The 57,671-nt window shown below is 68.2% G+C and carries 38 protein-coding genes and 3 pseudogenes (1 of these 41 running past the window's edge); 24 read left to right on the top strand and 17 right to left on the bottom strand.

The window, feature by feature from the left end:
* The 3 genes from S1361_RS00210 to S1361_RS00200 form a co-directional block, all read right to left on the bottom strand.
* Nucleotides 1–169 carry the 5' end (the start) of a hypothetical protein gene (locus S1361_RS00210; protein WP_208029852.1) on the bottom strand. The gene continues 299 nt to the left of window position 1, outside the view, so the window shows 169 of its 468 coding nt (coding positions 1–169); its start codon is at nt 167–169; its stop codon lies beyond the left edge, outside the window.
* A gap of 409 nt (nt 170–578) precedes the next feature.
* Nucleotides 579–1,055 carry a hypothetical protein gene (locus S1361_RS00205; protein ID WP_208029851.1) on the bottom strand — a complete coding sequence of 159 codons (477 nt, stop codon included), beginning with the start codon at nt 1,053–1,055 and terminating at the stop codon, nt 579–581.
* 823 nt (nt 1,056–1,878) lie between these two features.
* Nucleotides 1,879–2,076: a hypothetical protein gene (locus S1361_RS00200; protein WP_208029850.1), complete on the bottom strand. Its 198-nt coding sequence runs from the start codon at nt 2,074–2,076 to the stop codon at nt 1,879–1,881.
* 782 nt (nt 2,077–2,858) lie between these two features.
* Here S1361_RS00200 and S1361_RS00195 point away from each other — a divergent pair.
* From S1361_RS00195 to S1361_RS00175, 5 genes are all read left to right on the top strand, one after another.
* A complete protein-coding gene (locus S1361_RS00195; protein ID WP_208029849.1) occupies nt 2,859–4,661 on the top strand; it encodes a hypothetical protein in 1,803 nt (600 codons plus the stop codon).
* Between the two features lie 89 nt (nt 4,662–4,750).
* Nucleotides 4,751–5,386 carry a hypothetical protein gene (locus S1361_RS00190; protein WP_208029848.1) on the top strand — a complete coding sequence of 212 codons (636 nt, stop codon included), beginning with the start codon at nt 4,751–4,753 and terminating at the stop codon, nt 5,384–5,386.
* 185 nt (nt 5,387–5,571) lie between these two features.
* A complete protein-coding gene (locus tag S1361_RS00185) occupies nt 5,572–5,814 on the top strand; it encodes a hypothetical protein (RefSeq protein WP_208029847.1) in 243 nt (80 codons plus the stop codon).
* A 406-nt stretch (nt 5,815–6,220) separates the two neighbouring features.
* Nucleotides 6,221–7,132: a NucA/NucB deoxyribonuclease domain-containing protein gene (locus tag S1361_RS00180; protein ID WP_243768969.1), complete on the top strand. Its 912-nt coding sequence runs from the start codon at nt 6,221–6,223 to the stop codon at nt 7,130–7,132.
* An 86-nt stretch (nt 7,133–7,218) separates the two neighbouring features.
* Entirely contained in the window at nt 7,219–7,815 is a 597-nt protein-coding gene (locus S1361_RS00175; protein WP_208029845.1) for a hypothetical protein, read from the top strand.
* A 151-nt stretch (nt 7,816–7,966) separates the two neighbouring features.
* On the opposite strand, the gene S1361_RS00170 is transcribed toward S1361_RS00175, so the two are convergent.
* Nucleotides 7,967–8,281: a peptidase inhibitor family I36 protein gene (locus S1361_RS00170; RefSeq protein WP_243768968.1), complete on the bottom strand. Its 315-nt coding sequence runs from the start codon at nt 8,279–8,281 to the stop codon at nt 7,967–7,969.
* Between the two features lie 381 nt (nt 8,282–8,662).
* Here S1361_RS00170 and S1361_RS00165 point away from each other — a divergent pair, with 381 nt between their 5' ends.
* The 4 genes from S1361_RS00165 to S1361_RS00150 all read left to right on the top strand — a co-directional run bounded on the left by S1361_RS00165 (nt 8,663) and on the right by S1361_RS00150 (nt 12,023).
* Nucleotides 8,663–8,983, top strand: a complete 321-nt coding sequence (locus S1361_RS00165) for a hypothetical protein (RefSeq protein ID WP_208029843.1) — start codon at nt 8,663–8,665, stop codon at nt 8,981–8,983.
* A gap of 290 nt (nt 8,984–9,273) precedes the next feature.
* Nucleotides 9,274–9,819 (top strand): NUDIX domain-containing protein, encoded by a 546-nt coding sequence (locus S1361_RS00160; protein ID WP_208029842.1) that lies wholly within the window; start codon nt 9,274–9,276, stop codon nt 9,817–9,819.
* 812 nt (nt 9,820–10,631) lie between these two features.
* A complete protein-coding gene (locus tag S1361_RS00155; protein WP_208029841.1) occupies nt 10,632–11,096 on the top strand; it encodes a lamin tail domain-containing protein in 465 nt (154 codons plus the stop codon).
* 294 nt (nt 11,097–11,390) lie between these two features.
* Nucleotides 11,391–12,023, top strand: a complete 633-nt coding sequence (locus S1361_RS00150) for an HNH endonuclease family protein (RefSeq protein WP_208029840.1) — start codon at nt 11,391–11,393, stop codon at nt 12,021–12,023.
* Between the two features lie 165 nt (nt 12,024–12,188).
* Here the strand turns inward: S1361_RS00150 and S1361_RS00145 are convergent, their stop codons facing one another.
* Nucleotides 12,189–12,389: a DUF6207 family protein gene (locus S1361_RS00145; RefSeq protein WP_208029839.1), complete on the bottom strand. Its 201-nt coding sequence runs from the start codon at nt 12,387–12,389 to the stop codon at nt 12,189–12,191.
* Between the two features lie 214 nt (nt 12,390–12,603).
* Here S1361_RS00145 and S1361_RS00140 point away from each other — a divergent pair, with 214 nt between their 5' ends.
* From S1361_RS00140 to S1361_RS00095, 9 genes and pseudogenes are all read left to right on the top strand, one after another.
* On the top strand, nt 12,604–13,272 hold the full coding sequence (locus S1361_RS00140; protein ID WP_208029838.1) for an HNH endonuclease family protein: 669 nt from the start codon (nt 12,604–12,606) through the stop codon (nt 13,270–13,272).
* Nucleotides 13,273–13,763: 491 nt separating this feature from the next.
* Nucleotides 13,764–14,057 (top strand): hypothetical protein, encoded by a 294-nt coding sequence (locus S1361_RS00135; RefSeq protein WP_208029837.1) that lies wholly within the window; start codon nt 13,764–13,766, stop codon nt 14,055–14,057.
* A 124-nt stretch (nt 14,058–14,181) separates the two neighbouring features.
* Nucleotides 14,182–14,349 carry a hypothetical protein gene (locus S1361_RS00130; RefSeq protein ID WP_199808327.1) on the top strand — a complete coding sequence of 56 codons (168 nt, stop codon included), beginning with the start codon at nt 14,182–14,184 and terminating at the stop codon, nt 14,347–14,349.
* Nucleotides 14,350–14,624: 275 nt separating this feature from the next.
* Nucleotides 14,625–14,989, top strand: a pseudogene (locus tag S1361_RS00120) (hypothetical protein); the annotation flags it as partial.
* Between the two features lie 634 nt (nt 14,990–15,623).
* Complete coding sequence (locus S1361_RS00115; RefSeq protein ID WP_243769473.1) at nt 15,624–19,166, top strand: LamG-like jellyroll fold domain-containing protein; 3,543 nt, start codon at nt 15,624–15,626, stop codon at nt 19,164–19,166.
* A gap of 309 nt (nt 19,167–19,475) precedes the next feature.
* Nucleotides 19,476–25,922, top strand: a complete 6,447-nt coding sequence (locus S1361_RS00110; RefSeq protein ID WP_425087954.1) for an RHS repeat-associated core domain-containing protein — start codon at nt 19,476–19,478, stop codon at nt 25,920–25,922.
* Entirely contained in the window at nt 25,922–26,188 is a 267-nt protein-coding gene (locus tag S1361_RS00105) for a YrhB domain-containing protein (RefSeq protein WP_208029835.1), read from the top strand. The genes S1361_RS00110 and S1361_RS00105 overlap by 1 nt, the downstream gene beginning before the upstream one ends.
* 117 nt (nt 26,189–26,305) lie before the next feature.
* A pseudogene (locus S1361_RS00100) lies at nt 26,306–26,515 on the top strand (hypothetical protein); the annotation flags it as partial.
* A gap of 1,883 nt (nt 26,516–28,398) precedes the next feature.
* On the top strand, nt 28,399–28,923 hold the full coding sequence (locus tag S1361_RS00095) for a hypothetical protein (RefSeq protein WP_208029834.1): 525 nt from the start codon (nt 28,399–28,401) through the stop codon (nt 28,921–28,923).
* 1,757 nt (nt 28,924–30,680) lie between these two features.
* Here S1361_RS00095 and S1361_RS00090 read toward each other — a convergent pair.
* The 3 genes from S1361_RS00090 to S1361_RS00080 form a co-directional block, all read right to left on the bottom strand.
* Nucleotides 30,681–31,694, bottom strand: coding sequence for a helix-turn-helix domain-containing protein (locus S1361_RS00090; protein WP_208029833.1), 1,014 nt, complete (start codon nt 31,692–31,694; stop codon nt 30,681–30,683).
* A gap of 71 nt (nt 31,695–31,765) precedes the next feature.
* Entirely contained in the window at nt 31,766–32,197 is a 432-nt protein-coding gene (locus S1361_RS00085) for a hypothetical protein (protein ID WP_208029832.1), read from the bottom strand.
* Nucleotides 32,198–32,985: 788 nt separating this feature from the next.
* On the bottom strand, nt 32,986–33,186 hold the full coding sequence (locus S1361_RS00080; RefSeq protein ID WP_208029831.1) for a hypothetical protein: 201 nt from the start codon (nt 33,184–33,186) through the stop codon (nt 32,986–32,988).
* A gap of 256 nt (nt 33,187–33,442) precedes the next feature.
* Here S1361_RS00080 and S1361_RS00075 point away from each other — a divergent pair, with 256 nt between their 5' ends.
* The 5 genes from S1361_RS00075 to S1361_RS00055 all read left to right on the top strand — a co-directional run bounded on the left by S1361_RS00075 (nt 33,443) and on the right by S1361_RS00055 (nt 41,415).
* Nucleotides 33,443–34,642: an exonuclease SbcCD subunit D gene (locus S1361_RS00075; RefSeq protein WP_208029830.1), complete on the top strand. Its 1,200-nt coding sequence runs from the start codon at nt 33,443–33,445 to the stop codon at nt 34,640–34,642.
* Entirely contained in the window at nt 34,642–37,650 is a 3,009-nt protein-coding gene (locus S1361_RS00070) for an AAA family ATPase (protein WP_208029829.1), read from the top strand. The genes S1361_RS00075 and S1361_RS00070 overlap by 1 nt, the downstream gene beginning before the upstream one ends.
* A gap of 73 nt (nt 37,651–37,723) precedes the next feature.
* The gene (locus S1361_RS00065; protein WP_208029828.1) at nt 37,724–39,973 is read left to right on the top strand and encodes a DEAD/DEAH box helicase; all 2,250 of its coding nucleotides are present in this window, start codon (nt 37,724–37,726) and stop codon (nt 39,971–39,973) included.
* A gap of 492 nt (nt 39,974–40,465) precedes the next feature.
* A complete protein-coding gene (locus S1361_RS00060) occupies nt 40,466–40,732 on the top strand; it encodes a hypothetical protein (RefSeq protein WP_243768966.1) in 267 nt (88 codons plus the stop codon).
* The gene (locus S1361_RS00055) at nt 40,729–41,415 is read left to right on the top strand and encodes a restriction endonuclease (protein ID WP_208029826.1); all 687 of its coding nucleotides are present in this window, start codon (nt 40,729–40,731) and stop codon (nt 41,413–41,415) included. Before S1361_RS00060 ends, S1361_RS00055 begins: the two co-directional genes overlap by 4 nt.
* Nucleotides 41,416–41,540: 125 nt before the next feature.
* Here S1361_RS00055 and S1361_RS00050 read toward each other — a convergent pair.
* The 9 genes and pseudogenes from S1361_RS00050 to S1361_RS00010 form a co-directional block, all read right to left on the bottom strand.
* Nucleotides 41,541–42,299: pseudogene (locus tag S1361_RS00050) on the bottom strand (DUF5753 domain-containing protein); the annotation flags it as partial.
* Between the two features lie 168 nt (nt 42,300–42,467).
* Entirely contained in the window at nt 42,468–43,544 is a 1,077-nt protein-coding gene (locus tag S1361_RS00045) for a restriction endonuclease (RefSeq protein ID WP_208029825.1), read from the bottom strand.
* Nucleotides 43,545–43,917: 373 nt separating this feature from the next.
* Nucleotides 43,918–46,722, bottom strand: coding sequence for an RNaseH domain-containing protein (locus S1361_RS00040; RefSeq protein WP_243768964.1), 2,805 nt, complete (start codon nt 46,720–46,722; stop codon nt 43,918–43,920).
* Nucleotides 46,723–46,772: 50 nt separating this feature from the next.
* Complete coding sequence (locus S1361_RS00035; RefSeq protein ID WP_208029824.1) at nt 46,773–50,060, bottom strand: hypothetical protein; 3,288 nt, start codon at nt 50,058–50,060, stop codon at nt 46,773–46,775.
* Nucleotides 50,051–51,241: a restriction endonuclease-related protein gene (locus S1361_RS00030; protein WP_050487144.1), complete on the bottom strand. Its 1,191-nt coding sequence runs from the start codon at nt 51,239–51,241 to the stop codon at nt 50,051–50,053. The genes S1361_RS00035 and S1361_RS00030 overlap by 10 nt, the downstream gene beginning before the upstream one ends.
* A 127-nt stretch (nt 51,242–51,368) precedes the next feature.
* On the bottom strand, nt 51,369–52,619 hold the full coding sequence (locus S1361_RS00025) for a helix-turn-helix domain-containing protein (RefSeq protein ID WP_208029823.1): 1,251 nt from the start codon (nt 52,617–52,619) through the stop codon (nt 51,369–51,371).
* Between the two features lie 293 nt (nt 52,620–52,912).
* Nucleotides 52,913–53,413 carry an NUDIX domain-containing protein gene (locus tag S1361_RS00020; RefSeq protein WP_208036362.1) on the bottom strand — a complete coding sequence of 167 codons (501 nt, stop codon included), beginning with the start codon at nt 53,411–53,413 and terminating at the stop codon, nt 52,913–52,915.
* 307 nt (nt 53,414–53,720) lie between these two features.
* Nucleotides 53,721–55,784 carry a hypothetical protein gene (locus S1361_RS00015; RefSeq protein WP_208029822.1) on the bottom strand — a complete coding sequence of 688 codons (2,064 nt, stop codon included), beginning with the start codon at nt 55,782–55,784 and terminating at the stop codon, nt 53,721–53,723.
* Between the two features lie 194 nt (nt 55,785–55,978).
* Nucleotides 55,979–56,680, bottom strand: coding sequence for a hypothetical protein (locus S1361_RS00010; RefSeq protein WP_208029821.1), 702 nt, complete (start codon nt 56,678–56,680; stop codon nt 55,979–55,981).
* A 183-nt stretch (nt 56,681–56,863) separates the two neighbouring features.
* Here S1361_RS00010 and S1361_RS00005 point away from each other — a divergent pair, with 183 nt between their 5' ends.
* Nucleotides 56,864–57,046 carry a hypothetical protein gene (locus tag S1361_RS00005; protein ID WP_208029820.1) on the top strand — a complete coding sequence of 61 codons (183 nt, stop codon included), beginning with the start codon at nt 56,864–56,866 and terminating at the stop codon, nt 57,044–57,046.
* The last annotated feature ends 625 nt before the right edge of the window (nt 57,047–57,671 follow it).

Raw genomic sequence — 57,671 nt, 5'->3', positions numbered from 1 at the left:
GGCCGGCGCTCGTGATGTCCAGGCGTCCGGGATGGGTGCTCAGGAAGGTGCCGAAGTTGAATTCGTCCGGGAACTCCAGATCGAGGAAGGCGTCGTCGGATTCCTGCAGTGCGAACGCGTGGTAACCCACGAAGACATCAACATGCTGCTCACGGACAAGCTGTGGCACGAGGCGCCCCCTAGGGTTGTAGACGACTGGCCATCGCCTGCGATCATATGGCGGCGCCGCCGACCAGGACGCGGCACTGCGTAAACAGGGCGGCGTCCTGGCCTCGGGCGGCCGATGGTGCCGACGCGGGCCGCGCGGCGGGGTGCCGCCCCTGCCTGGACGGAGCAGGCCGCGCTGTAGCCACCGGTATCCGGCCAGCGTCGGCTGCCGCTGTTTTAGCCCGCCAGGACTTACCCGGTTCGGCAGCCGGGAGCGTGCGCGGCCGGACAATCCCTGGCTGGCCTCGGCCCGGCATGTCACCCACTGTCTCAGCGAGGCCCACCGCGGCCCCGCAGGGTCTGCCTCGACGTCGGCCGGACCGTGGTCATTGCCGACCGCGGCTCAAGGAAAGAGTTGGATGCCGGCCGTTTCATGTTGCTTTTGCCGATGGAGACTGCCCATGTTGTGCCTGCCGGATGCGCTGGGCGAACATGCGGGTGACAGAGTTCAGAACCTTGGGATCCGCTGCGGTAGTTGGGCCGACTGTGTTGATGTTCACGTAGGCAAAAACAGAGCCCAGGCGGAGGGTGATCGAAGTACTGCAAGTCCGCCCGGCAGTAGTGCCGATGCAGTAGGAGGCCGTAAATGCTGCGTCGACGTCCGGGATCCGCGCGGGCCCAGGATGGGCGCTTGCCATCTTGGACTTGCTCTCCGTGTACCTGCTGATGGCCTGAGCCGGCTTCCGGAAGGATTGGAGACCGAATCCAACGGCGCCTTCGAGGTCGGTCGCAGCGTAGCCCAAGTGGCCGTAAGCCAGGCTGCCGCCGTCTTCGGGGTGGGCGCCATCAAGACTGAGCGTGCCGGCTTTCTTCCAGCCGGGAGGCACGTCGTCCGAGTCCGGTAACACCGCTCGTACTTGCTCCTTGCCCAGAACTCTGACGACTTGAGGCGAAGGCGTGTTGCCCTGGCCGGAGCTGTGCTTCTCAGTGCTGACTCCGGTCCCGCACCCAACAAGGGACGAAAACGCACCGATCACACACAGGGTGTGGACCGTCCTCCCAGCCCGCAACACGTTCCCCCTCTACAACAATCGATCAACATCAGCGATCATATGGGTCTCCGAGTGATGCTCACACCGCGCAGTCGCGGGCTCACCGCCGTCCGTCACGACAACAGGATTCCTTCCGGACGAGTTGGAAGTTGGCGCGCCCAAACAAGGCCGTGCAAGGTCAGCCGATGGGAGCGTCAGCGCTTCGCCGAGAGACCGTGGTCGGCTCGTCGCCCCAGTCGTGGAATGGCGAACAACCGTGTTCGACCGGACATGGCGGGCGGCGCGGGGCGTCCGCGGTGCGCTCCGCCTGGTACCCGTAATGTCTCAACTCCGCCATGCCGCGGTCTCCCCTGTGCGGGGCGGTGGAGTTCGAGCAGTGCGGTGATCCAGAGCGAGTGCCCCTGGCTGCGGCGGGTCGTTCCGCCGGAGTCGAGTCCTCGACGGACGGCTTCGTCGCCGGCGGTGCGCAGGTGTCGGCGAGCAGACCGGGCAGGTCGAGCATCACGTCCAGGTCGGGCGTGGGCTGATGGTCGTCGGGGTCGACCGGGGTGACGTCGAGCTGCTCGGGCAGTTTGCGGGCTCCGGCGGAGTCTAGGGCGCGGCGGATGGTCTTCGGGTCGACCTGGTTCCGAGATCATGTCGCGCTGGAACTCCAGCAGGGCGGCGAGGACGGAGACCATCATCTTGGTGCCGGGGTCGTCAGAGGCGAGTCGATGCCGGACAGCAGCCCGGATTCCACCCGCAGGTGCAGGCCCCGGCGGATCAGCGCCGAACGCAGGGTGAGGATGTCGGCGACGGAGCGGAAGAGGCGGTCCGAGGCGGAAGCCCGCAGCGTCTGAGAGTGCACCACCACCGAGCCGCCCGCACTCCGCGGCACGTGGCGGCCCTGACGCCACCTCGCCGCCCGCACCGGTCAGGGGGCTTCACGCCGCCGAACAGACGGTTCGTCAGCCCAGAACGCACCCTCGTCCTCGCCCGCCAGCAGGGGCTGGCCGGGTCGTTTGTAAAGGAGCTAGCCGCCACCAAGGCATTCGTGATCCTCGTCGACGCGCGGTTGACGCCATGGCTCCGACTTGTCGGGCGTGCGCGGAGTCATTTGTGTGGCTCGCGGTAGCCGCCGCGCCGGACACAGCACCCTCAGCTCTGATACCTCATTTCTATGGGCGGGTTGGTGGACATCCATAGCGACCGCTGCTCAGGTTTGGAGGGTCCGTGCTGCAACCCTCGCTAAACGTCGGCCTCATCACGTCCACTACCTGCGTTTCAGGCCGAACGCCCCAGTTGCTGACCTTGGAGCGGTCACGCGGTGGCCTGTAGGAAGGTTGCCAGCGCGACTCAACCCACCAACCAGCCTGTGTCCCGGCGGGCATGCATGGCCGTGAGCTCGCGGGGCGGGGCCTGAAAGGACCATCCAGCGTGTCTGGAACGAAGAGAAGAAGTCGCTGTCTGTCCCGATTAGCCACCGTCGTTACCGCCGCGGCTCTGTTAGTCGGCACAGGCGTGGCGTCTGCCGCCGACAGCCCGGCTCCGAGCGAGGACGGGAACTATGCTCCGTCGTCGCGGCCGGCCGCAGGCCCGGAAAAGAGCATCCGAGCCGGTGGCCGCCCCGCGTCGGGGAGCAAGCCGGAAGCTGGACCCACATGGAAGCAGAACGGCTCTGTGTGGCAGGTCGACCGCACGGTTGCGCTGCTGCGCAACTCGGTCACGGACCCGGACGGGGACAAGGCGAACCTCACCTTCGAGGTGTGGACCGTCGACACGGCCGGCAAGCCGAAGGCGAAGCTGAAGCTCACGGGTCAGAACGCCGACCCGGCCAACCAGGGCGAGGTGTCCGCCGAGTACGGGGTCATCGTGTCCAAGATGGTGGCCTCGGGGTCGAAGGCCACGGTCACCGTCCCGCACGGCAACCTCAAGCCGGCCACCACCTACGCGTTCCGTACCTCCGCCTACGACGGCTCCCTGTACGAGACGGACTGGTCGCCCTACGCGACGTTCAAGACCCGGGGCCGGCAGGTCGACATCACTCTCCCGGCGCCCAAGAAGGACGCGACGGACCCGGCCTTCGACACCTCCTGGCAGCCGGTCCCCGGCTGGGGTTCGGTGAAGACCAAGGACGCCGTAGGTGAACAGCACTGCGAGGCGACCGCGCATGGCGACCGGCTGTGCATCGCCTGGAAGCCGGCCACGAAAGCAGACTTTGAAGCCGCCCGCGAAACAAGGGCGAGGCTGAAGTCCACGCGGACCGCGAACCCGCCGCTGCACGACTCCTGCGAAGTGGGCGCCACTGAGGGCACCTACCTGTCGATCTTCACCCGCGACAAGGCCTGCATGTACGGGAAGTTCTCCGTCCAGGTCACCGATGAGACAGGCCAGGAGGAGAAGGGCTACCAGGAATTCTTGTACTCCTCTCACATGAGCACGGCGCTGACCGGCACGGGGCTGAAACTCTGGGCCCGTGTCACACCGCTGCCGATGCCCGCCGGACACCTGCCGTTCCCCGCCCAGCCCGGCGCGATCAAGCTGACGATCTCCCCGCAGTGCTCCGCCGACTGCACGGACAAGCCCTCCTACGCCTGGGACGGCAAGCTGATGTGGGGCGGCTCCTACGACATCGACCCCCACGAGGAGACCGCGACGGCCACCGTGCAGTGGTCCGGCGGGGTTCCGGATGAGTCCGGAAAGAAGGACTCCGACCTCTCCCAGGCGCTGGCGTTCGCACCGTACGCGACGTTCTCCACGTCGGTGCCGGAGACGTTCCCCACGGACAACAGTCAGGGCTTCATCGGCAACCCGGTATACGCGCGCTGCGACATGGTGTACTCCCCGGCGGGCTGCGTGTTCCGGGACTACATGCCCGGCTATGTGTTCAACACCGCCAAGACCCCGGCGGCTGCCGCGCACGCCTGGCTGATCCAGTCGAAAATCCGCAGAGGAGCGCCGCTGAGCTACCTCCCCGACCGCAGGGGCGATACCGGCGAGCACGGTGAGCGCAACAAGTACGGCCGCGACCCCGACGCCAACCGCAGGGTCATCTGCCCGGACGGCTGGGCCGCCAAATCCGGCCACCCAGACACCACACCGGTGACCGACATCTCCGCCAGCGACAAGCCCTCCTGTGACGAGTTCACCTTCGCAGCGAGTTACAACAGCGGCGGGATGCCCTCCGACATGAGCGGCACCAACCCGGTCACCTCCGGCGACAAGTGCGCGCAGACCTACGCCACCAAGCAGTCGGACGGCACGTGGCGGCTCTACGATGACGAGCGCACGGCCGCGCCGACCTGGTCCGAAGTGTGCGGCCGGTCTGCGATGTCCGGCTGGGTCAATTCCACCTCGATGAGCCGCTTCCCCACGTTCGCCAAGGAGCTCCGGCTGATCGATCAGGACGCGTATTTCGTCAGGACGCCGGGCTTCGACAAGTGCGACGCCTCGAAGCCCACGACCAAGTGCGACATCCGGTAACACGATACTGACGCACACCACACGTGCGGCCCGGGACCGGTCACCGGACCGGCCCCGGGCCGCGCCACACGGGAGAACGGAGACACGCTGTGAGTTCCGGCGGGATCACATGGATAGCCGACGAGGACATCTCCTGGCTCGGCTACTACATCAAGCTGGCCCGGGGCCTGACCGGTGAACAGCTCGCCGCCCGCCTCGCCGCCCCCGGCGGTCCCGCACCGGTCCAGGCCACCACCGGGCCGCAGGCCGAAGAGCTCATCGACAGGCTCGACGCCGAGCGCGGCGACACCGACAGCATCGCCGTCCGCTACGGCGACCACGCTGGCCTGGGTTTCGCCATCGCCTACGGCCACTGGCCGTCCGTCCTCGGGCCCGCGTACCACGACGGGACATCCCGAGACGGGGCCCACGTCTTCGAGCTCTACTACGAGAAGCAGAACCCGAAGATCCCGCCACCCGCATTCGCCTACTTCCACGACGACCACTACGTGTGCGGTTTCGACATGTACATGTACACCTGGTCGCAGGAGATCACCGGCCCCGGCGCCGACCTCATCCGCGCTGACATCATCGCGGCCGGAATCCCGGAGGAAGGCAAGAGGGACACGGCACACCGCGCCTCTCTCGCCGTGCTGGAGCAGCGCTTCCAACTCGCGCTGCCGCGTGATCTGATCCTCGGCGCGTCACTGCCCACTGCGCTCGTCAGAGGGCAGCAGCCACGATGAACGGTCCGCAGGCGGACCCCCCAGCGCTCCAGCTGCCTCGAGGTGCGCGCCCACGTGTCCTTGCTCCGGGCGAAGGCACTCCTGGGCAGGCCTCCTCCTAACGTTCGACGGCGAGTTGTTCACTCATCCGCTCAAGAACCCGCTCGGTAACGGCCAGTCCGCCACGCTCGGCCCGAACCTCCACCATGCTGGTGCCACACCGCGCGCCGGGCATGGAGGAGACCGCGCTCGCGCCGCAGTATCGGCGCATTCTCACCGCCGCGCGGCAGGCCGCCGGACCGGTCATCGCCCGGCAGGTCGGCGACGCGCTGGGAGTCGACCTCAGCGCGCGGGCCAAGCTGGAACCACTGCGCGGGAAGCTGGTCAGACTCGTCGATCGCGGCTGGCTGCGCAAACTGCCCGACGGCCGGTTCGCCACCCGCCTTTGATCCGGGGGACGCTGCCTCCCGGAGCGGCTGACCGGCGTTTCCCGGCTGATTGCAGCGGGGCGGGTGTGTCCGGGATGTTCTGTCGTGACGGCTGCTCGCTGGTCACTACGGTCACTGTGCCTGCGCCCCCCTTCCCCTATGTGGCTGAAAGCTGTCAAAACAGGATGCAATCGGTGCGTCGGGCGTGCTTGTATGCCGCCAACGCGACGGGGGTGTACGTGAGTTGACCGCTATGCCCTCTGTCGGACGTGATCAACACAGGGGGTACAGCTTGAAACTGAGAGCGCTGCTCACAACGGGGGCTGTGGCGCTGGGCCTGCTGGGAACGGCTGCGGCTCCGTCAGCTGTGGCCGATCAGCCCAGCCCCGGACAGTTGCGTGTCACCGTTGGTCCGGCCCGGTCCCAGGTGACCGGACTTGCAGCCGGGCCGGCATCCAATGCCACCTGCACCATCAACAAGATCACGGTCAACCGGTTCAGCGAGTGCGAGTGGGTGACCATCCACGTCGACGTCATCAAGGTCATCAACGGGCGACCCGTCATCGAAGGCACCGTCGACTTCGACGTCAAGCACCAGATGACCCTGAAGACGAACTCCGCCAACTGGTCGGAAAAGTTCCACGTCTCCAAGGCGCGCACCACGCGCGCGGGCAAGGGCGTTGCCGCCAACATCGCCGCTGCTTCGGGAGGCGGCACCAAGGCCAGCGTCCACTTCTCGCAGGGCCACATCCTCAGCAGCGGCGCGGCGGATGGCAGCGTCGGCTACAAGACCAGCATCCCTCCGAAGAAGATCAACCCGAAGGCGAAGACCAAGTACACCTACACCTTCACCAAGCCCGGCTACACCCCGGGCACCGTCTCCTACAACTCGGCCGCCTACCGCTGCGACAACTACTACGGCAGCAGCCGAACCAGCCGGGCCGGCTGCGCCATCCCGGAAGTCCCCACCGCCGTGAGCATGGTCGGCCTGGCCCGCATCGACGAAGGCATCCGCAAGCTCCGCGCACGTGGCGGCCACTACGGTGACCCCAACGGCGGCAAGCCGCTGCACTGGATGATCAACAAGCGGCAGGAGGACGCGAACCGGAAGGCGGTGTGCCCGCGTAGCGCACCGCCGGACATGAAGCGCGCCGGCCGCACCTCCTGCGACGAGTACCCGTTCGCCTCCTCGTATGAGGGCGGCACGCATCTCCACGCCAACCAGCGGGAGATCACCTGGGTGAAGGTTCAGGAGAACAAGTCCCAGGGCGGACGTATCACGGCGTGGCGCGGCCAGATGCACGTCATGGACCACGACCCCTTCTATGTGATCGCCTGAGCGCGGCTAGACTCACCGCCAGACAGGTGCCCCGCATGCCGGCGTGTTCGGGAGCGGGGCACTCTCTCCGTTGAAGGAGGGTCCCCATGCTGATCCGTGAAGCGACGTTCACCGTCGACCTCGGCGAACACGGCTACCTCATCGGCTTCGACGACGACTATGACTTCCCGCCCGAGATGCCGTTCGGCTGGCGCTGCGGCCCGGCCACGCAGGCCATCGCTGTCGTCCTGCCCACCACCGACACCGGCCCCTTGCAGATGACCGTTCAGGTGCACGACGGCCCGCCCGGCCCCGAGCCCGGTGACGGATGGGAGCCGGCGGAGGAGATGAGCCTGCTCGCCGACGTTCCCACCCTCTACCTCGCCACGATCGGGCAGGGCGACTTCTGGGACGCATGGCCCGAAGAGCAACCGCCCCTTGAGGCGCCGCCACCAACTGTTGACAGCGGTGGCTGGGTCCGCATGCGCCTGTACTGCCACGTCGACGACCCCGAGCCGGGCATCGGTGACCACGGGGAAAGGCACCTGGTCCAGCTCTGGCCGGCCCCTCAGATGCCTCCCGTACACCCCGACATCAGTGAAGCGGACCGGCAGGCACGAGCCGACTACGCCGCGGATATGGCCAAGCCCGTGGAGGACTACACCGCCACATACCCCTACCCCTACGGCGATGAAGCCAACTGATGTCCGCCACATCGGCGGCTCCACGTTCCCTGCTGCCCCGTTGAACGCGGGCCTGGATCCCGCTGCCCCGTACCGCCGGGCTGCGGCTGAGGGTTGAACCCGAGGGCCTGCCGACGGGCGGCCGACAGGCGGATGGACCCGCTCCGGGTGATTACGCGGCGCCGCATGGGGTGTTGTTGTTGCGCAGGCTGTGTGTGGTGTCGTTGAGCTGGTAGGAACGCAGGTCGCTGATGGTGCCGCCTTCTCGTCCGACGCAGACGTGCCGGCCGAAGTAGTTGTCCTTCTGGTAGACGCGTGCAGTGCGGCTGCTGTTGTTGATGATGGAGCTGCCCTTGCCGCGGATGTAGTCCGGCAGGTGCCGTACCGACCCGTCGACGGCGCGTTTGACGTAGGGCTGGCCGTTGAAGTTGATGTCGGGGTAGATGCAGACGAACCCGCGCGGGCACGCGATCTGGTCCCGGGGCATGGCGGGGGAGCCTGCAGTGGTTGTGGCGTGGGCGGGTGCGAGGCCGGTCAGTGATGTGGCCAGTAGGGTCGGGACGGCGGCGGCGAGCAGCGCCGTCCTGCCAGGGCGGAGCCGGCGTGTGGGCAGAAGTCTCATGGCATCCGCCTGTCCTGGCGGAACGGTTCGCCATTCCGCTTCCCGCCGATGTTCATTCGGACGAGCGAGTCGGCTGTCTGACTCCCGCGCCGCCGCCCTGGTGACGATCTCGGGCTTCTCGGGTGCGCTCAGGTCCCGTGCCGTGAGTGCATCCCACCTCGTCCGCCCTTGTGTGCTGAATGTGCTTCGAACGCGGACAACTCATCGAGCGCCCCGCCACCTCTGCGGCATAGGGTCTGGTGCACCATGACCGACCACCACACCTATGGCACCAGCACCCACACCGCGAGCGAGCTGGTCCGGCTCGTCAGCAACCGCCTTGGGCTGGTCTTCAGCGAGCGCGACAGCGACTACCGGGGCGTCTACCATCTCGCAGGCACCTCCAACGAGCGGATCGAGATCCAGCCCAACTCGATCCCCGGCGACCATGAGGACGACCTCTACGCCCCGGAACACCCTTCGGCCCAGGTGCTGTTGCTCGTCACCACACCGTCTCCGGACCCCGCCCTGCAGGACCGCCTGGACTCCATTGAAGGACTCACCCACCTGGATTTTGAGACAGCGTGACGAGCTGGCGAACACAGCTTTTGAGTAGCTCGACCTCCAGCTGGAGTGCCGCGGCCAGGCCGCCAGGGCGATCACCCCGACTCTGCGCTTCGTCGGCGGCACGCTTGGGAGAAGACCCGCCGCCTGCCCGAATCCTCCGCGGCTCTCTCAGGGAACGGGCTTGAGACGGCCGCGTCTCACCCACACCCCCATGGTGAGCGGCCAGGCAACGCACGACCTGCTCGGTCTGCCCGCCGTAGAGTCCAGCGGAACCCGGCCTGAGCCCGGGCACGGCCGTGATACTGGCCGCCATGACGAGTACTCCCGAGCAGCCGACAGCTGCCCCGTTCTCCCGGATCAAGATCCGTACCGGGGCCGTCGTCTTCTGCGGCGACGAGGTCGCTCTCATCCGCCGTGACCGGGCCGACTCCACCCACTACACCCCGCCCGGCGGCAACGTCGAACACGGTGAAGACCTCGAAGGCGCCCTCGCCCGCGAGCTGCAGGAAGAACTCGGGCTCGACGTCGGACAGGCCGAAGGCGGCGACCTGCTGTGGGTCATCGACCAACGTGTCACCCGCCCCGGCCCCACCCCGCCGCCCCGCAAACTCCACCTGATCTACCGCCTGCAAATCACCGAGGACATCCGCGCCACACTCGCCGAGCAAGAGCTCGACGAACTCCCCGACGGCAGCTACGAAGTCGGCTTGATCGAGTGGGTCGACCGCCGTAAGGCCGCCGACCTGCCCCTCTTCCCGCCCATCGGACCCGCGCTCGCCGCCCTCCCCGACCCCCGAGCCCCCATCACCAACGCCGCCTTGGACGCAGTCACCGACGAGAATTACACCTGGGTGTAGATCAGGCGAACGGCGCCGCCGCCCTGCCCTGGCTGCCCAGCCCACCCGCCCCGCCAGGCGTTGCCGACTCGACCTGCACCTCCAACCGCACCGCCGCCCTCCCCATGACCCCGTGCATCCAATGAGATCGGGACCGGTGTCTGCCTGCTGGCGGACCTCGGGCAGTTCGGTCCGGGAGACGAGGCGCTGTACTGGCCCCGCCCGGACGACCACGGCCGTTTCCACTGATCCGGCGACAGCCCCTGACCCGGTGGCCAGCTCCTCAAGGTCTGCCGAGGGGTGCGTCGTCGCTAGAGGAGAGGCCGGGGTGCGGGTGCAAAGGCCGCGGTGTGGAGCGTTCGGGTGATGGCAGCCCGCCACGGTCCACGTCGCTCCTTTAGCAGTGAAGAGTCGCCGACGCATCCCACGGCCGGTCCGGTCTCGGCCGAATCGGTGGGCCGGGCTGTTACTCACTTCCGGGTGAGTGCGCTCGTCACGGTGGGGTGGCTCAGACCGGCGATGCGTCGCTCGAGGCCAGTAGCTCAAAGGGCCAGGTAGGCGATGCCGCGTGAACTCAGCTCCCCTGCGCAATCGATGGGCATTACAGCTGAGCGTTACAGAAATCTGTTCAATCCGTAACAGGCCCCGCAAATCCTCCCCACGGTGGGGTGCTGGCTGGAGGGTGTGGGTGCGCGGCCGACCGGCTGCGCAACAGCACAACGCACCAGGCCGGCCCGCGGTTTCACGCTGCGGTTCGGCTGGGTGTCCGCACTTGAAGGGGGACCTCTGTGTCCGTTTCTTCTTCCGTCCGTCGTCTGACCGCCGTTGCCGGTGTGGCCGTTGCAGTGGTGGGTGCGGTGGCGCTGCCGGCGTCGGCCGCCGACTATCACCACGGCCGCCAGCAGCACCCGGTGGTGTTCATCAGCGACGTGCAGTACGACTCCCCGGGCCGCGATGACGGCTCCAACCGCTCGCTGAACGCGGAGTGGGTGGAGATCACCAACGACTCCCGGCAGGCGGTGAACCTGGATGGCTGGACCCTGGTCGACGAGGACGGCTACACCTACACCTTCGACCACTACCGGCTGAACGGCCGCGCGACCGTCCGCGTCCACACCGGCGTCGGACGCGACACCCGCACGGACCTGTACCAGGACCGCCGCAACTACGTATGGGACAACGACGCCGACACCGCAACCCTGCGCAACGACCGCGGCCGCTTCGTCGACGACGCCTCCTGGGGCCGTCACCGCCACGGCGGTGACGGCTGGCGTCACGAAGCAGACCGCCGCGGCTGACCCCCACTCCGGCCGGCCGTAGGTGATGCCGACCGGCGACAGCGGCGTTTGAAGGGTGGGCTGCCCCCGAGCCGGGGGGCAGTCCACCCGTCGTGTGCCGGGCCCTGGCGGTGGCCCGTTGCCGGGACCGGGGCTGCTCGGCACGGCCGTCCATGCCCGACGGGCGGGCGTGGGGTGGTGGTGAAGGCGGGGTGGGGGAGTTGTCGTAGGTGGTCCACGCGCGTAGCGAAGCCGGCCACGGCTGCGGTTTTCTCGTGTGCGCATCTCCAACCCCCCACACCTTTCGGAGACTTCATGCGCCGCGCCGCCTTCAGCCTGCCCGCCACCACCCTGGTACTGATCGGTGTCAGTGCCGCCCCGGCCCTGGCCGAACCGCCCGCACCACCGTCCACCGCGACCGCCCGACAGGAACTGGCCGCCCTCACCGTCGCCGCCCCACACTCGATGGACGGCTACGCCCGCGACAAGTTCGACATCTGGTCCAGCCAGCCCGGCGGCTGCACCACCCGCCAGACGGTCCTGGCCCGCGACGGCAAGGACGTCCAGGACAAGCCCGGAAGCTGCCAGCCGGCATCCGGCTCCTGGTACTCCATCTACGACGAAACCACCGTTACCGACGTAACCAAGGCCACCATCGACCACATGGTCCCCCTCGCCGAAGCCTGGCGCTCCGGCGCTGACAACTGGAGCGCCGACCAGCGCAAAGCGTTCGGAAACGACCTCAAAGACCCGCAGCTGCTGATCGCCTCGGAGGCCTCCAACACCTCCAAGTCCGACAGCGGCCCGGCCGACTGGAAGCCGGCCAACCACGGCTTCTGGTGCACCTACGCCAAGGACTACACCCACATCAAGTCCGTCTGGAAGCTGACCACCACCGACGCGGAGAAGACGGCACTGTCCTCCATGCTCGACACCTGCACCAACTGACCCAGCACCGAAGCCGGCACGCCTCACCGCACCAGGCGTGCCGGCCGGCGCGAAGCGCGGCGGCGCGGCCGCACCGCCGCGCAGCAGGCAGCCTCTTCCTCGCCTCGGCCGGTGCGGGCCCCCGGCGACGCGCCAACGCAGCCGTCCAGGCGCCTGCGAGCCGGGTCAGGGCTGTTGACGCATGTCGAGGTAGCAGCGCAGCCGGACCCCGGGCTGACCGGGATCCCGCCTCGTGCGCTCCACCGCGGTCGTCGCCCACATCGAGGCCAGCGCCGAGTGAAAGGCGAAGGCGGTCTGATCGTCGGCCGCCGCGATGTCCACGACGACCAGACCCGGCTCCGAGACGTGCACCTCGAGAATGTCCATAAACGCCACCACGCCTGCACAGCGACCGCGGGTTCGCCGGCGGCCGGGAGTTCACCCGACTGCAGGACAACACCGCGTCGGCCAGGGCGGGGTGCTGGTCATCCCACTTTCCCCCCGATCGGGTTGAGCCGGTGCCGGTTCCCGGGCGGGTCGCGCGCGCGGGCCACTACGAAGATCACGCACTGCTCGTGATCTCCCGAGAGGACCCCCGCCCGTGCGCATCCCCCGTACCGCCGCCACGGCCTCAGCACTCGCAGCTCTCCTCATCCCCGCGACCGCCCACGCCGCCCCCGTTGCCGCGCCCGGCGAAAGCGTCACGCTGCCCGTGCGCGACGCCCTTGCCCAGCTTCCGGTGTCCGACGAGGACCGCACCGGCTACGAGCGCACCGCGTTCAAACACTGGGTCGATGCCGACCGGGACGGCTGCAACACCCGGGCGGAGGTGCTCAAGGCGGAGGCCGTCGTCGCGCCCGTGCAGGGCCCGGGCTGCAAGCTGAGCGGCGGCCGCTGGTATTCGCCGTACGACGACCGCTACATCAACGGGCCCAGCGGCCTGGACATCGACCACCTGGTCCCGCTCGCCGAGGCCTGGGACTCCGGCGCCTCCGCCTGGACGGCGAAGGAACGCGAGGCCTACGCCAACGACCTCGGCGATGACCGCGCCCTGATTGCGGTGTCGGCCGCCTCGAACCGGTCCAAGGCCGACCAGGACCCGTCCACGTGGCTGCCGCCGGCCGCCGGCTACCGCTGCCAGTACGTCACCGACTGGGTGGCCGACAAAACGCGCTGGGGCCTGAGCATCGACACCGACGAGCAGGCCGCGCTCACCGAGGTACTCGGCAACTGTCCGAATGTCCCCGTCACGGTCACACCAGCCCGCTGATCCAGGAACGGCCCAACCGTCCAGACCTGACGGGAAGACGCCACCGGCGAGCGTTCGCGGTGGCCGTCAGCCCTTGCGGGCGGCTCTTCCCGTACGGCTGCGTCTACCACGGCTGGGCGAGTGCGTGCATCGACTTACGAGCGTCCCTGGAAGTGAAATCCAGCCAGCTCCGCCCATCACCGAAACGCTCCTCACTGACCACAGCGAGCGCTGGGATTGCCCCAGCGAACTCCCCTGTGGAAATGCCTGATCGGCAGCGAAGGTAACCAGTTCTGCAAGACCTGCGGCATGCCGGCCGAAGATGAGAAACCGTGCCACCATTGCAGTGCCGTTCTGGACTTTTAGGGTGGTGCAGGACTGGCCGAAGACGAAGGTGCAGCGGTGCGGCGCGACTTCGAAGGGCGCACTCAGCAACAAGAGCAAACGTGAAAGGCACGGCAGTAAGAACGCCCGAGCCGTTCAACAGCGTGCCCTGGGGTACACGACTGCGCATGGCACCGAAGACCGAACGCATCATGTTCCTACGGGCCGTGCGGCAGCTGCACCGGGTCCGCTCTTTCTACGCCGGGGGCGCCCTGCTGTGGGCGGTGTGCGTCACCTGGACCGGCTGGCAGGCGCCGGGGAGTCGGCAGATGTGGGTGTCCGTCCTGCTCCTAGCTGTCTTCACCGGGCTCCTCGTCACCGCCGCCTTGTCCCTGCGGCGTCTGGAAGTCCCCGAGACGGGCCGGCCCGCGCATCACGCAGCCTCGAACAAGGCAGCAAGTCCTCGTCACGCTCACGCCTGATGCTCCGCCCCCAGGGTGAGCCGACCAGCTCGCACCGAGCGGCACCGGCTCCAGAGCGTTCCTACGTCTGCGGTGGCGGTGGCCGGGCATACGGGCTTCACCCCCTTTGAGAGGAGCTCGTTTCATGCTCGGCATAGTCGCGGCGGTGCTGTTCTTCGTGTCCTTCTTGATCAACGCAGCGGACCTCAGCACCAATGATGTGTTCTCTTCGACGAACGTGATGCTGCTGGGACTGACTGCTCTGGCGCTGCACGTGGCAGGGATCGGCTCCGGCTGGGCCCGCAGACGCTGACCACATGAGGCAGGCCTGATGACAGCCAGCCACCAGGCCTGCCCGAGCCTCAGGCTCTCGTTGCCAGCCCGGACCGCGTGGCGGGCCCAACGGTTTTGGAGGCGCAGCCGGAAGGACCGTCAGGCGGGGGAGCGCAGCGGATCACCGGCCTGCGGCTGGAGTGATGCGGGTGCACAGCTTCGAGACCGGGGCAGATGGTCGTACGGCGCGACGTGCACCACCCCGGCCGGGTGTGGAGCGAGCACGCACTGTGCGTCGTCGCCGACACGAGCTTGGGTCTGGGCATCGACCAGCTGGTCCCGCTCGCCGAGGCCCGGGACTCCGGCGCCTCCGCTTGGAGCGCGAAGGAAGGTGAGGTCTACGCCAACGACCTCGGCTACAAGCGCGCCTAATCGCGGTCTCGGCCGCCTCGAATCGGTCCAAGGCCGACCAGGGCCCGTCCACGTGGCTGCTGCCGGCTGTCGGCTACCGCTGCCAGTACGTCACCGACTGGGTGGCCGACAAGATGCGTTGGGGGCTGAGCATCGACACAAGCCACCGAGGACATAGGCCCCCAGCACCCCTGGAACGACTTGAAACGCAGCCACTCGCTGTCACTGCGTCGGTCAAGGCTCCGGGTGGTGTTGTGGCCTCGCGATGATCACCGTGACGCGTCGCCCGGATCACGGCACGGCCCCGCTGGCTCGAGCGTCAGCCCGAACCGGCGGAACTCCCGCAGCGCCCCGGTCACCTATTAGCACCAGCGGCCATCCGCACCGCCTTCGTTCGGATGCGCGTGCCTGTCTTGGCGATTGGCCTCAGTATCCGCAGCTCGTACAGCCTAGTCTCTTATTTGGATGTTTATGGGTCTACACGGGCGTGATGGTTGGTTTGATCCAGGCTGTGGAGGTGAGGCTCGATTCAAGACGGGGATCGAAGCGCGTTGCTGTCTGCGCAGGTCAGATACTTTCGGCCATACTTCTGTGACCCCAGACACACTCGATTGACCGCTCATTGTGACGGTGCATTTACTTTGCGGGACCTTTGTGGATTGTGTGTCGGGGGTGGGTTGCATGGGCAACTGGCGGGGGCATGTGGGGCAGTTGCGGAGAGTTCGAAGATCTCGTGGTGTGTTGCTGGGGGGCGTGGGGATCTCTCTGCTCCTCTCGGTGCTGCCTGCGGTACCGGCCTGGGCATCTGTGCCGTCCACGCTGAGCGCTGATACGGGCACGACGGTGCTGGATGAGGTGACGGCTTCGGCCCGGGCTCAGGCGTCGGGGGAGCAGGTGGAGGTGATGGAGGACCGTACCGAGTACTCCACGACCCAGGCGAACCCGGACGGTTCGTTCACGCTCACGCAGTCCACGACTCCCCAGCGGGTGAAGGAGAAGGGCGGCGGCTGGGGAACGGTGGACCCGGTGCTGGAGCGGCGTCCGGACGGGCGGATTGCTCCCAAGGGCGCGGTGGTGGACCTGTCGTTCTCCGGCGCCGGCACTGGATCGGGCCTGATCCGTCTGGGCAAGGACGGACGGTCGGTCACGCTGGACTGGAGCGGGCCGCTGCCGGAGCCGACGCTGAACGGCCCGACCGCCACCTACGCGAACGTCTTCGACGGTGTGGACCTGCAGCTGACGGCGACCGCCGAGGGCTACCGGGAGATCCTCGTCGTCAAGAGCCCCCAGGCCGCGCAGAATCCCGCTCTGGAACAGGTCAAGCTCGCTGCCTCCGGGGACGGCCTGTCCGTGGTGCCGGGAGCGGGTGGCGGCCTGCGCGCTATCGACGAGGACGGCAACGCCCTCTTCCGCGGGCCGGCGGGGCAGATGTGGGACTCAGCCGGTGACAGCCAAACAGGCCCCCAAACCCAGCTGACACGCACCAACGCGGCAACCCCCGCACAGGGACCGGACAACGATGATCCCTCCCAGCCGGGGCAGGGTGATACCACCGCCGTGCTGCCGGTGAAGGTCGACGACGATGCGATCGCCGTGCACCCGGACCTGAACCTCTTGCGCGGCAAGGAAACGGTCTACCCCGTCTACATCGACCCCGCGATCGGCCTGGGTGTCTCAGAGCGTACGAAGCTGTCCTCCGACGGTGACAAGTTCTGGATGTTCGACGGCGACAAGGGCGTCGGCAAGTGCGGTACCGCAGACGGCTACTACTGTGGCGGCGGCTACGTCGACCGCATGTACTTCGAGTTCGCCCCCACCAAGCTGGCCGGCAAGCGTGTTTTGGATGCCACCTTCCGGGCCCGTGAGACTTGGTCGTTCAACTGCGACCCGCACTGGCTGGACCTGGTGCGCACCGACAACATCTCCGAGGGCACCCGCTGGCCCGGCCCTAAGCAGCTGGACCTGATGGGTGACCAGAACGTCGCGGCGGGGCGCGGAGACCTGTGCAGCCCGGACCAGCCGGACAAGTGGATAGAGTTCAACGACAGCTCCAAAGAATCGGACGAGAACCTCACCGGAACCGTCCGCTCTTTCGCGGACGGTAAGATCAGCCGGCTCACCCTGATGTTGCGTGCGAAGGATGAGGGTGACCCGCGGGCGTGGAAGCGGTTCGATGACAGCGCCGAACTGCAGGTCGTGTTCGCCTACAAGCCGGGCGTGCCCACCAATGTCGGCGTGATCCCGGGTACCGGGACAACGGGCTACTGCAACAAATCCTCTTCCGACCCTCTGGTGGTGACGCGTAAGGATCCGATGGTCCAGGCCCGCGTCCAGACGCTGGTCGAAGCGCACAAGGGCGACGAGGAAGGCTCCCTGCAGGCCGAGTACGTGGTCGAGCGCGGGGACGACGCCGCCTGGCACCAGGTGTGGACCGGGCACATGCCCGACACCGGCTGGCACCCGGACGAGACGCTGGAAAAGCTGCGGACCAGCGATCGCGCCGACAAGGGCCTGTACCGGTACAAGGCCCGAACACAGTCGCACTGGTCGTATGACGGCAAGAGCGGCGACCTCTGGTCGCCCTACAGCTCCTGGTGCTACTTCAAGATCGACTCAACCGCACCCAAAGCGCCCCGTATCAGTGCCGGCTCTCCGTACACCGAGTGCACAGCGAACCTGTGCGAAGGCAAGGGAGGCCCCGGTATCCCCGGGACCTTCACCTTCCAGCCGAACACCGCGGACCTCGATGCGTCCGGGCACACCGATGTCACCGCCTATGAGTACAAGCTGCTGACCACGCGCACCAAGTCGGTCGCCGGGACGACGAAGGTCGCGGTGAAGGACGTAGCTCCACTCCTGTCGGGCACACAGGTGCTGTCGGTTCGGGCCAAGGACGTTCACGACCGATGGGGCACGCCCGCAGAGTTCACCTTCAAGGTGTCCCCACCCCCAGGCGCTGTAGGACGCTGGCACTTCAACGACGCAGCCCCCGGATCGGGAGCGACGCTGGCCAAGGACACGGCGACGGAGGGCACCCGGCACGACGCCACACTGCAGACGGCGGGTGCGGGCTGGTCCAGCCTCGGCCGCCGTGGCGATGCCGACTACTCGTTGTGGCTGAACGACGGCTCGGACGACACCCAGCGCTCCGGCTACGCCGCCACCGCCGCGCCGGCCGTGAACACCAAGGACTCCTTCACTATCTCGTCCTGGGTCTACCTGACCGACGCCTCCCAGACGCACGTGGTGTTGTCGGCCCCAGGCACGAATGCCTCGGCCTTCACGCTGTACTACTCCGCCGGCTACAAGAAATGGGTATTCAACCGCACCGCTACCGACGTCAAGGACAACCCGGTCTTCCTGCGCTCGATCGCCGATGCAGGGCCGCCGCCGCTGAACGCCTGGACCCATCTGGCAGCCGTCTTCGACACCAAGGCTGACACGGACAAGACGAACGACACCATCCAGCTGTTCGTCAACGGCCGGCCGCAGGGCCAGCCCGTCGTGCTGAACGCGGTGTCTTCCGCCTACCAGCCCTGGGCATCCACGGCCGGTATGCAGTTCGGCCGCTCACTGGCCGACGGTGCCTATGGTGAAAACTTCCGCGGCCGTCTCGACGAGATCTCAGTGTGGCAGTACGCGCTCAGCCCCGAGCAAATCGCCCAGGAGGCCAAGCTCACCGAGGACGATACGGCAGCCAGCGAACTCGTCGCATACTGGGATGCCGCGTCCTCGACCGGCTCCCAGATCAAGGAGCTGAGTCCCTACCCGGCGCCAGCCCTGGCGCTGTCGTCCACCGGCGCGGTGTTGGACGAGGACAACAACGCGCTGCTCTTGGACGGAACGTCCGGCTACGCCTCGGCGACCGGCCCGGTGACCGACGAGACAGGCTCGTTCACCGTCTCCGCTCACGTTCGGCTGGACGCCGACAAACTGGCGGCCAAGCCCGTCGGTTACCAGGCCCAGGTGGCCGGCCAGGCGATCGGCGGAGAGTCGTCATGGGCGCTGTGGGTGGTCAAGCCCGCAGCGGACACCTACCAGTGGAAGTTCACCCGCACCGCCGTGGGAACGGACGGCAAGGTCAGCCCGAGCGCGCAGGTGGCAGCCGGCGACCTTGCCGAGCTCAACACGGGCGTGGACGTCACCGGCGTCTATGACGCGCAGGAAGCATGGCAGTGGACCGACCCCACTGACTCCTCCAAGACCGAGGATCGCATGGGCCGACTTCACCTGTACGTCGGTGGTATGGAGCAGCCCGGTGATGATGCCTCCGGCTTCTCCGCGGTCCAGCAGGGCAGTGGAACGCTGTCCGCAGGCAGGGGAACAGCCGCCGGCTCCACGGGGCACTACCTGCCCGGCGCACTGGAATCCCTGCGGATCTGGACCGGAGCGATGAACTCCGAACAAATCCAGTCACAGGTTCTGGACGCCCCGGACAGCGTCTGACGAAGCACCGCGTAGCACGGGGCCCACCGCCACCCGCGGGGAGCCCCGTGCCACCCGGCGCGCACGGCACGTGTGCCGCCCTCGTTCTCTGCTCCGCCTCTTGCTCCTCAACGGCATGCGCCCGGCCCGAGCCGGCCGGGCACCGCGTAGGAAGAACCCACCATGAATCCCTTTGGCATACCCCGGCCCGTTGCGGGCCGTGGATCCGGGCCAAGACACCCCTGGTTGCGGCGCATCGCCGCAACGACCGGCCTGGTCCTCCTGCCCGGCCTGCTGACCCCCGTGGCCTTCGCCGCGGACGTCGACCCCCTGGGCCGCCCGCACCTGAAACCTCCGCATGCCACCAAGGTCAGTCCGTTCACCGCCAAGGTGAACAAGAAGGCGGCGGCCGAGGTGAAGAAGGCAGCCGCGGCCGACGAGACGGCCGCGGCTCGGGCCCGACACGACCAACAGCGCAAGGTCACCTGGCCGAACGCCGGCAAGGCGTCGCTGACTGTCCCGGCCAAGGGCACGGCCAAGGCCGCCCCCGGCTCTCTGCCCATCACCGCGACGCGTCCCGGCAAGGGCAAGCGGGCTTCCTCCATCACCGTGGAGGTCCTCGACCAGAAGGCGGTGGCCAAGCTCGGCATCAAGGGCGTCGTTCTCAAGCTCACCGGCTCTCAGACTGGCGGCACGGCCCGCCTCGGCATCGACTATTCCGCTTTCGCCTCCGCCTACGGCGGCGACTGGGCCAGCCGCCTTCAGATCGTCCGTCTGACCGACTGCGCGCTGAAGAACCTGGCCGCCGCGAAGTGCCACCAGCGCGACGTCCTCGATGCGGTCAACGACCGTGAGAACGACAGCATCACCGCCCCGGTGGCCCTGGCCTCGGGCGGGCGGCCGATGCTGCTGGCCCTCGCGGCGGGCACGACGTCCGGAACCGGCAGCTACAAGGCGACGCCGCTGTCCGCCTCCTCGACCTGGGAGGCTGGCGGCTCCTCCGGCTCGTTCACCTGGTCCTACCCCCTGCGCGTTCCCCCGGCCGCGGCCGGCCCCCAGCCGGATCTGTCCATCTCCTACGACTCCGGCGCGGTCGACGGGCAGACGGCGAACTCCAACAACCAGGGCAGTCAGATCGGCACCGGTTTCGACCTGACCTCCTCCTACATCGAGCGCAGATACGGCTCCTGCGACGACGACGGCCAGGACGGTAAGTACGACCTGTGCTGGAAGTACGACAACGCCTCGCTCGTCCTCAACGGCAAAGCCACCGAGCTGGTCAAGGACGACGAGACGGGCAGGTGGCGGCTGAAGGACGACGACGCCTCCACCGTCACGCACTCCACCGGTGCGGACAACGGCGACGAGGGCTCCACCGGCATCGACGGCCAGGGCGAGCACTGGACGGTCGTCACCGGTGACGGCACGAAGTACGTCTTCGGCCTGAACAAGCTCGACGGCGCGGGTACCGACGACCGCACCAACTCGGTCTGGACCGTTCCCGTCTTCGGCGACGACCCCGTCGAGCCCGGCTTCACCGCCGGCGACACCTTCGCCGAGCGCGCCAAGAAGCAGGCCTGGCGCTGGAACCTCGACTACGTCGAGGACACCCACGGCAACGCCTCCTCCTACTGGTACACCGCCGAGCACAACAACTACGACAAGCTCGGCGACGACAACACCGGCACCGACTACGTCCGCGGCGGCTACCTGAAGGAAATCCGCTACGGCCAGCGCGCTGACAAGCTCTTCTCCGCCTCCCCGGCCGCCTCCGACAAGGTCGTCTTCACCTACGACGAGCGATGCCTCGCCTCGGGCACCGGCTGCGACTCACTGACCAAGGACACCCGCGACAACTGGCCCGACGTCCCCTTCGACTCGGTCTGCAAAGACGGCGACAAGTGCACCGGCAACCTCGGCCCCTCGTTCTTCACCCGCAAGCGCCTGACGACGATCACCACCTACGCCTGGAACGCCAAGGCCACTACCCCCGCTTTCGAGCCGGTCGACGTCTGGTCCCTCAAGCACCTCTACCTCGACCCCGGTGACACCGGGGACTCCACCGACCAGTCCCTCTGGCTCGACGAGATCAAGCACACCGGCAAGCGCGGCACCGACCTCTCCCTCGACCCGGTCAAGTTCGACCACGTGATGCTGCCCAACCGCGTCGACGGCCAGGCCGACAACATCCTGCCGCTGAACAAGCCGCGCCTGAAGACCGTCACCTCCGAGACCGGCGCCCAGACCATCGTCACCTACCGGGAAGCCGACTGCTCCGCCGCCGGCACCAAGCCCAAGCTGGACGAGAACACCAAACGCTGCTACCCGGTGTACTGGTCACCCAACGGTGAGAAGGACCCCAAGCTCGACTGGTTCCAGAAGTACCCGGTCAGCTCGGTGTCCACCACCGACCCCCACGGCGGATCCGAAGCCGTACAGCACAGCTACCAGTACACCGGCGGCGGTGCGTGGCACTACGACGAGGACCCCATGACTCCCGCCAAGGAGCGCACCTGGTCCATCTGGCGCGGCTACCAGCAGGTCACCCACCTCACCGGCATCTCCGGGCGCACCCAAAGCAAGGAGACCACGGTCTACCTGCGTGGCATGAACGGTGACCGCGTACTGGGCTCGGACGGCAAGACCTCCGCCGCCGACAAACGCAAGACCGTCACCGTCTCGGGCATCAAGGCCGGCCAGATCACGGACGCCGAGCAGTACGCGGGCTTCACCCGCGAGTCGGTCACCTACAACGGTGACGCGGAAGTCGGCGGCACGATCAACGACCCCTGGTCCAAGCGGACCGCGACCCAGCACAAGTCGTATGCGGACACCGAGGCGTACTACGTCCGCACCGCCGCCACCCACACTCGCACCAACATCACCAGCAAGCTCACCCCCTACGACCGGGTCAACACGGTCAAGACGACCTACGACGACTACGGCATGGCCTCAACTGTCGAGAACCAAGGCGACGACGCGGTCGACGACGACGAAAAGTGCACCCGCACCTGGTACGCCCGCAACGACGACAAGGGCATCAACTCCCTTGTCTCCCGCACCCGAATGGTCGCCGCCACCTGCGCCACCGCCGACTCGGCACTCGATCTGCCCGGTGACTCCGCACGTCCCGGAGACGTCATCTCCGATACCGCCACCGTTTACGACGACACCACGGCCACCACATGGTCGGCCTCCCAGAAGCCCACCAGGGGCGACGCCACCTGGACGGGACGCGCCAAGGGTTACGGCAGCGACGAAACCCCCGCCTGGCAGAAGGTATCCAAGACAACGTACGACACCCTCGGCCGCCCCAAGACCGTCACCGATACCAACGACCAGACGGTCGCCTCGACCACTTACACGCCTGCGGACACCGGCCCATTGACCACGACAATGGCCGCCGACGCCAAGACATACGCGACCGAGACACAACTGGACTTCGCGACGGGAGCGGCCCTCAAGGTCACCGACCCGAACAGCAAGGTCACCGAGAGCGAGTACGACAGCCTCGGCCGCATAACCAAGCTCTGGCTGCCCAACCGACTCAAAGTCCTGAGCAAAACCCCCAACTACGTCTACGCCTATCACGTCACCAGCGCGGACATGCCCTGGGTCTCCACCGCCACCCTCAGGCACGACGGCTCCGGCTACAACACTACCTACGAGTTCTACGACTCCCTGCTGCGCTCCCGCCAGGTCCAGAGCCCTACCCCCCAGGGCGGCCGTCTCATCGCTCTTTCGGAGTACGACGCGCGCGGTCTCGCGGTCAGCCAGCACTCCGACATCTGGGACAGCACCTCACTGCCCAGCTCCCAGGCTGTGGAAGCCTCCGGTGGCCAGGCTCCGATCCAGATGGACAGCACCTACGACGGAGCCGGGAGGCCGACGAAGGCGGTGACCAAGGTCCACGGCGTCACTCGCTGGACCACCGAAACCACCTACACCGGCGACACCGTCACCACCACCGCACCGGCCGGCGGCCAGGCAACCGCCGTGGTCACTAACGCACTCGGCCAGATGACCCAGCGCCGCGAATACGCCGGCCCCACACCGACCGGCACCAACTTCACCACCACCGACTACACCTACACCTCCGCCGGTCAGCAGAAGACGGTCACCGGCCCCGACCAGAGCATGTGGTCCTACACCTACGACCTCTTCGGCCGACAGATCATGGCCACCGACCCCGACAAGGGCACAACCGCAACGGCGTACAACGACCTCGACCAGATCGTCAGCACCACCCCTAATACCGACGCGTCGAAGAAGCTGCTGTACGAGTACGACGTGCTCGGCCGTAAGACGGGCATGTGGCAGGCCGACAAGTCCGACGCCAACAGGCTCGCCGCTTGGGAGTTCGACCAGCTCGCCAAGGGCCAGATGGACACTGCCACCCGCTACGACGGCGGCGCGACGACGGCCGGCAAGGCCTACACGGAAAAGGTCACCGCCTACGACGCCATGTACCACGTCACCGGCAGCGACCTACTCCTGCCCGCCACCGAGCCCCTGGTCAAGGACGGCTACGTGGCCAACAAACTGTCCTTCACCACGGGCTACAACCTGAACGGCTCAGTCAGCCAGTACTCCTCCCCGGCTATCGGCGGCCTGCCCTCCGAAGCGGTCTCCTACAAATTCAACGCTTTGGGCCAGCAGGTCTACGCAGGCGGCACCTCCGGCTACCAGCAGGCCGCCGCCTTCTCCCCGCAGGGAGACCTGCAGCAGCTCACCTTGGGCAAGGACGGCACCTCCTCAGCGAAGAAGGCCTACCTCAACCTCGAATACGAAGAAGGCACCCGCCGCCTCACCCGCTCCTACGTCACCGACGACGTCCACGGCTACATGGCCCAGGAACTGAAGTTCACCCAGGACGACGCCGGGAACGTCACCTCCATCTTCGACGCCACCACCCAGGGCGGCACAACCAAGGCCGACTACCAGTGCTTCGCCTACGACGGCAACCGCCGCATGACCGAAGCCTGGACCCCTAAGACCGCGGACTGCGCCGCATCCAGCCGCACGACCGCCAATCTGGACGGCGCAGCCCCTTACTGGACGTCGTACACCTACACCACGGCCGGTCAGCGCAGGACCGAGACCCAGCACACCATCACAGGTGACAAGTCCACGACCTACACCTACAACGACACCACCAAGGACAACAAGCCACATACTCTCGACAACATCGCAGGCACCCGCACCGGCACCTATACCTACGACAGCAGCGGCAACACCATCTCCCGCCCCGGCCCCACGGCCCAGCAAACGCTGATCTGGAACACCGAAGGCGACCTGACCAAGCTCACCGAAAACACGAAGGAGACCAACTACCTCTACGACGCCAACGGCGAGCTACTGATCCGCCGCGCTAAGGGAGACGGCGAAACAGTCCTCTACCTGGGCGCCGGCACAGAACTCCACCTCACCGTCAAGGGCACCACGAAGACCGTCTCCGGCACCCGCTACTACACAGCGAACGGCCAGACCATCGCCGTCCGCACGGCCGCCTCGGGCGTCTCTGGCACCAAGCTCAGCTTCCTGGCCGCCGACCACCATGGCACCTCCAGCATCACCCTCGACTCCACCACCTACGCCATCACCAAGCGCTACACCACCCCCTTCGGCGCCCCCCGCGGAACCAAGCCCACGTCATGGCCCGACGACAAGGCCTTCCTCGGTAAACCCACCGACGACTCAACCGGCCTGACCCACGTCGACGCTCGCGAATACGACCCCATCACGGCCCAGTTCATCAGCGTCGACCCAATCCTCGCGACAGACCAGCACCAGTCCCTGAACGGGTACAGCTACGCCGGAAACTCGCCAATCACCCAGTCGGACCCGACCGGTATGTGCTTCGCTGACGCATGCGGAGTGGGGGTACCCAAGGGCCGCGTGATTTTCGATGATGACAAGCCCGGTGAAACCATCACGGACGGTCCGATCGACCCGGGCAATCCCAGCGCAGGAAGCTGCCACAACGGAAGTTGCGGCAAGATTCACTACAATGCGACGGGCACCTCGCATACCGGCAGTTCAGGCAATACCGCAAGCCGTGCAGTTAAAGGCCCTGGCGACGAAAGCGTCGCCCAAGTGGCCCTTGGTTGGGGCCATGCAATTGCCCAGGTTGGCGAGTGGGGCATGAAAGCCGGATACCCGCTCTGCTGGTTCGGAGCGGAGGATTGCGAAGTAGCCGATTCCTACGATGAATGGGCCGCATCGCAGGGAGCCGATCCGGCTAGCTCTACTTACCAGCAGGGTACGTCTGACATCTACAACAACCTTCTCGCTGCCATAGGTGCCAGAGGCGGTGCGGCGAGCGAAGGCTTGGTGGCTGAGGGTGCAGGCGCTTGGAGTCCGGGGCGCAGTACCATCCTTGGCGGCACGTACTACACTCCTGAAACAGGCCTCAAAGGTCTAATTAACCCGAAAGGCGGGGAAACTAATTGTCGAGCATGCGTGGTCTCTTTGGATCTTATGCTCGCCGACGGTACTCGCTCTAATGCCCTGCCCAGGCTCCCGCGTGGCGACGTGGATGTGATCGAAAACCTGTACGGTCGCAAGTTTCGAAATAGGAGCTTCTCGAATATCGTAGCCGATATGCAGAAAGCTGGAAATGGCGCCAGAGGGATCGTTCATGGCCTGGACCCGGATGGGGGTCACGTTTTCAATGTGATTAATATCCGTGGGCGCGTCACCTTCCTTGATGGTCAGAGCGGCAGTGCCGGCCATGCTGCAGGCTGGGACTCCTACAAGTTCATGAGGACAAACTGATGATTTCGGAAAAAGAGGCTCGCGAGATTGCGAACTCCTTCCTGCAGGCTAGTCGGGACGTCGCCGAGCCGGAGCTGGCGATCGACTGGGGGCGAGTTCGAGTGAAGGAGGGCTATCTCATTGCCCCTTATAATTCAGTCCAATTTCTGGAGACTCGTGACTCTAGTATCCAGCTTCTGGACTGCTGGCCGATTCTGGTGGACATGAGTACCGGACAGGCAAGATTCGGCCTCCTGGAAGAGCGGGAGTTCTGGAGGAACCGCTAAGGAGATCGCATCGACGGAGCTGTCCTGACGTAGTAGGGCGGTGGCGTTCTCGCCACGATCAAGCGGCCCACGACGCTCAGTGCCCTGTTGAGCCCGGTAGCTCACAGACATGCGTTACGGCTGGTTCCCGCACGTGGGAACCAGCCCTCCGGCGTGAGTTCGGGAGCACTCAGCGAACGAGCAGGCCCCCTGAAGTGCGTCTACATGGCCATCATGTCGCTCGATCCCACCGGCAAGGGCCAGGCCCGCTGGACCATGCGCTGGAAGAGCGCGCTGAACGCCTTCGACATCACCTTCGACGGCCGACTTTCAGCAGCCCGCCAGTAACCCAACCACCCTGATCACACCGTTCGTTTACAGACCCACTGCTGGTACTGGCTCTGGCCGTCACCACGGTGTTCGGTCTGCTCGCCGCCGGACTGGCAGGCCTTCTGGCTCGGCATACCGGCGCAAGCTGTGGCTCCGCTCTGCGGGCCGGGGAGACCTTTGCCGACACGACCACGCTTGCCCTTGCCGTTCTCTCTCTGCTGCAGGCCTGCTGTGAAGAGCGCGCTGTGGTGCCTGCACATACGACAGCGCAGCAGCCGACGAACTGTCTCGCGTCGGACGAGCGACGTCCATGCCGACTCGCTGAACGGCTTGGCCGGGAGTGTGCGCAGCCGGAGAACGTTGTCCTGTTGCCCGCGGCCGCCATCGGCATGCCGTCTCATTCGAGTGAGGGCGTAATTCAGGATGACCTGCTGCGACCCGAGGACCGACCACCAGCAGGAATTCAATATTAAATTGCAATTGTGAATTCAGGGGTTGGACGCTGTCCAGTAGCGGTCCGGGGTGCTGATGAAGCACGGGACCGAAGGAATGTCCCCGCCAGGATGACCTGTGTGTGTCGAGCGGGGGCGCGTTGCTTGCGCCCAATGGCCGGCCACCCGGCTGCTCGGATTCCTCAGTCGGCTGGTGAGTAGGCAGAAGAGTGCCGTTTCTTTGAGATCCGATCGGTGAGGGCCTACGTGTCTGGCAGCGCGCGGAGCGCCAGAGGATGAAGAGTCGGCGCCAACTGCCGGTCGCTGGTCCGCCCTGGCCGTACCTGCTGCCCTGGCGAGGGCTGCCCGCGGCCGTTGTTCCTGGTCCGTGTCCGGCATCCTCTTGCTGCGAGGGGCGCCAGGAGCCGGCCAGAGCCCGATGCCCGGCGGGAGTCCCTCCGGCAGGCTCCCACCAGGCGTGGCCTGCTGTTGGCCGCAGCCGTGGCGTCTGACTGAGAAGGACCTGTAGGCATGCTTTGAGTACCAGCCGCTCAGCCGTGAATCAGGCGTGCGTTGCGGCGTCTGAGGGCATGATTCTTTTGCGCTGTCTCGTCTTCCCGCGCAGTACTGGCGCCAATCGCGCGGGAAAGGCAACCTGGGACCAGCCCCATCAGTTGCGGCCAACTGTGCCTCAAACCCGTAGTGTTGGACTCAGTGATCCAGCTGAACAACCGGAGATGACCACAGCGTTTGAGCAGGTCAGAGCTATCCGTTCTTCAGATCTGTCTCGCACTGTCTCGCTGGCTTCCGGTTCTTCGGGCTCCTCGCCCATGCTGAGGAACCGAAGCGAGTCGCGTATGGTTCGCTTCAGGCACGGTTAGCGGCAACCGAATTGGGGCCTTCCTGTGCCTGGCTCTTCGTCATTCTTCATCTGTTGGTCCAGACGGGGTGACGGAAGCATCGCGTGGGTGCTGGTTGCAGCCTCACCTGCGCCTCTGTGTGTGTGGCGGGGCCCAGCTGCTGGGCCCCGCCCATGCGCCGAAAGCGGAGACTGGCCGGCTCGTCGGGATGGCGCGGGCGCCTGCAGTGTCGGGTCCGGCATCTCAGGAGCAACGCGAACAGTCCAGCCCCAGATCTGTCTCAGGACGTGAGCATGAACTCTCAACGGTCCCGTCAGGGACGCACTCTGGGTGTCTTTGCCGCCTGGCCCGGCTGTTGCGCGGGCAGCCTTGCATCAGCCGCCACTTGCGAGGGAAGTGCTGTGCAGCTGACATGGGGAATGCTTGCAGTAGCCCATGGGTACGCGGAGTTGCCTGACCACGCGAGTCGTTGATGAGAATCCTTGAGAACTCACCAGTCCCGCTCTTCGCCCAACGCAGGTCCTCACCCGACAGGGCTTCTGGCGGGGCTACATGCAAATGCTCGAGCGCACTCTGGCGGCTGTAGCACTGGTCCCTGACACTGCCGAGTGTGGCTGACAATACGTTTTGGATTGCCGCGCTCACCGGCGGAACTGCTGTTCTGGCCAGCTGGGTGACCAGCCGAGGCAACACCAGAGCAGCCCGCATCCAGGCCGACGCGGCGGCATCGTCGCAGCGCATGCAGCGGCTGCACGAGGCTCGTCGGTCCGCCTACCTGGCCCTCATCCAACAGGGCCAGCGGATGGCTGAGCTGTACTGGAAGGTGTCCGAAGTCCACCGCTTCAGCGACCCTGAAAGCCGGTCGGTGACGCTCAAGGATTTCCGCGACCGTATCCGGGACACCTACGGCGACTTGAGGCGGGCTGTGCGAGTCATCGAACTGGAGGGGCCGGACGAGGCGGCTGCTGCAGCGTACGCGGTGAAGCAGGCGACAACTGATCCGTATCAGGCCCTCAACTCCGTCATTGCCGGAGACGCAGGCGCAGAGGCCCGCTTCGACGCCTGCTACAGCCCTTACTGGGCGGCACTCAGCCGCTTCGTCGACGCGGCGAAGAGTGCCCTCCACGACACGTAGGCACCACGGTCTCCGCGGGCTGGGGATGGGAAATCGGGCTGAGCGGGCCCTGCTGGGATCTGAGGCAGGATTCCAAGGCGCGCCGGCATCGTCCTGCGCGCGCGGCTCTTCGAGCCGTCTGATCAGTTCCTCCGGGCAGGCTTCACCCCCATGCCGCTCGCACGAGCTGCCACTCCGCAATTCGCGGCACCTGCACGCCGGTCTCGCCAGTAGGCCCGTGCAGTGCCCAGGCCGCCGCCGGTGCAACGGGGGAACGGAGCGATTGCCGGAGCGTCGGCGCGCGGTGATTCCTGCGCGCGGTCAGCGGCATCTGGCGAGATTCTCAGCACAGACGGGCTCCTTGTCCTCCTGGCGCCGTGCCATGCACGAGCGCGATGCAGGATAGCAAATTTGCAACCGTGATTAGAGTGCACTTATCATGCAAGGTTAAAATGGACAGAAATTCATCTTTGGCGCGATTCATTTTTGAGACTGAGGCAATCGGGAGCCACCCCTCCCGAGGCTCGGCGCGCACCCAGCAAGCGGTCGCCAAAGGTATCCCTCTGTCATGGCGTATAAACCGCGAAGAAAACATCTCACACGGCTCTATTTTCCTGGCAGCGTGGGACGGACCCAGCGGTGCACGGTTACCGGACGGACTCCAGCATCGGCGAACAGGAAGAGGCGTCGATTGCGACGCCGTGAGGCGTCCCGGGCCTGCGCTTCGTCGAATCGTTGCCAGGAGATCCGCCATCTTGTACGGACCTTCGCCCACCGTGGTGCTCCGGCAGGCGGGTCGCATTCGAAAAAGGAGAGAAGGCAGTTGGAGGAGGGAACCGGCAGCAGGTCGACGCGGGCGTCGCGGGCACCTTGCTCGGTGTCCGCGACGCCCCCGCTCCGCCTTGCCTTCGGCAGCGTCGGCATAGGGCATGCCCCACGTCACATGGCTGGAGCGGTCCTCCTCCTGCGCACCACCGTCACCGCGGCGGTGGACGGCGTGGCGCCTCCCACGAAGGGGGGCGTGGGCTGGCCGTGGCCGTTCGACCAGTGCCGTGCCCGCCGTCGTCGCGAGGTGAGCAGCCCCCATGCAGACGCTGTCCGTGCCGCTGCGTGCCGCTGCGTGCCGCTTCGGTGAGCTGGGCGATGACCACGCAGCCGTACGGTCCACCGCCCTTGACGCGGCGACCTTCTCCGGCATGGCGGTCGGCGTCGACGCCCTCGACGAGAAGACCCCGGCGCCGGTGGAGGTGCCGGGCAGACGGAGAGGCGAGTTCGAGGAGCTACGGCAGCGGGTCAGGCGGTGCTGCCGGCCGTCGTGGCCACCGGCTCAACCAGGGCATCTGGCCAGCAGACGAGGACGGGGGCACGGGCGAGGCTGGCGCGGCGCGCGACCGACCCGCCCGCCCCCGGGGGGAACCGACCACGCTGCACGTGTACGGTGTCGCAGCACCGGCGCACCCTTGACTGTCGTCCATACTGCTGCAGGCCAGGCCACGACCGGTGGCCCCGGGCCCCCGAGGAGCGGCGGCGGAGGAGGTCGCAGCCGGGCACGCAGAACACAGCGTCGAGCCCCAGCCCCTCGTACGAGGTGCCGTCGGTGGCGAGCGGCCGACGGGCGCCGGCCCGCACGGCGGGCATCCCGCTCCTCCTGAACAGGCCCACGCCGTGGCGCAGCAGCGGACTTTTGTCGCCGGCCCCCTGCCCAGCTGCACATCGCAGAAGGGGCGGGTGCGAGGTCAACGAACACCTCGCACCCGCCCCTTCGAGAAGCAGGCCGGTTACCCGGCCCAGGACTCGGCGATGCCGCTCTCGCGGCAGAACCTGCCCCACTCCCGCCGTTCCCCGGGGGTGAGGGAGCGCACGAGCGCCTGCACCAGGACGGTGAGCTCCCTCCGGGTCCGGGGGCTCGCCCCGGCAGCCGCCTCGCTCGCCCGGGCGAGCATGTGGGCGGGCAGGAACTTGCCCGCGAACAGGCGGTCGACGAGCGGCATGTCCAGCTTGGCGCGCGCGGCGAACACCTTGATGGTCACGCCCTCCTCCGTCAGCGCACGCTCCAGCACGGACGCGAAGCGCATGCGCGCGGGGGAGGAGACGACCTCCTCGACCTGTTCGCCGGCCGGCTCCACCAGGCGGGACCTGCGCAAGGAGCGCGGGTTCCAGCCGGTGCGCACGTCACGCGCAGGGTCGAACTTGGCGAAGGCGCGCGCCCACCCCTGCTGCTGGCGTACCGGCACGCCGCAGCCGGCCAGGATCGCGGCCAGGTGCTCGAAGGTCATGGCGCGCTTTCCCGTCAGGACGGCACCCAGGGTGGCGTGACTGTAGGGGACACCGCTGCGCTCGGTGGCCTGCGACAACTCGCGCAGCGACATGCCCACGTACTTGCGCAGCGCGCTCAGACAGAGGAGGAACTGCGCCTCGGTCTCCAGGCCCGGCACGATCGCCCGGCCGCGGGTGTGCTCCCAGTAGCCGAACGCCCGGGCCTGCAGTGCGGCCGCGTCGGCGGGGGCTGTCGCCTGCTGCATCTCGTGGACCTTGTTCCACAGGCGGCGCGCGGCCATGAGGTCACCGCGGCAAGCGCGGACCCAGCCCTCCACGGTCCGCCACGAGATGCGGGGGTCGCCGTTGTGCGCCTTGGACAGCGAGCCCTCCGAGACCCCGGACAGCTGCGAGATCTTCTTCAAGGTCATGGGCTCGGTGATCGTGCTGGCGTCGGCCTGCGTGGTACGCAGGAACCGCGCGAGATTGATCACTGGATCGTCCCGCTGGGGGAGCGGGTCAGGGGTACGGGCCATCACCGGTCTCCTTTCCGTCCGGCCCGGGGGCCGGGACCCGCAAGGGGTCCCGGCCGAAGGGATCCAGGACGTCAGGCCAGTGCGATCCGAACGTGGTTAGCCAGCAGGACGATCAGCACGACTCCCGCGACGATCGCCTCGGTCGACTTGCCCATGAACATGCAGGCGATGACGACCGCGGCGACGATCGCCGTGATCGCCACGGACGGCCAGGGCACGGTGTGCGCCGTGCCGTTGGCCCCGCCGCTCGCCGTGCCCGCCACGGGCTGGGGCAGGGCGACGCCGTGGACGATCAGCGGTCCGGAGCCGGACACCGGAACGGGCGCCGGACGAGCCGGCAGGGCCGGCTCGTAGGGACGGACCGCACCATCGACGATGATGAACGGGCCCGTCGGCGCGGCGGGCGCGGCCGAGGAGGCCGAGAACGTCGAGCCGGCCGGGACACCGCCCGTGTCCTGCACGGGGGTGTGGGTGTAGGGGAGGATCCGGCCGTCGACAAGCATGAACGGCCCGGTCCCGATGGGAGACGAGCTCGAAGGCTCGTTGAACTGCTGAAACACTTTTTCTCCAGAACTCTTCGTCATTAATGAGCGTCCCGACGGGAGCGAACGGTGGCGCCGCCGCAGCGGCGCCATGTCGCGTGGACTCCTTTCATCCGTTGGTCCAGACAGGGATTTGGGTCTTGCTCGAGCACCGTGACCGCGTCGCGTCAGTTGCAGCTGACACGCCGAGGTGCGAGAGGTCCTCGGTACCAATCATGTCCTACGCGCTACCACTTCCAGGGGTCACGAGCCACTTCTGAAGATCACTCAGCGGCCCTTCATATCCGTGTAGTTGGGCATTTCCCCTGTGCAGACCGCAGTCGTTGCTGGTCAACAGCGATGCACTGCCGTCGCATCGAGAACCAGGAAACCGGTTCAAGACAGTCCTCCCTGTCCCCGAAGCAGCCCAACGGCACCTCAACGAACAGGCCCCTGCGCCGAGTTCCCGTCCTTCCTTCCCCCGCGCCGGTCTCCTGCGTGCTGGGAACAAGCCCGGCACCCCGGCCATCTAGTCCGACATGACCAGGGCGGCGACGACCACAATGGCAATCACAGGGCCTGTGAACCGCACCAACATGCCCCGGAAGACGAGATGTCCATTGCGGGGGCCGACGGCCTCGGCGCCGCCATCGCCGGTCACCGGCGGACCCCGGTGACCACCCGGGCGAGCAGACGCGTACCACGACCAGCACCAACAACGCCGCGCCGCGCAAGCAGACAGGCCCCACGCTCGTTGGCCCGGACCGCGGCTACGCCTCCGAGCTGGAGGGGGCCGCCGCGACGATGTGCCCGCTGGCGAAGCCGCGAAGAGCAAGCACATCGTCATCAAGACCTTGAAGAAGACGGCCAAGCACACGCCCTTCACCAAGGAGAAGGTCGAGAAGGTGGACATCGCCGGTCGAGAAGAAGGTCGAGGAGAAGGACATCGCCGAGGAGACGACCGTCGCCACGACCGGCGTCCGACAGCACCGAGAAGAAGGAGGCGATCGCCGTCCCCCGCCCGCCGCGCACTCGAACCACGCCGTCATCCCGCCGCCGGCGCCCGGTGATAGCCCCCACTTGTCCACGACGGCGTCGAACAGCGCGAGCCCCCGCCCGTACACCGCGCAGGAACCATTCATCACCTGCCGCCGCACTCCCACCCGAGGCACTGTTTATCAGGAAAACCGCCCGCAGCTGCTCCACCAGTGGTTACGGTCTGTGCTCATGCGGTTTCTGCACACTTCGGACTGGCACCTGGGCCGCCGGTTCCACGGAGAAGACCTGATCCCCGCCCAGCGCGCCTTCCTCGATCACTTGGTCGACACTGCCCGCGCCGAGAATGTCGACGCCGTCCTCGTAGCCGGTGATATCTACGACCGTGCCATCCCCAGCCTGGATGCCGTGCGCCTGTTCAGCCGCGCCCTGCACCAGCTCGCCGACCTCGGCGTGCCGATCATCATGATCAGCGGAAACCACGACTCCGCCCACCGCCTCGGCGTCGGATCCGGCCTCTTCGCCCGCGCCGGGATCCACCTGCGCACCGACCCGGACACCTGCGACGTCCCCGTCGTCCTCAACGACGCCGACGGCCCGGTCGCCGTGTACGGCATCCCCTACCTCGAACCGTCGATGGTCCGCACCCAGCTCGAGGCAGACGCCGCCTCCCACCGTGCGGTGCTGACCGCAGCCCTGGACAAGATCCACGCCGATCTCACCGACCGCCAGCCGGCAGGGACCCGCTCGGTGGTCCTCGCGCACGCCTTCGTCACCCCCGGCACCGGCCAGAGCGAGGAATCCCGGGTGGAGGAGTCGACCAGCGAACGCGACATCAGCGTCGGCGGTGTCGCCCACGTCGGCGCGGACGTCTTCGACGGCATCGACTACATCGCCCTCGGCCACCTCCACGGCCCCCAGAAGATCACCGACCGTGCCCACTACAGCGGCTCCCCCCTGCCCTACTCCTTCTCCGAGGCCGGCCACACCAAGTCCTTCACCCTGGTCGACCTCACCCCCGGCACGGCCCCCGCCGTCACCCGCCTGCCCTGCCCGACCCCCCACCGCCTGGAACGCATCCAAGGCCACCTCGAAGACCTCCTGAACGACCCCGCCCACGAACCCCTCAAGGACGCCTGGCTCGAGGTCACCCTCACCGACCCGGCCCTGCCCTTCGAAGCCATGGCCCGGCTGCGCCGCCGCTTCCCCCACACCCTTAGCCTTAAGCCCCCCCGGCGCGCCTTCATCCCCGCCCAGGCCACCGACACCCCCACCTACACTCAACGCCTCCAAGGCCGCAGCGAACTCGACATCGCCTGCGACTTCATCGCCGATCTGCGCGGCAGTGCACCCACGCCCGACGAACATGCCCTGCTCCAGCAGGCCGTCGACGCCGCCCGCGTGAACGAACTGCAGAAGGAAACCGTCTGATGCGCCTGCACCACCTCACCCTGCAGGCCTTCGGGCCCTTCGCCGGCACCCACACCGTCGACTTCGACGCCCTGTCCGCCGACGGCCTGTTCCTCCTGCACGGCGACACCGGCGCCGGGAAAAGCACCCTGTTCACCGCCATCTGCTTCGCCCTGTACGGCGAACCCCCGGTCGACCGCGACCTGATGCTGCGCAGCCACCACGCCCCAGCCGACCTGCTCACCCAGGTCACCCTCGACGTCACCATCTCCGGCCACCGGCTGCTCATCGACCGCATCCCCCAGCAGATGCGCCCCAAGAAGAACAGCACGGGCGAAACCCTGCAGAAGGCCGAGACCCGGCTCAGCCGGTGGACCACCGACTCTTCGGGGAAGGGCCACTGGGAGGCCTCCAGCAAGTCCCACCAGGAGACAGGCAAGGAGATCAAGGACCTGCTCGGCATGAGCCGGACCCAGTTCTGCCAAGTCGTTCTCCTGCCACAGAACGAGTTCACCAAGTTCCTCTACGCCGACGCAGGCAAGCGCCGCGAACTCCTCGGCAAGCTCTTCCACACCGACCGGTACGCCTTTATCGAACGCTGGCTGAGCGACCACAGCCGCACCACCCAGAAGAACCGCGACGCCGCCCGCGACGAGGTGCTGCACCTGGCCGCCCGCATCCACCAGGCCGCCGGCCCTGACCTGAAATCCCAGTACGACGCTCCCACCCCCGACGCCGCACACGATTTGACCGACCCTGCCCTGACCTGGGCCAACGACCTCATCCAGGCCAGCCAGGCCGACGCCCTCACCGCCCAGGCCAACGCCGAGAGCGCAAAGAAGAACCAGCTCGCCCAGCAGAAGCTGGAAGCCGCCGCCCGCGACCTGCACAGGCAGCAGACCACCTACGCCACCGCCCGTGAACAACTGGACCGGCTGGACAAGCAGACCCCGCACCAAGAAGCCCTCGGCCGGCGCCGGGAACAAGCTCGCCGGGCCCAGCAGCTGGCACCACTGCTGCACGCTCTCAGCACCGCCCGCGCCGATCACACCCGCGCCCAGAGCCGTGAAAGCGACGCCCGCACCCAGCTCCTCCCCGAGCATGCCGCACTGCAGGCCGCCGACCTCGCCACAGCCGGACAGCGCATCCGCGCCGACATCGCCGTGCTGAACACCCTCCTTCCTGAGGAAACCGGACTTCACCAGCTCACCGCCGAACTGAAGCGGATCGACGCCGAGCGGCAGGACTTCGCCCTCCAGCAGCGCACCGCACGCGACTGGCTCGAAGAGGAGACCGCCCAGCGAGCCGCCCTCGAGATCCGCCGGGAAGCGGCCCGCGAGGCCGAGGAAGAAAGCCGGCGCCAGCAGACCCAGCTGGAGAGCCTGAGCGGCCGCGTGGCGGCCGCCGAACGCCGCGACGCCCACCGCGTACAGATCACCACCACCGAGCAGCGCCTGACCGCCGCTGAGGAGGAGACCGAGAAAGCCGCCCAGGCCCACATCGGCATCCGCCGCCGACGCACCGAAGGAATGGCCGCCGAACTCGCCACTGGCCTCACCGACGGTGCACCGTGCCCGGTATGCGGCTCCTGCTCCCACCCCAATCCCGCGCAGGCACCTGACGGGCATCCCACGCGCGAGGACGAACAAGCCGCCGAGAAGACCCACCAGCGCCTGAAGCAGCAGTGCGACAAGATCGCGGCCGAGCTGCACAAGCTGCGCGAGGACGCCGCCGCTGCCACGGGCGAAGCCGGCGACACCCCGCTGGACAGCCTCAAAGCCGACCACGAGACACTCACCAAGCAGCTGGCCGACTCCCTCAAGCGAGCCGCCGACCGCAGGAGTGCCGAGGAGGAACTCCTCGCGCTCGACCGCGAACACACGGCTATGACCGAGCAGGACAGCACCGCAACCGCAGGCCTGTCCGACCGCAACGCCAACTACGACAACCTGTCCCAGCGGCACGCAGAACTCACCGCGAAACTCGACGCCGCCCGCGGCACCGCGCCTACCCTCGCGGCCCGCATCGACGACCTCACCCGCTCCGCCGATCACCTCGAGCAGGCAGCCGAGGCGTCCCGCACCGCAGCCAACGCCACCCAGACCCTGCACACGCGCACCAGCGAAGCCACCGACGCTGCGACATCACAGGGGTTCGGCACGCTCACCGAAGCCGAACAGGCCCAGCTCAGCGAGCAGGCCCTGACCGACCTCGAGGAAGAGATCAACAAGTGGCGCGCGGCCCGTGCCTCCCACCAAGCCGTCCTCGACGATCCCGTCCTGCAGGAAGCAGCCGCCCAACCGGCTGCCGACGTCGAAACGGCGGCAGCCCGGCGCGCCGCAGCAGACGAGCAGCACGCCCAAGCGGTCACTGCCTCCAGCACCGCACAGACCCGCACCACTGACCTCACCGACCTCACCACCGCTTTGGCCGAAGTCGTCGAGCGCCTCAAGGCACTCGAGCAGGCCCACAGCACCGCCCGCCACCTCGCCGACCTCGCCACCGGCACCGCATCCGGCACCCGGGTCCGCATGCAACTGGAGGCCTACGTCCTGGCCGCCCGCCTCGAACAGGTCGTCACCGCGGCCAACACCCGCCTGCACCTGATGTCCGAAGGCCGCTACACCCTGCGCCACTCCGACCACCAAGCCGCCCACGGCGCCCGCTCCGGCCTCGGCCTGGAAATCACCGACGCCTGGACCGGCCACCCCCGCAAGACCGACACCCTCTCCGGCGGCGAATCCTTCTTCGCCTCCCTCTCCCTCGCCCTCGGCCTGGCCGACGTCGTCACCCACGAAGCCGGCGGCAACCCCCTGGACACCCTCTTCATCGACGAAGGCTTCGGCACCCTCGACGACGACACCCTCCACAACGTCCTCGACGTCCTGGACTCCCTACGCGCCCACGACCGCACCGTCGGCGTCATCAGCCACATCCCCGAACTACGCCGCCGCATCACCCAGCGCCTCCACGTCCGAAAAGGCCCCACCGGCTCCACCCTCGCCCACCTGACCGAAGCAGCCGAATAACCTGGCCAGGAGAGCGGAGCTTTCGCCCCGCCCTCCTGAGCACCCAGCCGACCTCACGGAGCGCTGCACCTCCATGGCTCCCGACATTGAGCTACGGCCCCACCAAAAGGAAGCCGTTGCCGCCGCTGCCGCCACGCTCCGCAACCACACCCGCGCGAGCGTGATCGCCGCCTGCGGCACGGGCAAAACCCTGATCGCCGCTCGCACTACCGCCCGTATCACCCCTCGCGGCCGAGTCCTGGTACTCCTGCCCACACTGGACCTGCTGTCCCAGACGATCCGCTCCTGGCGCGCAGCCGGGCGCAAAGGCACCACCGTCGCCGTGTGCTCCGCGCGCCAGGCCCTCGACCACGAACCGCTCGGCGCCGACACCCCCCTCACCACCGACCCCGGCGAGCTCACCACCCAGGCCACCCCTCCGCGCACCGGCCCGGTCACCGCGTACGCGACCTACGCCTCCCTGTCCGCAGTCCTCGCCGCCCACCACGACCACCATCTGCCCCCCTGGGACCTCGTAGTCGTCGACGAAGCCCACCGAACCGCCGGCCGTCTCGGCAAGGCCTGGGCAGCCGTCCACCACGACGACCAGCTCCCCGCCGCCCGCCGCCTCTACCTGACCGCCACCCCCCGCCTTTGGGATCCCGACGACGCCCAGGACGGCGACGTCGAGGCGGTGGCCTCCATGGACGACGAGAGCCTGTTCGGCCCGGTCGCCTACCGGCTGACCCTCTCCGACGCCATCGACCTCGGCCTGCTGGCCGACTACCAGATCCTCGTCCCCGTCGTCACTGACGAAGACCTGCGTGACTGGCTTGCCACCGGCCCCGGAGCCGGCGTCGACGGCCTGCGCTTGGCCGGCCGCCAGGTCGCAGCCCTGCGCGCCATTCACGACCACCGGCTGCGCCGCATCCTCACCTTCCACCACCGCGTCGCCGACGCCCGCGCCTTCGCCACCACCCTGCACGAGACAGCAGCCACCCTCCCCGCCTCCTTGCGCCCCGAGGGATTGTGGGCGGACTGGATCAGCGGCCACCACACCCCCCAGGTCCGCCGCCGCCTCCTGCTCGAGTTCGCCTCCCATACCGACCCCCACACCCCGGCCGTCCTGTCCAACGCCCGTGTCCTGGGAGAGGGCATCGACGTGCCCGCCATCGACGCCGTCGTCTTCGCCGACCCCAAGAACAGCCCCGTCGACACCGTCCAGGCCGTCGGCCGCGCCCTGCGCCAAAAGCCCGGCGCCGGCAAGAAGGCCACCCTCGTCGTCCCCGTCTACCTAACCCCCGGTGAAGACCCCGACGATCTCCTCGGCGCTGACGCCTACACCCCCCTGTGGCGCACCATTCAGGCCCTGCGGGCCCACGACGACCGCCTCGAGGCGCGCCTCGCCGACCCCCGCACCCACCGTCCCACCATGCCCGGCGAGGACCCCGATGCCTGGCTGCACTTCGACCGTCCCACCCAGGCCGAAGAAGTCGCCCTCGCCCTCTCGCTTCGGGTCCTGGCTCCCAAGAGCGCTGAATGGCGCCGCGGCCTGACAGCCGCCCGCTGCTACCACCGCACCCACCACCACCTCGACGTCCCCCAGACCTACGAGGACACCACCGGCTACCCCCTGGGCCGCTGGCTCACCTGGCAGCGCCACCTGCACACCACCGGCGTCCTCGATCCGGCTCGCGCCCAGGCCCTCGAACGCCTCGGCATCATCTGGGACCCCCGCCAGCAGGCCTTCGAGCGGGGACTGGCTCACGCCACCGCCTACGCCTCCCACAACGGCCACCTCGCCGTTCCGGTCGACTGCCTCCACGACGACTTCCCCCTCGGCCGCTGGCTGGCCACCCAGCGCACCCGCGCCCACGACCTCACCGCCCAGCGCGCCGCCGCCCTCACCGCCCTGGACCCGTGGTGGAATCCGCCCTGGCCGCTCACCTGGCAGCGTGCCTACCACACGGCCCGCCGGCAGACAGAACAGAACGCAACTGCCTCACCGGCGGGGGAGTGGCTCGCGGCCCAGCACCGGCGTGCCGACGACCTCCACCCCGAGCAGCGCCGCCTCCTGAGAAACCTGGGACTCAACCTGCCGGACACACCCGCCTCCCACGCCAAGAAACCTCCGCTGTCGGCACGAGAGCGCGCCTTTCAGCATGCACTGGCCGCCGCACGTGCCTTCCGCGAACGAGAGGGCCATCTCAACGTCCCCCAGCGGCACATCGAGCAGATCGACGGCGAACAGGTACGGCTGGGGCAGTGGCTGAGCAACCTGCGCCGCCGCCGCTCCGGCCTGAGCCCGCAGCGGCGAGCAGCACTGCACGAGCTCGGCCTGTGAGCCAGAGCGCCTGAGCCGTCTTCTGCCTGCCCTCGCGGCATGATCGGTTCGCCGCAGGCGCCGCTTTTGGATGCTGCTTCATGGAATTGGCCGGATCCGTCTCCAGACGCCTGGATCAGTGACCGTGCCGCAACGGTGCTCTGAGCGAGTGCGCGCGAGCCAGGCATGACCTGACTGCGCAGGTGGGGCGCACTTTCGGCATCCTCACGCGGGGAGGATCGCCAGCAGGCGCGACCCCCATCCCAGGCGCCCTGGAACCAAGCACTCAACCATGGTCGCATGTCCCGTCATGTCTTGAACTATTCGCTGCTCAGGGCGAGTTGAGCGATCGGTCGTGATCCGTTGTCAGTGTGAGCCGTCAGCATGTCAGTGATTGCGGGGAAGAAACGATCACTGGGGGAGGACCACATGCCGTTTGTCCGGCCGTACGTGCGCTCCGACGGGACGCCAGTACGCGGACACTCCCGATGGGCGCCGGGCGCGCGCCGGGAGATGACCATCTTCGCTCTCTTCGGCCTGGCCGTGTTCGGCATCGGCCACGCCTCGGCGGCAAACGGAACGGACAGCGCGCCGCACCGGCCGTCGGTGACCTACCCGATCCGCTTCGACCACCACGCCGGCAGCACCTCAAAGGACGTCGCGCCACGCCCGACCGTGTCGTACCCGATCAAGTTCGGCACGCCCGAGCCGAGGAAGCCGGCACCTCAGCCGACGGTCTCGTACCCGATCGACTTCTCCACCCTGGGAGCTGAGCGATGACCCGGCGACCACCGGCCAAGCGGCGGACCACCAGCCGCCGACGCGGCCAGCAGGATACGCAAGCCGCCATCCTGGCCGCCGTGGCAGCAATCGTGATCACCGTGTTGGTGGTCAACTGGCTCCTCGCACACTGGTGGCTGCTGCTTATCGCGGCCGTCCCGGCGGTCCTGGGCGGCACCTGGTGGTGGCAGCAGCGGACTCAGCACGCGGAGCAGGAACGGACCCGGGCGCAGGCCCTGCGCTATCAACTGGCGCAGCTGGATGCACTGTCCCATCGCCAGTTCGAGCACGCAGTCCGTGACCTGATGCACCGGGACGGCTGCAGCGATGCCATCCAGGTCGGCGGACGAGGCGACCTCGGCGCGGATGTGAAGGCCACCGACCCGCTCGGGCGGCGCTGGGTGATCCAGTGCAAACACCGCCGCAACGGCGCCCAGGGCACGCCGGTGGGCACCCCAGAACTGCAGGTGCTCAACGGGACAGGCCGCCCGGTCCACAAGGGCGATGTCGTGGTGATGGTGACCAACGGAAGGATCACCCAGCCCGGCCGCGTCTTCGCCCGGCAGCAGCGGCTGCACCTCGTCGACCGCCACGTACTGGCGTCGTGGGCCGCGGACTCGAGACCGCTGTGGGAACTGCTGCCTGCCCTGCCGCCGCCTCGCAGGCCGTCGCAGCTCTCCTGAGCCCTGCTCCTGACCATGCCGGTACCATGCGGTCAGCCCTCCGCCGCACTCGCGCCCGTGAGACGAAGGCAACCACGGCGTTGTCCCGATCTCCGCCCCGAACAAGGGTTCTGCTCGGTATGCGGTCAATGAAGAGCGTCGATGGCCTGTGCGATGAGGGTCCGAGCTTCGGCTCCGTAGACGGCCGCGCCACGTAGCTGTTCGAACGCTTTCAAGTAGAGGGCGATCTCGTCTGGCTGCGTGATCCGTACGCGGGCGGATACGAGTTCGACGCTGACAAGTCGGTCGTCGTAGACGTGGAAGGTCTCGCGGGGCCACTGCCGACGCGAGGCCAAGGCCAAGGGAACGATGCCGACAGAGACTTGGGGCAGGGCGCCGGCGGTCAAGAGGTAGCCGAGCTGGGCCGCCATTGCGTCGGGATCGCAAACCTGGTGGCGCAGGGCTGCTTCCTCGATCACCGCCACGAGCCGGTGTCCGGGTTCGTGGATGATCCGGCTGCGCTCGACGCGGGCCCGGGCCGCTTGCACGCTGTCGTCCCCGGGGACGTCGTGGAGGCTGGCGCTGGTGTGCAGGATGCCCCCGGCGTAGCCCTCGGTCTGCAGCAAGCCGGGCACGAGGGTCGAGGAGTAGATGCGGAACAGCGCCGTGCTCCGGTACAGCTCGAGATAGCTGTCCTGGAGCTGGCCCAATCCGCTGCGGACTTGGCGCCGCCATTGGGTGTAGGCGGTCTTGGCGTCGCGGGACTCGGCGATGATGCCGTCGGCCTGGTCGTCGGCGCCGCATGCGTGGCACCAGCGGCGGATGTCGTCGGGGGTGGGTGCTGTGTGGGCGTTTTCCAGGCGGGATGTCTTGGGGTGGGTCCAGCCGCACCGTGCGGCGAGTTCGGCGTTTGGGGCGTTGTAGGCGGTCGGCGCAGATTGCTTCGGCTTCCGTCCGGAGAGCCCATCGAGGGCGTTGATCAGCTTGCCGCAAGGGGAGAGCAGATCTCTTGGCGATGGTACCGACTACGCCTGTCACGCTGAGGTGAGGCGTGTCGCCAAGGGCTGCGTATATCAGCTGGCCAGCCACAGGCCGGCGTTGTTCGTGTGCATGGCGGTCAGCCACGCCTGTACCGCTTCACGATTGACCTCTTCGACGGGGTAGTTGCGCGTGCGGACCACCTCACGAGCGCCGGGTGACCAGTCGACGGTGGCCACCAAGAGTCCGGTACGGGCTTTCTCCCAGGCGACATCGGCGGCGAGAGCCTTGACCACCACCTTGCTGATCTTGCGGCGCTCACGCTTGCACTGCACGATCACCAGGGGTGGAGCTTCGCCATCGGTGGCACGGCCGGATTCCCATAGCCTGATGTCGACGCCGTTGTCGTTGCGTCCCGGGCCGAGCTCGACGCGGAAGCCTGCCCGGTGGAAGTGCTCGGCCACCAGGGCCTCGAACTTCCTCCAGTGGATGGCGGCGAGTTCTTCGTAGTTGCCGACCAGGAAAGGAACGAACCGCTGGTCGAAGAACCGGCCGTAGGAGGCTGTCACGGAGTCCGAAGTGAACAGGTCGGCCAGCTTCACGACATCGCTCCATTCGACGGTACGCACCCACCTCTTCCACGGGTCGGAAGCATCCCGGAAGTCCTCCACCTCGAAGACGACGTCGATGGCTGCAGCAAGAGCATCTCCGTGCCAGCGACGGGCTGTCTCCCGTAACCGGTCGCGCACAGCAGGTGGCTGAGTGTCCATCTGCATGAAGCGCAGCAGCTGCCGACCCCGTTCCTCCAGGGCTTCGAGCGACGCCCGCTCTTGCTCGGTACCCAAAGTGAGCACGGTGTCGATGAAACCGAGCACCTGCCACGCCAGCTCTCCGTCCTGCAGCCGGTCGCGTACTCGGTCGGCGAGGGATCTCATGGCGCGTACCGCACCGGGCTGGACGAAGGAGTCCGCCACACAGCGGCTCATGATCTCGTAGGCTTCACTGCGCATCCGCACTGTCCCGGCCTCGCGCGGCGGATACAAGTGCGGGTAGCCGTGGCGTTGGAGGCTGGCCAGGATGTCGGATTCCATGATGGCCAGTCCTGCCCGGTAACCGACCATCTCGGTCAGGCGTTCGGCAACGAGGCGTCGGCTGGCGGGGAAGGCTCCCATGAGATTCTCCGGTGTGGGTGGGCGAACAGGGTAGGACCGGCTCTGCTAGGGGCGGAGGTGGTGCTTCCAGGTGGTGGAGTCTTCGGCGCAGTCGTGCGGAGGCCGGGCGGCGAACCTGCTCATGACGGGAACTCGGGGCTCATAGGGCAATTGGCTGCCGGTGCCTTGATGAGCCAACGTCCAGCAGACTGCCACGTACGTGCAGTCCATTGGCGAGCGGGGTCGAGAAGCCGTCGTCAGCGACCCTGCGGGTGCGGCCTTGCCTGCCTGTCAAGGCCGGTGGGGCTGGCCGCGGCAGGTGACGAGCCCCACGGCGGTGCCCGGGCCAGCGGCGTCAAGCCGCTGGCCTGGCCACCATGCCTGCACGGCGGCGTCAGGATTGGTCGCCGGCTGGAGTGCCGTCCTCGGCCGGGCTGGTGTCGCCGATGGCCTCGGCGTTCTGATCGTCGGCCAATGCGCTGCGGCGGTATTGGGGGTGATCGAGGTCCATCTGCTGGGCGGCGTGCAAGGGGACGGGGTAGCGGGTGCGGTTGGCCCAAGCCAGGGGCTGGTGGCACAGACGGGCCGCGGTCAGCGCCAGGGACTGGGGCTCGATCGGGGCCGTATCCAGGTTCTCGCCGGTGCCCGCAGGGCTGGCGGTGATGATGGGGTAGATCTCGGTGGCGGTCATGCTGTACCAGTTGGGGCGGACTTCGTTCTTGCGCCGGTTGTCGGGGTCGCTGGAGCCGTGGCTGGCGGTCCAGCGGGTGATGGCTTCGCCGAGGCGGCCGGCTCCGGCGCCGTCGAACTGGGGCGGGACGGTGGCCAGCAGCCAGGTGGGGGAGCCGAAGTCGGGTGTGACCTGGTAGAGCAGGTTGGTGACCTTGTTGGTGCGGGCCACGGTGCCGTCAACACTGCGGTGGCTGACCCGGACGGGGCGCGGCACCTCGTCCATGTCCTTGTTGATGCGTACCACGGCCAGCGGGCGTTCGCGGGCTTGGAGGGTGCTGGCGGGCAGCCAGGTGCTGTTGCGTGTGGGTTGCTGGCCCTGGCGGCGATTGTGCAGGCCCAGCCACAGGCGGCGGGTGGCCACGCCGTCGACGGTGACGGTGTAGGGGGCGCCGTCGAGATAGTCGTAGAGGTCGGCCAGAGCCTGGTCGATGTGCCGGGCCACTGTCTTGAGGCCGCGGTTGTCGTCATCGAAGTCGGTCATCTTGCCGGTGGGGTAGGCGTCCGCGTGGAAGGCGGCCTGCGCCTGGTGGTAGGGCTCCCAGCGGCGGTGGGTGTAGCTCCAGCCGTGCAGGGTCCAGGCCCCGCCAGGGTGGGCGGGAGGCTTCAGGACGCTGGCGGTCACGCAGATCTTGGCGGTGCGGTCCTTGCCCTGGCGGCTCTGGCGGCGCACGTGGATGCCGCAGTGCGCGACCTGATCGGCCGCGTGGGGGCCGATGGCATCGACCATGACCTGGTCGATGCGGCGGTCGATGATGCCCAGGCTCCGGCACAGGTCCAGCAGTGACAGGACCACCTGATGGTCGGTCTGTTTCCCGTTGAGCTTCTTGCGCTTGGCTTCCTTGCGCTCAGCGGTGAACTGGGAGACGAATCCGAGCCGCGCCAGGGTGCGCCGGGCCTGGTGCTTGGCGTCCTCGTCCGGGCCGGGACCGGCCGCCGTGCCCGCACCATCGGCCGGAGACATGGCGTCTGCTTCCTCCGCTGCGGCGTCGAATTCGGTCTCCGCCCAGACACCGACGAGGGTGGATGGCTCCTTCTTGAGCGAGGGAATGTGCGCGACGGCGGCCTCCTGCCCAGCCGCGGGGCCATGGACGAGGAACTCGGGGACACAGTGGAAGACCGCGCTGATGCGGCCGCCGTCCAGGGGCACGGGGATGCCCTCGGCGGGATCGAGTGTCTGCGGGTCGAGGTCGAAGATGCTGGCGAGGCCGTGGATCATGCGCTGACGCATCTCGTCCCGGTACCACAGGCACACCAGGCGCAGGTGCTGGTAATGCATGGCGTCCAAAGAGCGGATGATGTCGCCCGGCTGCACGGACAGTTCGGCCTGGGGCAGCTGCTTGAAGCCGCGGGCGCGGGAGTCCTGGACGATGTTCAGGCCGGTGGGGGCGAGGACCTGCCCGATGTGGCGGTCGAGCTCGCGCAGGTGGTGCATGCCGACGCCGCGGCCCACGGGAAAGGAGAAGGTCTTGCCCTGGATAGGGCGGATGGGGCCGAGCCCCGCCGTCTCGGCCTCGGTCTCGGGCTGGTCCTCTTCCCGGGTATCGGCGCTGTGTTCGGCCTCGACACGCTGCTGGATGTTGTGCAGGACGGAGTGGTCCATGCCGAGGCGGGCCAGGGTCTGCAGGGACATGCGGTGGATGCGGCGGACGCGGCCGCGTCCGGCCATTTCGACCTCGACGATCGGCAGGTCGGTCTCGGCCTGTTCGGCCAGCACGGTGCGTGCGTAGGCCATGGTGCGGCTGATGCGGGTGGCCTGGGAGGAGACCACGAGGATCGGGTCGGCGACATTGGGCAGGGTTTTCAGGGCCAGCCGCACCCGGGCCAGCGCGTGTGCGGTGCCGGCCTTGTTGGACCAGGGCTGCTGCCAGGCGATCAGGCCGCCGCTGCTGTCCGGCCTCAGAATGATGTCCTGATCGTCCACCCTCCAGGTGTGCTGGGCGAGGCGGTGGGCCAGGTCCCAGGCCGCAGTGTTGTAGACCCAGTTGGCCGCGTCCGGTTGCCGACCAGGGGTGGGGGAGAGCGGCGTGTGCGAGCCGTCCGGGGTGATGAGGTAGTCGGCCAGCAGCCGCTCCTGCTGCGTGGTCTCGGCGACGCGTTCGGCCAGTGGGGTGGGCCGGTTGAGGTCGATGTCGTCGGGGTGGTGGCCCAGGATGAGGCCGTGCAGGAGGGTGAACGCGTCGCGCAGGGTGTCGTCGTCGAGCGGGCGGCGGGTTGCCAGCAGCCCCTGTTTGGGGTCGAAGAAGACGTAACCGCCGGTTAAGCAGCGCAGGGCGCCGGTGAGCACGGAGTGCGGGGCCTGGGCCTCCTCCCGTTTGACGATGTCCTTGTACTGGCGGTCCAGCAGGGTCCACAGGGAGGTGACGCTGGTGGGGAACTGGCGCAGGTGGACGGTGGCCCCGTCCAGCAGCGTGGGGGTGCAGCGGTAGGCGAGCACGTCCAGGCAGGCACGGGTGATGGGTGCAGGCATGAGCGAGGAAGGCCTCCAAATCTGGGATGGTTGCGGACGGGCGGGAGGGGTCAGGTGTCATCCGGGTCGATACCGGCGTAGGCGAGGAACGCGGCGAGGGCCTCGCGGTAGATGGCGTTCATCTGCCGGCGCACATCGGGGGACCAGCGGTGGTGCATGCGGCGCAGGATGCCGGCGAGGTCGGACTGCCAGGAGTCCTCGTGGAAGGCGTAGTCGACGAGGTGAAGCGTCATGTCGGTGCCGCCGCGGCGGGCGCGCCCGGCGAGCTGGATCATGTCGACGACCATGCCGGCGACGATCTCTTCCTGCAGGGCGTGAGCGGTGCTGATGAACCCGGGCGCGGACCGCATGATCATGCCCATGCGGGCCCAGGCGGCGGCCCTGGCTTCCCTGAGGTTCCTGACGGGCAAGGCGGTGGGTGCGGAGGGCAGGGAGCTGATTCCGGCGGCGTTGACGCTGGCGTACATCTCCGCTGGATCGGTCAGCAGGGCCAGCGGCCGGGTGCACAGGTAGACCGGCGTGATGGCCGACTTGGTGCCGATGACGATGTTCAGGCCGCGGGCGATCCGCGCCATCGGCACGACGAGGATCTTTCCCCGGCGGGGGAAGTCCTCAAATTCGTCCGGGGTCAGCTCGGTGATGCCGGGTGGCAGAGGCGGCAGCTTGGCCCGCCAGTGCCGGTCGGCTGGCACGGCGACACACAGGCCGCTGGTGTACTGGCCCGCGGAGTGGATGCCGAGCGCGAGGTGGCGGCAGTGCTCGTAGGAGTTGACGACCACTGCCGCGTGCGCGCGGTCGGGGTCGGTGCGCGCGATGCGGGCGAGCTCGTCGTGAATCACCGTGTCGTAGAGACGGTCACCGAGTTTGATCAGTGCTTCGCGTTTGTGCTGCTGGGGGATGCCAGAGATCTGGATGGCCCGCTGGGTGACCGAGTCGGTGATCATGCGGCGCTTGGCGCGGATGCTGTCGGGCGCGGCATCGGTCATCCACCACTTCACGTCCGCGTGGACGTGCTCGCGCACGGCTTGAGGGAAGTAGGCGGTGGCCGACAGGCCCAGCACCGGCCGTTCCACACCGGCCAGGGCGAGGGAGACGATGCTGCCCAGCTGGGCGGTGTAGGTGTGGGGGTCGCCGCTGATGCTCTGCGCGGTCAGCTCAGCGTTCTTGTGGGGATTGTCCAGGCCGGTGACCCGGTAGCCGGTGATTGCCTTGCCGAGCATGCCGTAGGGCAGGATGTGGGCGGCCACCCCGGTCTCCAGACGCTGGGCGAGTATGCGGGCCGAGCGCATCCCCAGCGAGCGCAGCTGACCGGTCTTGTTGCGCAGCAGGCCAAGGGTGTCGTCGAGCTCGGCCAGCCACATCCGCACGATCAGCAGCTCGACGGCCTCGCCGCGGTCGTGCGGATCCTTGACGACGTCAAGCAGTACTTCGTTCAGTTCCAGCTGGATGGAGGCCAGCAGGTCCTCCCCGCGCGGCGCCAGCAGGTCGCCCAGCAGCCGCCGCACCGCTTTCAGATGCGGCGGCAGACCGGCATCCCCGGCCGGCTCGTCGGTGTCGTCGGATGTGGGCGGAGCCGGGCGCAGGGCTTTGAGCTGGTCGAAGAGGTGGTCGGGGATCTCCTGCTCGCTGGGGATGCCCTCGTCGGGAAAGAGCAACGTGATCAGACGCCGGTCCCGGCTGCCGGCCAGGTGCCAGCCGGTGCTGTTGACGCCTGGCCGCTCACGGGAGGGTCCGTGGCCTTCGTAGTGGCGCAGGTGCAGCAGGTCTTCGCAGACGCTGGCCAGCAGGAATTCCGACAGATAGCGGGCGTGGCTGATGGTCGGGCACAAGGCCTTGACCGCATCGGGCGGCAGTTTCGCCTTGTCCTCGTCCAACTCCCGCAAGGGCACGGTCGGCTGGCGCCGCGAATCCAGGACGAGCTCGCTGGAGCACAAGTCCAGGGCGGTCGACTGGAACTGGTCGACCTCATCGATCATGACGGTGTGCGAACGGCGTAGCACGAACTCCGCCACCGACACATCCGCGACCGCTCGCCCGTCCAGCCGGATGCCCAGCGGAAAGCGACCGGTCATGAAGTTGTGGTGATTGGTCACCACAACCGAGGCGGTGCACGCCTGCCGGTGCTGGGCGTACTTGCCGCAGGTGGCCGTCCACGGGCACGCGGCCCGGTCGGTCGCCGGCGGCAGCGGCAACAGCCCGCGGCACGGCTCCTGGCCGGGCGGGTACGGATGGCTGGACTGGGTGTGATGGCTGAGCGCGCAGCCGTAGGACAGCTGGTCCAGCTTCCACAGGGTCTTGTCCGACTGCTCCAGCAGACTGCCCTCGATGCGGGCGGCGGCCTTCATCGCCCGCTCGTGCAACCGCGAGGGCGACATCAGCGGCGTGCAGGTCTCCGTACGGCCCAGCTGCTCAAGATCCTGGCTGATGTCCCAGGCCGCGGACAGCGTGGCCTCGACCGTCGGCAGCACGAGGGTGACGGTCAGCCCGTTGACTGCATACCAGGAGGCGGCCACGCGCACCAGGACACTCTTGCCGGTCCCGGTGGGCGCGTTGAGGATGCCCATCGGCCCCGCCCCCAGCCGGATCAGCTCCTGCGCAGGCACCGCATCCGTGGTCTGCAACTGCGCAAAAAGGTTCTCCAGGACCGCGTGCACGTACCGGTCCGCGGCCGGGTAGCGCCCGTCGATCAGACGGGCCAGCTCGAGCAGCTCCCCGGCCGGCAGGGCAATCTCCTCCTGGTAGGGCACCGTGCGCACCTCGGGCAGCTCCGCCCGGGCCGCCGCCTCCTCTTCGCCGCCGTCGGCGAAGACAGGGATGACGGTGCGCCCCTGGATGAGCCCGGAGCCGGCCGCGTACTGCGTGCGCGGCAGCCAGATACCCGGCCCGGCCGGCTCGTCCGGGCGGCTGCGGGGGTGATCGCGGCGCAGCCGCTGAAGAATCCGGTCGACATACTCCAGCAAACCCCCGCCCACCAGCGGAACAGCCGCCTCGGCCCGCCCCACGGCGGGATCCGCGGACCTGAAGGGCAACGCGGCCGGCTCGCCGTGCGCGAAGTCCAGCAACTCCCGCGCGCGGGCGGCGAACACGGTGACAGAGGCCAGTTCCTGCGGAGCGAGCGCCACCACCGCGCCGATGCGCTGCTTCTCGTCGTGCGGCAAGTCCCGCCACCGCGCCCACTTGTCGAGCTGGCCGCTGAGCAGGAACGCCGCGTCCCGGAACGAAGCGATGGCCGTGCCGCCTGCCTCCTCTTGGCGCGGGAAGTAGTGGGCTGCCAGGGCCAGCGCGGCCCCGACCGCCCCGGCCGTCTTGGACAGGCGCCTGGCCTTGGTCACTGCCATGCCGCCCCCGCCTTCTTGCAGATCAGTTCACCGATGCCGCTCGCCGTCGCGGTCTTCAGCCCGAACTCGCCCGCCACGGTCCCCACCAGGTCCAGGCTGGATTCGCGGTAGTCGGGCACCACCAGCCACTCGGCGCCGCCCCGGTCCCCGCCGTCCGCCTGGATCTTCTTCGCCAGCAACAGGGCGGAGGTGTAGTCCTTGACGTCGATGCGGAACTCCGTCCGCCCCGCACCCTGCCCGGCGGCGACCTGCAGGTCGTAGGCATCCAGCTCCGGCCACAACGCCACCGACAGGCCCCGTTCGCTGAGTGCGTCGAAGAGGGCGACCTCGACGAGGCCGGGCACGGTCGTCCAGCGCCACACCCCCCGAGCCAGCGCCTTGTGCCCCTCCACGGGCACCGGCTCGGGTACCTGCCCGGTCAGGTCCGGGAACAGCACCGCCTGCGCACCCGACGGCGCAGCCGGCCGGGACAGCGGATGCAGCAGGGGAGCCCGCCCCGCATCCGGGAGCCTGAAGGAGTACGCGGCTCCCCAGGCCGCATGCGGGCGATGGAAGCAGCGCACACTGCCCGTCCTGGTCCCGGCCCGGGTGCCGTGCACAGTGACCTTCATCGGCCAGTGGCAGACCGGGCAGGCGAACCACCACCGGTCCCACGTTGCATCGAAGGAGACGGGCCGATAGAACTCCGCGACGCTGCTGGGCAGATTCAGCCGCCGCAGCTGCGCATCGGAGCCCGCCGGCATGCGGATCAGGCTGGAGCGCCCGTGCACGTAGGCGTCCTGGTCCATGCGCTTGCGCAGCGCGGTGAAGACCCGGTCCTGGTCCATCTCGGCCTCCAGGTTCCGGGTGCTGGCCGGCCGCCCGCCGTGCGTGGTCTTCGCCAGCGCGCGCAGGACCACCCGCTGCTCGATCTCCAGGTCGAAGAAGTCCTCGTCGAAGTCGCCGTCCGGGTCGATCAGGCGGACTCCGTCCATCTCCTCCGCCGGCACAGAAGCAGGCAGCAGCCGGGCCAGGTCTCCCTGCAGCAGTCTGCGGAACCGGCTGAAGGGCAAGGGTGCTGCCGGGCCCCGGGCCGCCTGGACGCGCCCGTAGGCGTCCAGCAGCGTGCCCAGCCGTCCCTCGGCAGGCTGTTCGGTGTCGGTGAGCGCCTTGGCGGCCATCGCGGCCGCCGCCATCACCATGTGACGCACGGCCGCATCGGAAAGTCCGGCCTCCGCCGGAGAGTTCGCTAAATCCACGGCACGCACCATAAAGGGCGGCACTGACAATCGGCCGCCCCCGCACATAAATTCGCACAATGGTGCGAATTCAGTTTTCCGAAACACGCTCCACGGCCGTATCGGCGGCAATCCCCGGGTACAACTCCCGGTAACCGGCCGCATGGTGACGGATGTGATCCCAGCCGGCTGCGGTGACCACCCACCGATACACCCGCTCCTGGTGCCCGTCGCCTTCGTCGGGCAGGCAGTCGATGAATCCGCGGCTCAGTGCGCCGCCGGGACGGTAGCCGGTACCGAGATAGAACTTGGCCCGCCCCCACAGGGCGTCCTCCGCCAGCCCCGCCTCGCCTGCCTCGGCCACTTTGACCAGAACAGTCCACAGCCACTGCGACAGCAGATCCCCCGGGGCGTGGCCGGCGGGGCGTTCCTTCAGGCCTGCCCGCACGCAGGCTCGCCCCGCACGGGTCATCTCGACCACGACGCGTGGCACGAACCCGAGCGGAAACACCTCCACCTCGTCCTCGCTCACCCGCAGCAGATCTCGCCGCGCCAGCGCGTGCAGCGTCGCGCCGGCGCCGGCATCGTGCCAGCCCTCCGCCCGCAGCCGCTCCTGGATGCGGGTGTAGCCGGTGAACGCCGGATCGGCCCTCACCGTGAAGGGGATCCGACGCCACTGCGCCGCCCGTCCCGGGGCATGCCCAGCTGCCCGGCTCCCCGCGGCTCGCTTCTCAGCCTGCTGATCCTCCCGGAAGCACGCGACCAGATAGGCGCGCTGACGTCGCGTGAGCTCTTCCCACGTGCGGGAGCCAGCACGCCGCTGTCCCTGCTCACGGCCCGCCGTCCGCGGTGCCCGCAGCAGGTACCCCTGCTCCGGAAACGACCTGAACCAACTGCGGCGTACCGTCCGCACCGGCACACGGTAGATCTTCGCCAGAGCCGGGATGATCTCCTGCAGCGCCTCCCGCGACAACCAGGCCGTCACCGCACGGCCGTTCTCCATCGCCTGCAGCTTCCACTCCGTCACCCTGCCCAGTTCGTCGGACAGCGCCGCGTCCAGCAGGGCAACCACATCCACCCGGTCCAGTCCCGCAAACCGCCGCAGGTCGGCCAGCGACTCCTCACCTGCAGGAACCCCCGCCAGCTCGTGCGCAGACGTCCTCAGCGCCCGGGCCATCAGCCGCAGCCGACGCGGTGAAGGGGCGTGAGCACCCTGTTCGTACGAAGCGATCTGCCGGGCCGACACCCCGATCGCCGCGCCCAGCTGAGCTTGCGTCAGGCCAGCCTTCCTTCTCAACAGTACGAGCGAACCCGCAGCGAACGGTTCGATCCGTCGAGGCATGACACCATTATAGACTTCCTGAAGTCTATAATGGGAGCGCGCAGGCGCAGCAACCGCCCGTCCGAGTGGTACAAGCCCCGACCGCGTCGGCCCAGCGCCCCCCTGCGAGCCACCAGTCCACTGCCTGGCTGCAGCGGACCACCAGCGTGCCCGTGAGCATCAACACCTCTGCCTCGGCCCCGACCAGCAGAAGTACAGCCTCATCGCGTGATCCCGACCACCACGTCAGAGGATCCGCACCCACATGAGATCGCCGCCCCCACCACCGCCGAGGAACCGGGGAAGACGATCCCTTACTGCCAACCGGCCAGGGACACCTGCGGTCCGCCCGCAAGGTATCGCCGAAGAGCGCTAGAGGTGGTGTCTACGAATTCCTCCGGGATGGAGTCGGTCTCGACCCAGCGGACCTGAGTGTGTTTGCGCGGTTCGCGGTTTTCAGGTTCGCCGGTCCATTCGTGGGCGGCGAAGACGACGGTGAGGAAGCCGCCTGGTGCTTCGACGCCCCAGGCGCCGTGAATGACGTGAGCCACCTTCAGAGCCTCTGGTTTCACAGTCAGACCGGTCTCTTCATACAGCTCGCGTACGGCGGTTTCGGTGATGGGTTCGCCAGGTTCGCTCTTGCCGACAGGAAGGTCCCACATGCCCTGGGCGAACTTGGCGTTCTGGCTGCGCTGAAGGAGCACGACGCGACCCGTGGCTTTGTCGTGGACGATGACGGCGGCGACCAGCAGGGTCATGGATGCGAGGGCGGGGGGCAGGGCTTGGGGCTGGTCGTCTGTAGTCCGCTGAGCCACGGCTTGTGTCCCTTCATCGGTCGGATGGTGGGGCCGACCCAGACCATGCACCACTGCAGCACACCAGGACAGCATGCACAGCACCCCATCTGCGAGCTGAAGGCCACGCGCGACGGCTATCCCGACGCGCAGGATGCGGGGTTCACCTTCCGGCGGCAGGCGGCGCACTCTTTGCGTGCTGGCTGCCGTCCCAGTTCCGCCGCGGTCCTGGCCGGCTTTCGGCTAAGCCCTGGCTGCCGGGCTCTGCGAGGCGGGCACTGACGTCTTCGCCGCCATGGGCTCGCCGTTTCCGATGTCGCGAGAACGGTCACCACGGGGCGGCGGGGGTCCCCTCGGCTGTCAGCCCGTTCGCCAGCAGCGCCAGCCACTGCCGGTCGAGGCCGTCGTCCTTGCGCCGCACGGCGAGCTCTTCCAGCGCCTGCCGGTCCCCGGCGTCGGCGGCCGTGCGTGCGAACTGCTCGGCCTGCGCGAACTCGCCCGCTGCCTCGAGGCGTTCAGCGAGCATCCCCGGCGCCCATGCCAGGGCCTCGTCACAGGCGTGTCGCAGCAAAGCCGTGGCGTGCTCCCCGGTCCGTTCCCGCGCCAGACGACGCAAGGCCCAGGACCGCTGGCCGGCCGGTGCCCTCCAGGCGAGCTGCTCGGCCTCCTCCCACTGCCCGCCCTCCTCGCGGCTGCGCACCAGCTCCCACAGCGGCGTGGTGTAGCCGCGGGCGGCGGCGTGCAGCGCCCACTGGTCGGCTTCACCGGCCCGACCAGCCTGTTCGGCCCGCTCCATCAGCATCTTCACCGCCTGGCCCACACGTGCCTGCGCCGCACGCTCCAGCAGCGTGCGGCGGACGTCATCCGTCACCTGCTCGTCGTGCACCGCGCGGTAGGCCTGCACCCACAGCGCCCATGGGGTGCCCTGCCCCACCTCCCGGTCCAGCAGGGCCTGTGCCTCCTGCTCCTGATTGCGCTCACGCAGCCGCCGCTCCAGCGCCCAGGCATTCCCGGCCCGGGCAACCTCCCCGAGCGCGTCGTCACCCGCCGCCGCGCCCTGCGTGGCGTCCAGCAGAGCCACCAGCTGGCGCAGCGCCCAGGTCTCCCCGGGCGGCATGGGCAGCACCGCTGGGTTGACGTAATCGAGCAAGGAGCGAGGGCCTGCTTCGAAGTTGATGAAATCCATGCCCTCCTCCCGCTGGCGGCGCCGGCGTTCGAAAACCTCGACTGCATCCCCGTACAGCCGCGCCGCGTCAGCGGCACGTCCTTCGGCCTCGGCCTGTTCGGCGAGGGTCTTCAACGGGGTGGCTTCGCCCGCGGCGAAGGCCTCCCGGGCCGCCTGCTCCACCTCGACCGTTCCCTCCGCCAGGGCGGCCAGTTCGCCCATCGCGCGGCGGTCACCCGCCGCCCGCAATGCTGCCCGGGCACCATCCAGGTCCCCGCGCTCACGCAGGTCGTCGGCGTAGGCGCGCAGGATGTCCGGATCGCTGCACTGGGCGACCTCGGCATACCAGCGCTCCGCCTCCTCGGCCTTTCCGTCCAGTACCAGCGCGCGGGCCAGGTGGAGCTGGGCCGTGGGATGGCCACGCCCGGCGGCCTCCCGCACCAGCTGTTCGGCCTGCTGATACTGCTCCTGCTCCAGCATCTGTTCCAGCAGTTCCTCCAAGAACTCGCCGTCCCCGGCGAGCGCGGTCTGCTCCTGCACACGACGGGCTTCCTCGGCCCGCTGACGCTCCTGCCACAGCGACACCAGTTCCTGTCCCGCCTTCACACCCCCCAGGTCCAGCGCCCGCTGATACAGGCCGGCGGCCTCGGCGTCACGCCAGCGTGCCTCGGCTGCCTGTCCCACAGCCCGTACGAGGTGCGGCTCGGGCAGATACTCGCGCGCCGCACGCCAGAATGAGGCCGGGGGAGCGGCATACCGCCGCTCGACGCGACCGATGTGGTCCATGTAATCGGACAGCCGCCACCTGCCCCCGCCATCGCTGCCTTGACGGGCCCGTACCCGGCTCAACAGCCCGCGTACGCCCTTGCTCGGCTGCTGGGTGTAGGCGAGAGCCTCCTCAAGCCACTGCTCACCGAGCGCGTCGTAGTCGTCGTCACCGAGATAGCCCTCGGCGGCCGCCTGCAGAAAATCCCGACCCACCAGCGCCGCCCCGCCCAGCCTGTTCGCGTCCATGGCCGCCCGGATCACCGCACGGGCCGCGGGCGGCGCCATCCGGTAACGCTCAAGCAGTGCCGGAGCCCCCGCCAGGTACTGGGCGATCCGCCCGTCTACGGTGTGGGCCAGAGCATCGGCCAGCCGCACATCGTGGCCACCCACCGTCCGCGCATCCTGCAGCTCCTGCGCCTCGAACGCAGTCGGCACATACACGCCCGTGCCCTCGAGCAACGCCCGGGTCTGCGCATCCCCAGAACTCCGGCCCGGGCCAGCCGGCGCGGTCAGCACATTCCAAAACTCCGGCCACACCGTCCCAAGGACGAGCACCGGCCCCCTCGTGCTGTCCTGCAGCAACGCCCTCCGACCAACCGCTACCTGCCCCGCGCACGCCCCAGCCTGCTCGCCCACGTACCACTGCAGCTCATTCAGCCAGATCGCGGTTGCCCAGCGATCCCCTCCGCCAGCGCGTTCGCCAGTGCCTGGGCGGGCGACGGATCGAGCGGATGCCACAGCCTCCACCCGGCCGGCAGCTCGGCCACCGCCTCCCAGCACGCCCTCGTCTTGCCCGAGGACGACTCACCGACCAGCACCACCATCCGGCTCGCGCCCCCACCGGCCTGTCCCACCACCGAGCGCAGAACCTCATCGTGGGCACGCCGCACATACAGCGGCAGCACCCCCGGCACCGCCGCCGTCACATCGACGGGCCGATGCACCTCCCACTCACCGAACGCCTCCTCATCCCGCAGCTCGGCCACGAACCGGCCACGGACAGGCACCTGCTCCTCGGGAGCGTCCGCCCCCCGACGGCCGGGACGGCCACCACGCCGCTGCCGCCGTTCCTCAACCGCCGCCTCCCACAACCTCGCCCACCCTGCAGGAGCACCCGCACGGCCCGCCTGACGAGCCTGCCGGGCGAGACCGACGACCAGGAACTGCACCACCAGCTGCTGAGACGGTACAGACCGGCCCGCCAGCCAATCACTCAACGAGGACGTACTCAGCACAACGGGCGGCTGCTGCAGCCTGCCCTGACGCACCAGCGCCGACAGGGTGGGCGCACCCGCCCTTTCGTACAGAGCCTTCAGCATGGCCGCGAAAACCCGTACAGCCGCGCCCTGTTCCACCGCCCCCCTCCCCGCACCATCCACCCACCCACGCACCGGAAAACCCGCCGCAGGGGCCCTGGCCAGCGTAGACGCCTTCCGACCGCCATCCAGGACATCGCCGGAAACCCGCCGGACGAGCACCAATAGGGCCACTAAGGACTCCGCTACACAGGCGGATCCCACCCCAAGGAGGCCCCAACCTTGTTCCACCACTTGCTCGCCCTGCTCAACAGCCCCTTCATCACGACGTTGTTGGCCACCCACCCGCTCACCGTCGCCGGACTTGCCCTGACCGCCGTATGCGCTCCGACCGCCCGCCGCCGGCAGGCGGCTCTCAGAACCCTGGCCGTGCTGCTCGGCCGCCTGCCGCGTCGCCGCCTCTGAAGTAATGCCCCCGCTCAGGAAGGTGGTTCCTCGCCACTCGGAGGCCAGGAACCACCTTCCTCGGGCCGAGCCAGCCTTTAGCTACTGGCAGTGAGGAGAGACGAAGCTCCCAGGTGACTCGACAAGGGCCACTCATCGATGCCACACCCACATGGCGCCGCCAGGCGCTATTCCCCTCCATCGAGAAACAGCCGTACCCGGAACCACAACCCACAAAGCACCTAAGGAAACTGACATCCACTCAGTCCGGCGACAGCCGGACACCACCCATTCCAGCTCCGCGTCAGGGGAGCGCAGGCAAACTCAATATCTGTGCAACCACCGAGTTATGACATCACCGGCGCCGCCAGGCGCTCGGGTGCCGACAACTCTTCCCCTCCCTCCCCGTCAGGGGAGGGGCCATCACCTTTTCCCGGTCCTGCCGCCAGGCAGGACGACATTCCCTTACTGAGCGGGCCGCCAGGCCCGCCAACACACAGAGAAACCAGTCGAGTTGGCCCGCCAGGGCCAACCCCCGCACCAGAAACACAGTCGTGCCGTCAGGCACGACGACAGCACCTAACGGGCCGCCAGGCCCGTAGTTGGCCGCCAGGCCAACTTAAGAGCCGACAGGCTCTCCGCCCCC

It is taken from the genome of Streptomyces cyanogenus (genome assembly GCF_017526105.1).
Taxonomy (GTDB): domain Bacteria; phylum Actinomycetota; class Actinomycetes; order Streptomycetales; family Streptomycetaceae; genus Streptomyces; species Streptomyces cyanogenus.
Note: the sequence above shows the minus strand (reverse complement) of the source record. Positions and strands in the feature narration are given on the sequence as shown.

What these genes read in the sequence shown, in the direction of transcription:
- S1361_RS00045 (WP_208029825.1), bottom strand. Translation starts at nt 43,544, where the DNA reads ATGGGAGCCTTCCCCGCCAGCCGACGCCTCGTTGCCGAACGCCTGACC.
- S1361_RS00135 (WP_208029837.1), top strand. Translation starts at nt 13,764, where the DNA reads ATGGCACCGAAGACCGAACGCATCATGTTCCTACGGGCCGTGCGGCAG.
- S1361_RS00185 (WP_208029847.1), top strand. Translation starts at nt 5,572, where the DNA reads ATGCTGGTGCCACACCGCGCGCCGGGCATGGAGGAGACCGCGCTCGCG.
- S1361_RS00175 (WP_208029845.1), top strand. Translation starts at nt 7,219, where the DNA reads ATGCTGATCCGTGAAGCGACGTTCACCGTCGACCTCGGCGAACACGGC.
- S1361_RS00085 (WP_208029832.1), bottom strand. Translation starts at nt 32,197, where the DNA reads ATGCTTGTCGACGGCCGGATCCTCCCCTACACCCACACCCCCGTGCAG.
- S1361_RS00145 (WP_208029839.1), bottom strand. Translation starts at nt 12,389, where the DNA reads ATGGACATTCTCGAGGTGCACGTCTCGGAGCCGGGTCTGGTCGTCGTG.
- S1361_RS00075 (WP_208029830.1), top strand. Translation starts at nt 33,443, where the DNA reads ATGCGGTTTCTGCACACTTCGGACTGGCACCTGGGCCGCCGGTTCCAC.
- S1361_RS00055 (WP_208029826.1), top strand. Translation starts at nt 40,729, where the DNA reads ATGACCCGGCGACCACCGGCCAAGCGGCGGACCACCAGCCGCCGACGC.
- S1361_RS00165 (WP_208029843.1), top strand. Translation starts at nt 8,663, where the DNA reads ATGACCGACCACCACACCTATGGCACCAGCACCCACACCGCGAGCGAG.
- S1361_RS00160 (WP_208029842.1), top strand. Translation starts at nt 9,274, where the DNA reads ATGACGAGTACTCCCGAGCAGCCGACAGCTGCCCCGTTCTCCCGGATC.
- S1361_RS00115 (WP_243769473.1), top strand. Translation starts at nt 15,624, where the DNA reads ATGGAGGACCGTACCGAGTACTCCACGACCCAGGCGAACCCGGACGGT.
- S1361_RS00025 (WP_208029823.1), bottom strand. Translation starts at nt 52,619, where the DNA reads ATGCCTCGACGGATCGAACCGTTCGCTGCGGGTTCGCTCGTACTGTTG.
- S1361_RS00035 (WP_208029824.1), bottom strand. Translation starts at nt 50,060, where the DNA reads ATGGCAGTGACCAAGGCCAGGCGCCTGTCCAAGACGGCCGGGGCGGTC.
- S1361_RS00090 (WP_208029833.1), bottom strand. Translation starts at nt 31,694, where the DNA reads ATGGCCCGTACCCCTGACCCGCTCCCCCAGCGGGACGATCCAGTGATC.
- S1361_RS00065 (WP_208029828.1), top strand. Translation starts at nt 37,724, where the DNA reads ATGGCTCCCGACATTGAGCTACGGCCCCACCAAAAGGAAGCCGTTGCC.
- S1361_RS00105 (WP_208029835.1), top strand. Translation starts at nt 25,922, where the DNA reads ATGATTTCGGAAAAAGAGGCTCGCGAGATTGCGAACTCCTTCCTGCAG.
- S1361_RS00060 (WP_243768966.1), top strand. Translation starts at nt 40,466, where the DNA reads ATGACCATCTTCGCTCTCTTCGGCCTGGCCGTGTTCGGCATCGGCCAC.
- S1361_RS00130 (WP_199808327.1), top strand. Translation starts at nt 14,182, where the DNA reads ATGCTCGGCATAGTCGCGGCGGTGCTGTTCTTCGTGTCCTTCTTGATC.
- S1361_RS00150 (WP_208029840.1), top strand. Translation starts at nt 11,391, where the DNA reads ATGCGCCGCGCCGCCTTCAGCCTGCCCGCCACCACCCTGGTACTGATC.
- S1361_RS00170 (WP_243768968.1), bottom strand. Translation starts at nt 8,281, where the DNA reads ATGCCCCGGGACCAGATCGCGTGCCCGCGCGGGTTCGTCTGCATCTAC.
- S1361_RS00040 (WP_243768964.1), bottom strand. Translation starts at nt 46,722, where the DNA reads ATGCCTGCACCCATCACCCGTGCCTGCCTGGACGTGCTCGCCTACCGC.
- S1361_RS00070 (WP_208029829.1), top strand. Translation starts at nt 34,642, where the DNA reads ATGCGCCTGCACCACCTCACCCTGCAGGCCTTCGGGCCCTTCGCCGGC.
- S1361_RS00030 (WP_050487144.1), bottom strand. Translation starts at nt 51,241, where the DNA reads ATGGTGATGGCGGCGGCCGCGATGGCCGCCAAGGCGCTCACCGACACC.